This window comes from Streptomyces sp. NPDC055099 (assembly GCF_053607685.1).
In genome coordinates this window covers 1-49,038 of record NZ_JBSGUA010000017.1, presented here as the reverse complement: position 1 = coordinate 49,038, position 49,038 = coordinate 1, and the positions used below count along the sequence as shown (strand labels likewise).

The window sequence follows — 49,038 nt, the reverse complement described above, 5'->3', positions numbered from 1 at the left end:
GCGACCGCCGGGGGGGGCGGCCGGCGGGTGTGGGGGCGGGTTCTGTTGGCGCTCATCGGGACCGCGCGCCCCCCCATTTACCGCGGGGTGGGGGTGGGGGGGGGGGGGGGGGGCCGGGGGCCCCCCCCCGCGACCGGCCTGCTGCTCAACTCCCGCACGGCGGCCTTCAGCCTGGCCGTCGCCGACAGCCTGGGCCGCTCGTGGGCCGCGCGGCTCCTCGGCGCGCATCTCATCACCGACGAGACGGCGGCCTTCGTGCTCGCCCAGCCCGACCAGAAGCGGCGCAAGGCCGCGTTCTGGATATCCGGGCTCGGCCTGTTCGCCGTATGGAACGTCAGCGTCCTCGGGGGCGCGCTCGCAGGCTCCGCGATCGGCGACACCGCCCGCTTCGGTCTGGACGCCGCGTTCCCCGCCGTGCTGCTCGCCCTGGTGCTGCCCGCCCTGCGCGGCGACAGCATGACGCGGCGGGCGGCGGCTGCCGGTGCGGTGATCGCGGTGGCCGCCGCTCCGTGGCTGCCCGCCGGGGTGCCGGTACTGCTCGCCCTCCTCGGACTCCTCGCGGCGCGGCGCGGACCGGGGCGTCCCGCACGTCCTTCCCGCCTCTCCGAGGGGAGCGCCCCGTGAACGCCTACCTCGCCTGCGTCCTCGTCCTCGCCGCCGGAACGTACGCCTTCCGCCTCGCGGGCCCCTTGCTGCACGGCCGGGTCGAACTGCCGGCCCGCGTCCAGGAGTTGCTGACCGTCGGCGCGGTGGTCCTGCTCGTCGCGCTGCTCGCGACCGGAGCGCTGACCGAGGGGCACGGCTTCGCCGGGTGGGCGCGGCCCATCGGCGTACTGGCGGGCGGCGTCCTCGCCTGGCGGAAGGCTCCCTTCGCCGTGGTCGTGATCGGCGCGGCGGCGACTACGGCGCTGTTGCGGCTGGCGGGGGTGTCGTAGCCGCGGGCTCCGGCGGGGTCCCGGCCGGCTCCTCCTGCCTCGCCCCGTCCCTCCGGTAGAGCTCCTCCACCACCTCCGCGTACCGCTCCGTCACCACGTGCCTGCGTACCTTCAGGCTCGGTGTGAGCAGGCCCGCCTCCACCGTGAAGTCCTCGTCCAGCAGGGCGAAATCGCGGATGCGGGCCGGGCGAGAGACCGTCGCGTTCGCCGCGTCCACCACCTCCTGGACGAGGGCGCGGACGCGGGGGTCCTGGGAGGGAGGCCCGGTCAGCTCCACGCCTTCCCTGCCCGCCCAGCCGCCGATCTCCTCCGCGTCCAGCGTGATGAGGGCGACCGGGTAGGGACGCTTGTCGCCCACCATCACCGCGCGCGACACGAAACGCGACTGCTGTAGGGCCAGTTCACTGAGGGACGGGGTGAGGTTCTTGCCGCCCGACGTGATGATCAGGTCCTTCTTGCGGCCGGTGATGCTGAGGTAGCCGTCGGCGTCCAGGGCACCCAGGTCGCCGGTGTGCAGCCAGCCCTCGTCGTCCACGGCGTCGCACGTGGCCGCCGGGTTCCCGTGATAGCCGGGGAAGACCATCGCGCCCCGGGCGAGCACCTCCCCGTCGTCGGCGATACGGACCTCGCAGCCCTCGACGGGGCGGCCCACCGTTCCGTACCGGACCGCGCCGGGATGGTTCAGGCTGATGACACCGGCCGACTCCGTCATCCCGTACCCCTCGTAGACCGCGATCCCGCAGGACCGCAGGAAGTCGACGACATGCGGGGCGATGGGCGCGCCGCCGGTCAGCGCCCACCTCACGCGCCCTCCGAGCGCCTGCCGGACCAGTCCGTAGAGGGCCTTGTCGGCCTCCTCGTACGCGTCCCGAAGTTCGGGCGGCAGGGCGCCGTCCGCCGCGAGGACCCCGATGCGTACCGCCTCCTCGAACCGCTCGCGGCCCCCGGCCTGGGACTCCGCGAGGGACAGCACCACCGAGTACACCTTCTCGAACAGGCGGGGTACGGACGGGAGATGCGTGGGCTTCGCCTCCGCCAGCTCGGCGACGACGTTCTCGATCTTCCCGCCGAAGAAGCAGAGCTCGCCGCCCGCGATGAGGGTCGTGAACTCGATGAGCTGGGCGAGGAGATGGGCGAGGGGGAGGTAGAGGTACGTCGAGTCGCCGGGGCCCGCCTCGATCAGGGGGAGGGTGGCGGACTGTACGGCGCCGAGGTTGCCGTGGGTGAGGAGGCAGCCCTTGGGCAGGCCGGTGGTGCCGGAGGTGTAGATGATGGTGGCGAGGTCGGTGGGGGCTCGGTCCCTGGCGCGTTCCAGCAGGTCGGCGTGCGCCGCTTCCGGGGCGCGGCTGCTCTCCGTCCTCTCGCTCCCCTCCTCCCCCTGCCCTCCCTCCGTCATCAGCAGCACATGCCGTACGCCCGGCAGCCCCGGCCGCAGGCGCTCGATCTTCGCCGCCTGCGCGGCGTCCTCGCAGATCACCACCGAGGCACCTGAGTCCTTGACCACCCACTCGACCTCCTCGTCCCCCGCCGTCGGGTAGACGGGGACGACGACCGCGCCCGCCGCGAGGACGGCGAAGTGGGCGTACGTCCACTCGGGGCGGGTCTCGGCGAGGATCGCCACGCGATCGTCCGGGCGCACCCCGACGGCCAGCAGGCGGGCACCGAACTCCCTTACCCGGGCGCGTAGTTGCTCGTACGAGACCTCCTCCCACGCCCCGCCTCCGGACTTGAAGCGCAGGGCCGGCAGCTTGCCATGGCGGTCGGCCGCCCACTCGGTGAGGACGGCCAGGGTCTCGGGACGCGGGGACTCCGTCGGCTGCATGCGTACGACGCTAGGGACAGGGCGGGCCGTCGGGGATGACGCGAAGCGTCAGCGAGGTTGGCCGCGAAGCTCAGCCCGCAGACCCGAAGCCGAGTTCGAGGAGGCCCGGTACGGGGAAGGAACCCCCATGCCCAGCCGGACCATCACCGTCCACCACGTCCGCGCCATGCTGCACGGCGCCGAGCGCCACGGAATCGACACCGTCCCGCTGCTCCGCACCGCCCAGATCCCCCCGCTGCTCCTCGGCGACGACCGGGCCCGCATCACCGACGTCCAGTTCGCCCGCCTCTTCCGGGAGCTGTACCGCGCCACCGGCGACGAGTTCCTCGGCCTCGGCTCGGCGGTCAGCAGGCCCGGCACCTTCGCGATGATGTGCCACGCCTCCCTCGGCTGCCGTGACCTCGGCGCCGCGATGGAGCGGGGCGTCACCTTCTACGGGCTGTTCCCCGGCGGCCCCGACCTCACGCTGGAACACCGCGGGACGGGCAGCGCCGTCTTCGCCGTGCGCAACGACCTCGAACGGGACTACTTCCTCGCCGAGTGCCTCGTGATCATCTGGCATCGCCTGTGCAGCTGGCTCATCGGCCGCCGCATCCCGCTCCACTGGGCCGAGTTCGGACATCCCCCGCCCCCGCACAAGGACGAGTACGGGCTCCTCTTCGGCTGTCCGGTCCGCTTCGGCGCGGCGCGCACGGGGGCCGGGTTCGACGAGCGCTGGCTGGCCGCTCCGCTGATCCGGGACGAGGCGGCGCTGGAGGGGATGCTGGGCCGCGCGCCGTTCGACCTCCTCTCGCGGCGCGAGTACGGGACGACGGTCGCCGAGCAGGTGCGGCGTGCGCTGGCCCGAGCACTGCGCACCTCGCCCCGCCTGCCGTCCCTGGGCGAGATCGCCGCCCGCCTCGCGGTGAGCCCCGCGACGCTGCGCCGCCGCCTGGCCCAGGAGTCCACCTCGTACCAGCAGTTGAAGGACGCCGTGCGGCGGGACGCGGCGATCGCCGGGCTCGCCGAGGGCACGGAGCCCATCGCGGAGCTGGCCGCGCGGCTCGGCTTCTCCGAGGACACGGCCTTCCACCGCGCGTTCCGGCGGTGGACGGGGACGACGCCGGGGGCCTACCGCTATGAGAACCGGGGTCAACAAAGCTGAGCGCTCCCGCCAGCGCCGGACTTACCCACCAGTCACTACGGTCGTCGCCTGCACACCCCAGCCATTGAGGACTGTTGGGAGAGCCGCATGCACGTTCGTTCCAGAACAAGAGCCGGCGCAAAGGCCCTGGCCGTGGTGGCCGCGCTCGGCCTCTCGGTCATCACCCCGGTGACGGCCCAGGCCGAGGACACCGCCGCCCCCGGAGACATCGTCAGCTCCGCGCCGAGCAGCTTCCACCCGCTGCCGGGCCAGCCGACCCACACCAAGGCGTGGAAGATCAACTACCGCTCGACGACGGCGAAGGGCGAGCCGAACACCGTCTCCGGCACGGTCATCGTGCCGCAGGACGGCAGGAAGGGCCCCCGCCCCCTCATCACGTACGCCGTCGGGACGATCGGCATGGGCGACCACTGCGCCCCGAGCGCGGGCTTCCCCCGCGGGACGACCCTCGAGGCCAACCTCATCCAGCAGCTCACGCTGCGCGGCTGGGCGGTCGCCGTCACGGACTACGAGGGTCTCGGCACCCCCGGCGACCACACCTACACGGTCGGCAGGGCCGAGGGGCACGCCATGCTCGACGCCGCCCGCGCCGCGATCCGCCTCCCGGAGGCGGGGCTCGGCGCGGACACCCCGGTCGGCGTCATGGGCTACTCGCAGGGCGGGCAGGCGGCGAGCTGGGCGGCCGAGCTGCACGGGTCGTACGCCCCCGACCTGAAGGTCAAGGGCACGGCGGCCGGTGGCATTCCGGGTGATCTGATGCGGGTGGCGGACTTCAACGACGGCTCGTACGGCTCGGGCCTGATCTTCATGGCGGCGATCGGCCAGAACGCGGCCTTCCCCGAACTGAACCTGGAGTCGTACCTGAACCCGGCGGGCAAGAAGCTGATCGGCGCGCTGCGGAACAGCTGTGTGGCGGACGGCGCGGTGCTCGGCGCCTTCAAGAAGATCGACGACATGACGGTGAAGAATCCCCTCGACCAACCCGACTGGCAGCAGCGTCTGCGCGAGTCACAGGTCGGCACGCGGGCGCCGGACGCGCCGGTGTACCAGTACCACGTGATCACCGACGAGTTGATCCCGTACGGCGTCGGCAAGCAGGTCCGCGAGGACTGGTGCGCCAAGGGCGCGAACGTGGAGTGGCACACCGTCCTGCTGGGCGAGCACGTCTCCGGGGTGATCACACAGTCGCCGCTGGCGGCCAACTGGCTGGCGGACCGGTTCGCGGGAAAGCCGGCGCGGGGTAACTGCTGACCGGCTCCCAAGGACTGACGGCGGGCGGTGGCTTCGGGAAGCCACCGCCCGCCGCTGAGCTCACCCGGCCGCCGTCCGCTCCACCGGAATCCACAGCTCCGCCTCCGCGTGCGTGCCGTCGTCCGAGAGGCGGGTCCGCAGGATCTCCGGACCCGGCCTGCTCTGATACGGATTCGACGGGAACCACTGCGTGAACACGTCCCGCCACATGTACTGGAGCGTCTGCGGGAACGGCCCCGCGCTCTCGAAGACGGCCCAGCTCCCGGCGGGGACGGCGAGGGCGTCCATGTCATCGGGCACCTCGCTGTCCGCGCTGCTCACCACGCCGTGCCAGTAGTCGAGTTCGGTCCCCTCGGCGCGGCTCTCGTCCAGCTTGTCGCTGACCGAGACGACGCCTTCCGGCCCCTGCTCCGGCTTCTCCGACCTCTCCCGCTTCTCCGACAGGCTCTCGATGCGTTGCAGCGTCTCCCGCCCGAGCCCCCGGACGAACTCGGCGATGGCCGGGTTCACGCCCTCGTGCACGAGCGGGACGCGCGCCTTCCTGCCGATGACACGGAACTCGTCCCTGTCCACGACCCGGTACTGCATGCTGCTGCTCCCTTCGACGATGAGGCGGAAGGACATCCGTGGCTGGGACCGCAGCGTCGCGCCGTCCCGCCTGGCCTCGCCGGGGCCGACCCCGTGCATCCCGCGGAACGCCCGCGCGAACGCCTCGCCCGACGAGTAGCCGTAGCGCACGGCGACCTCCAGGAGCGTCCGCTCGCCGGCAAGCACCTCGGCACCCGCGACGGTCAGCCGCCGGCGCCGGATGTACTCCGACAGCGGCATCCCCGCCAGTGCCGAGAACAGCCGCCGGAAGTGGTACTCCGATGTCACCGCCGTCCGCGCCAGGTCGGCCACGTCGATCCGCTCGCCGAGGTGGGCCTCGATCTGCTCCATGGCCTGGTTCAACCGCTCCAGCACCCCGGACTCCTTCCCTTTCACACCTCACGCTAGGAAGAACCCACCCTCCCGGACCCGACATCCTGTGCCCGGTCCGGTCCGGTCGGCTCCGCGTCCACCTCGCGCCGCCTCCCGTTTTCCGGTCGCCTACAGCTACAGTGCCTTGCCCCCACGGCACAGCACTGCCCAGCAGCACCGACTCCCCCCACGACTGCAATCCCGAACTCCCGTACGCCCGTACGTGGTTCCACCGGAAAGGGAACGCCAGCCGTGTCTCAACGCCGCACACTCAGACCCGCAGCCGTCGCCTCCGCGGCCGCTGTCGTCGTCCTCACCCTCGGGTTAACAGGCACCGCCCACGCCGCGCCCGCCGCGGCCCCCGGCTCCGCCGCTCGCGTGAGCGACGATCCGGACCAGCCCGACAACCCCTTGTACGACGCTCCCGAGAGCTTCCACGTCGAGTCGGGGCGGGAGTCCGTCTCCCTCTCCTGGAGCCCGCTCTCCGCGGCCACCGCCTACGAGGTGTACCGCGCCGAGGCGGAGGGAGTGGGAGCGGACGAGGTCGGGCCGTACGAGCTGCTCGACACCTTGAGCGCGACCTCGTACGTCGACAGCGCCGCCGATCCCGACGTCGCGTACGCCTACAAGGTCCGCGCCCTGGACGGCGCGGGTCACGTCTCGCCCTACACCGATTCCCTGCGCGGCACCCGGGACACCGTCTCCCCCTTCGCGCCGCGGGACCTCACCCGTGCCCGCGAGGACGAGCGCGGCGTGACGCTGACGTGGCGCACCGGCGACTCGGACTCGGTGAAGTACGTCCTGTATCGCGCCGAGTCCCCCAACGCCCCGCGCACGAAGGTCGGTTCGACGACCACCCTCACCTTCCGTGACACGAAGGGTGAGGCGGGCCGCACGTATCTGTACGAAGTGCGGGGTGTCGACGCCGTCGGGAACGAGTCCGAGGCGTCGAACGCCGTGAACGGCACCAAGACCGTCGGGGCCGCCACCGTTCCCAAGGCGCCCACCCTGGGCAACGCCCAGCTCGTGGGCGAGCGGCTCACGCTGTCGTGGTCGCAGAGCCCGTACGTGCCGGTCTCCTCCTACACCGTCTACCGCTCCAAGACCTCGCCGGTCGACATCACCGACCCGGCCAACCGCGTGGCCACCACGACGAGCACCGAGTACACCGCCACGGTGGGCGGGGGCGAGGACGAGCGGGAGTACTACTACGCCGTCGTCGCGACGACCGGGTACTCCGTCTCGTCGCCCGCCTCCGCCTCGGTCAAGCCGACGTACACGGAGCCACGTCCGCCGAGCGCCACTCAGGTGTACGAGATCACCGCGGGCGCGGGCAGCGTCCGCCTCAACTGGTACGGGGTGCCGTCCGGCGGCAACGAGGCTCCCGTGACCGGCTACCGCGTCTACCGGTCGACGAGCCCCGGCATCACGAAGGACAACGCCGAGTTCACCCACTCCACGCCTGGCACGGAGTACCTGGACCGCGGCCTGACGGGCGGCACGAAGTACTACTACGCCGTTGCCACCGTCAACGCGGACGGCCTGGAGTCCGCCCTCTCCCCCGAGGTGTCGGCCACGCCGACGACCTGACCCGCGCGGGGTGAGCGGGCCGGGTCCGGGAGTGCGGCAGTCTTCCGGCTCCGGCCCGCACGGCCTCTACCCCAGGGGCTCCCCGTACCACCGCCACGACGTACGCCGTTCCCGCCCCGGTAGTTCCCCGCGTCCCGTCGCCCACAGCAGCGTCGGCCACGGCTCCTCGTCCGTCGGGGCGTCGGGGAACAGGCGGTGGAGTACGCGGGCGCACAGGTCGGCGGGCGGGGTCCACTTCAGGCCCAGGCCCGCGGCCAGGTCGTGGGTGTGGACCAGGGTCTCCACGATCCCCATCGCCGCGAAGCCCTCCGGGTCCGAGATCCCGAAGCCGTGGTACGAGCGGGTCGTCGGCGCTGCCGTGCGCACCATGGCGACCAGCAGGGCACCGCTCGCCTCCAGGACCTGGAGCAGCCCGGCCGGGCCCGCGGCCCGGTCCGCGTGGATGGCGTTGGAAGGGCCGCCGGGCCTGCGCGGCTCCCAGACGAAGGGGACCTCACCCTCCAGGGGCGGCTGCTTCGGTCCGAGCTGGGCCGCGTAGGCGAAGAGATCGTCGGCGAGGTGCTCCACCGTCTCCCAGCAGTCCCACTCCAGGGTTCCCGCCTTGCCGTCCCAGGCGGTGGGGGGTGCCTCGCGGAGGGTGGCGAGGGCGAGCTGGACCGCCTGGTCGAGGTCGTCCGGGGTTATGGGGCCAGGGGTCGGGGCATCTTGTTCGGCTTGTCGGCGCATGCGGGAACGGTAGCCGTGGCCGCCGCGCCCGTCAGCCCTCCTCCTCCACCCCGCACGAGCTGCCGGTCCTCGGCATCTCGCCGTACAGCAGGAACCCGTCCACCTTCTCGCGCACGCACTTCGAACCGGCGTACCCCGTGTGTCCGTCACCCTTGTTGTCGAGGACTATCGCCGAGGAGCCGAGGCGCTTCGCGGTCTCCTCGGTCCAGCGGTACGGCGTGGCCGGGTCGCCCCGGGTGCCGACGAGGAGGAAGTCGGGGCTCTTGACGTCGCGTACGTCATCTCGGATGTAGTCCGTGCCCGCGGGGCGGCCGTAGCAGAACAGCACCGGCATCATCATCGACTGGCCGAAGATCGCGGAGGTCGACTCGAACTCCGCCTGGAGCTTGCCCACTTCCTTTTCGAGGCTGTCCGCGTCCGGGCGGTCCGGGTCGTCCGCGCAGTTCACGGCCATGAGCGCGGCGGCCATGTTGTCGGCGGGGATGTCGTGCGGGGCCTTGACCTGCTGCTCCAGGGACCCGCTCATCCGCAGCAGCGCCCTGGGGTCGCCGTCCGCGAGGAGCGCGCCGAGCGCCTGCGAGAGCGCGGGCCACGACTGCCTGCTGTAGAGCGCCTGTCCGAGTACGTCCACGACGTCCTGGCCGGTGAACTCCGCGCCGTCCGACGACTGGAGCGGATACGTGTCGAGCCCCTCGATCAGCTCGACCATGTTGCCGCGTGCCGCGCGCGAGTCGGTGCCGAGGACACAACCCGGGTTGTCCGTGCACCACTTGACGAAGTTGTCGAGGGCCGTCTGGCGGCCCTCCGCACTCACCAGGGCCTGCTCGGCGACATCCTCGGTCAGCGTGTCCACGCCGTCGAGGACCATCCGCCCGACGTTCTTCGGAAACTGCGCGGTGTAGACGGCGCCGAGCCGCGTCCCGTACGAGAAGCCCAGGTAGTTGAGCTTCTTGTCGCCGAGCACCTGCCGCATGACGTCCATGTCGCGCGAGACGTTGACGGTCCCGACGTACGGGAGGACGGGCCCGGAGTTCTTCTTGCACTCCTCGGCCATCTTGCGCATCTCGTCGAGCACGGCGCCGGGGTCGTCGGCGTCCTTCTGCATCTCCGGCTCCCGCGCTTCGGCGTCCCCGCAGCTGACGGGCGAACTCTCGCCCACACCTCGGGGGTCGAAGGAGACCACGTCGTATCCCTTGCCGAGATACTCGAACTCCTTCTGCGAGTTGAGGAGCCCGGAGACCCCGGCGCCGCCGGGACCCCCGAAGTTCAGGAGGAGGGAGCCGCGGGGCTCCCCGCTGGACTTGACCCGGATCATGGCGACCTTGACCGTGCCGCGTTCCGGTTTCGCGTAGTCGAGGGGAACGGTGATCTTGCCGCACCGGACGTTCTTGTCCTTGGCCACGGGGGTGGCTTCGGGGTCGGCCATCAGGCCTGCCCCGCCGTCCTCGCAGGGGCCCCACTTGATCTTCTGGGTGTAGAAGCGGGAGAGGTTGGGCGAGTGCTCGGACGACCGCTCGGGCGAGGGCTCGGACGGCGACGGACGCCCGGCATCCGCGCCGGCGCCCGCTCCGGCGCCCGGTAGCCAGGCCCCTGTCCCCATGACGGCCAGCGCTGTCACGCCGGCGAGTGCAACAGCTCCACGCACGGCAACCTCCCTGGGTCTGCCCCTCGATCACCCTAAGCGCGGGGCAGCGGCCTCGCCCGTCCAGGTGACAGGGAGTGACCTTCGCTACCGTGCGTGACCGAGTCACTGTCCGCGTGCGTAAAGCTTCTCGATCTCCTCGGCGAAGTCCCGCTCGATGGCGTCCCGCTTCAGCTTCAGGGACGGGGTCAGATGGCCGCTCTCCTCGGTGAAGTCCACGGGCAGCACGGCGAACCGCCGGATGGACTCGGCGCGCGACACGAGCTTGTTGGCCTCGTCGACCGCGCGCTGCAGGGTCTCGCGCAGGTCGGGGTCGTCCACGAGGCCGGGGCCCGTGTGCGCCTTCTTCTTCATGCGGCACCAGTGCGCTATGCCGTCCGCCTCCAGCGTGATCAGGGCGGTGATGTAGGGGCGGGCGTCGCCGACCACCATGCACTGGCCGATCAGCGGGTGGGCGCGCAGCCAGTCCTCCAGCGGGGCGGGCGTGACGTTCTTGCCGCCGGTGGTGATGAGGATGTCCTTCTTGCGCCCGGTGATGGAGAGGTATCCGTCGGCGTCCAGGGCGCCGATGTCGCCCGTGGCGAACCACTCGCTCCGCGCGGGCACCGCACGCCCCGCCTGCCCGTCCCAGTACCCGCCGAAGACCTGCCTCCCGGCGAGCAGCACCTCACCGTCGTCCGCGATCCGCACACGGGTGCCCGGCAGCGGCCAGCCCACCGTGCCGAGCTTCGGCTTCAGCGGGGGCGTCACGGTGGCCGCGGCGGTGGTCTCCGTCAGCCCGTAGCCCTCGAAGATCTCGATGCCCGCGCCCGCGTAGAACGCGGCGAGGCGGCGCCCCAGCGGTGAGCCGCCGCAGATCGCGTAGCGCACCTTGCCGCCGAGTGCCGCGCGGATACGCCGGTAGACCAGCGGGTCGTAGAGCGCGCGGGCCAGCCGCAGCTTGAACGACGGCCCGGGTCCCGTGCCGTGCTGCTCCGCCTCGATCGCCTCGCCGTAGCGGACGGCGATACGGGCCGCGCGGTCGAAGGAGGAGGCGCGGCCCATCTTCTCGGCGGTGGCGCGCCCGGTGTTGAAGACCTTCTCCAGGACGTAGGGAATGGCGAGCAGGAAGGTGGGGCGGAAGCCGCTGAGGTCCGTGAGCAGGTCCTCTGTCTGGATGCTGGGCGCGTGCCCGAGCCGTACCCGGGCGCGCATGCAGCCGATGGCGACCATGCGTCCGAAGACGTGGGAGAGCGGCAGGAAGAGCAGCGTGGACGCGGGCTCCTTGCTGACGGACTTGAAGACGGGGTGGAGCAGTTCGATGGCGTTGTCGACCTCGGCGAAGAAGTTGCCGTGGGTCAGGACGCAGCCCTTGGGGCGTCCGGTGGTGCCGGAGGTGTAGATGAGCGTGGCGACGGAGTCGGGCCTCGACTCGCCGCGCCTGCGGTCCACTTCCTCGTCGGAGATCTCCGCCTGCCGGCCCAGCTCGGCGAGCCGCCGTATGTCCCCCTTCTCGAAGGACCACAGGTGCTCCAGGTCGGGCATCCGGTCCCGCTCGGGTCCCAGCGAGGCGGCGAGCGCCGAGGTCTCCACGGCGAGCGCGACGGCGCCGGAGTCCTGGAGTATCCACCGGGTCTGGTAGGCGGAGGAGGTCGGATAGACGGGGACGGTGACGAGCCCTGCCGCCCAGCCGGCGAAGTCGAGCAGCGTCCACTCGTACGTCGTACGCGCCATGATGGCGAGTCGGTCCCCCGGGGCGAGCCCTTCCGCGATCAGCCCCTTGGCGACGGCGAGTACTTCCCCGGCGAACTCCTCGGCGGACACGTCCCGCCACCGCCCGTCGTCCCCTTTGCGGGAAAGCACGGCTTCGGCGGGCGCCTCCCGGGCGTTGTCGAAGGGAATGTCGGCAAGGGACCCACTGACGGCGACAGCGGCGAACGCCGGCACGGAAACCTCACGAACGGCACCGTCGAGGTGCCGCAAGTGGGGTTCGACGAGGGCGGGCTGGGGGGCTATGGGGGGCATGGGCGACTCCTTGTCGGTGGGGCGGTGGAGCGGTGAGGCGGTGGCGAAGGCGGGGTGGTGAGGCGGTGAGGCGGTGAGGCGGTGAGGCGGTGGCGAGGGTGGAGCGGTGGGGCGGTGGCGCGGTGGGGCGGTGGCGCGGTGGGGCGGTGGCGCGGGGGGGCCTCGTCACTCCCGTTCCAGAATCGCCGTCACCCCCTGGCCGCCCGCCGCGCAGATCGAGATCAGTCCGCGCCCGGGAGCGCCCCGCTCGGCGAGCAGCTTCGCCAGGGTGGCGACGATCCGCGCGCCCGTGGCGGCGAAGGGGTGGCCCGTGGCGAGCGAGGAGCCTGCGACGTTGAGCCGGTCCCGGTCCACGACGCCGAGGCCCCGCTTCTCCCACGCGGCCAGCGTGGCGAGCACCTGTGAGGCGAACGCCTCGTGGATCTCGACGAAGTCGAAGTCAGCGAGCCCGAGCCCCGCCCGCTCCAGCATCCGCGGCACCGCGTACGCGGGCGCCATCAGGAGCCCGTCCTCGCCCCCGGCGACATCACCCCCGACGAAGTCGACCGCGGCGGTCTCGTACGCGGTGAGGTAGGCCTGCGGTTCAAGACCGCGCGCCCCGGCCCACGCCTCGCTCGCGAGCAGCGCGACGGCGGCACCATCGGTCAAGGGCGTCGAATTCCCGGCCGTCATGGTCGGGTTGGCCCCCGCCACCCCGAACACCGGCTTCAGCTTCGCCAGCTTCTCGACGCTCGACCCGGGCCGCAGATTCTGGTCCCGCTCAAGCCCCCTGAACGGCACGACGAGCCCGTCCAGAAGCCCCCTGTCGTACGCGGCGGCGAGCCGCTGATGGCTGGTGGCGGCCAGTTCGTCCTGCGCCTCGCGCGTGATGCCCCACGCCTGAGCGGTCACGGCGGCGTGCTCACCCATCGAGAGCCCGGTGCGGGGCTCCGCGTTGCGCGGGATGTCGGGCACGAGATGCGAGGGCCGCACGCGGGCCAGCGCCTTGACCCGCTCCCCGGTCGTCTTGGCGCGGCGCGCGGACAGGAGGATCTTGCGCAGGGAGTCGTTGACGCCGAGCGGGGCGTCGCTCGCGGTGTCCGCGCCGCCCGCCACGGCGGACTCCGTCTGCCCCAGCATGATCTTGTTGGCGGCGGCTATGACGGCTTGCAGGCCGGTGCCACAGGCCTGCTGGATGTCGTACGCGGGTGTGGTCGGCGCGAGGCGCGACCCGATGACGGTCTCGCGGGCGAGGTTGAAGTCCCGGCTGTGCTTGAGCACGGCGCCGGCGACGAACTCCCCCACGGCGCCGTCCCCCTCCAAGCCGTGGCGCTCGACGAGCCCGTCGACGGCGGCGGTCAGCATTTCCTGGTTGGACGCGGTCGCGTACGGGCCGTCGGAGCGCGCGAAGGGGATGCGGCTGCCGCCGATGACCGCCACGCGGCGGGTGGTGGGCAGTTTCATGTCTCGACCAGCTCCTGACCCTTGAGTAACCTTACTCTGAAGTAAATTTACGACCGAGCTGGGAGTTGGACAATGGCCGACCGCTATCTGAACTTCACGGGCACCGCACCCGGCCGCTTCCTCACCCGGAGGCTCGGTCTGCCCCAGCCGTCGGCGTTGCGCCGCTGGACGCCGGAACGGCCGTATCTTGAGGGCGACTTGCTGCTTCTGACGGCGGGCGAGTCCGCCCACGCGGCGGACCTGCCGCCGGTCCTGGAGCGGACGAACCTGCGCGTCACATCCGATTCGTCCCGCCCCACGGCGATCGTGGTGGACGCAACGAGCATTCGCGACACTCCCGGCCTCGCTCTCGTGCACGCGGCGCTGCATCCCGTGGTGCGGTCGGTGGCGGAGAACGGCCGTGTGGTGGTGCTGGGGGCGCCCGTCTCGGCTCCCGTCTCGGCGCCGGGCCAGGGGGTGGGCCAAGGGGTGGACCACCATCAGGCGGCGGCGCAACAGGCGTTGGAGGGCTTCGTGCGTTCCCTCGGCAAGGAGCTGGGCAAGGGGCGCACGGCGACGCTGGTCCGCATGCGTTCGGCGGCCGGGGCGGAGTCGACGTTGCGGTTCCTGCTCTCGCCGAGGTCGGCGTATGTGAGCGGTCAGGTGATCGAGACGGGGGAGGCGGAGGGGGGCCTCGATGGGGAGCGCGTTGAGGGGGAGCGTCTTGAGGGGGAGCGTCTTGAGGGGGAGCGCCTTGAGGGGGAGCGCCTTGAGGGGGAGCGCCTTGATCTCGACTGGGGTCGGCCCCTCGCCGGCCGCACGGCGCTCGTCACCGGGGCGGCGCGGGGGATCGGCGAGGCGGTGGCGGAGGTGCTCGCGCGGGACGGTGCGCGGGTCGTCGTACTCGATGTGCCGTCCGCGCAGGCGGACTTGGTACGGGTCGCGGACCGGCTCGGCGGTACGGCGCTGCCGCTGGACATCACGGTGGACGACGCCGGGGAGCGCATCGCCTCGGCGCTGGCTCCCGGCGGTCTGGACATCCTCGTCCACAACGCGGGGATCACGAGGGACCGCAAGCTGGCCAACATGCCGGCCGACCGCTGGAACCCCGTCCTGGACGTGAACCTGACGAGCGTGCTGCGTACGACGGACGCGCTGCTCAAGTCCGGGACGCTGAACCGGGGCGGAAGCGTCGTCGCCACGGCTTCGATCGCGGGGATCGCGGGGAACGTCGGCCAGACCAACTACGCCGCGAGCAAGGCGGGGATCATCGGCCTGGTACGGGCTCTGGCGCCGGGGGCGCTCGCGGAGTACGGGGTGAATGTGAACGCGGTGGCGCCCGGGTTCATCGAGACGAAGATGACGGCGGCGGTTCCTCTCCTCATCCGCGAGGCGGGGCGCCGCATGAATTCCCTTGGGCAGGGGGGTCTGCCGGTGGACGTCGCGGAAACCACGGCGTGGCTGGCCTGCCCTGCTTCGAGCGGCGTCAACGGCCAGGTGATCCGGGTCTGCGGCCAGAGCCTGCTCGGGGCGTAGCCCAGGTTTCTCCCGGCGGCCGGGCGGCGCGCAGCGTTACGCCACCGAACAAGCCTTTCCCACCCACCCGCCCGTTTGCCCGGCATCCTCACCGCGCCGAACAAGCCTTTCCCACCCACCCACCCGATTGCCCCGCAGCATCCCGGTGGCGAGCAAACGCAGCAGCGCTCGCGCCTCCGCAGTCGGCAGCGGTCGCGGGGTGGGCCGGGGAGGTGTACCAGCGTGACCCCGCAGCGCGCGGCTCACGAGACTGCCCCGCTCCCACATACGTCCCCGAAAGGACCCCATGCTCGCCCCCCTCCTCCTCCGTGGCGCGCTCCTCTCCCCGCTCAAGCGGCCCCGCGCCGACGCCCCCCTCCCCGCCTCACGACCCACCCTCAGCGGCGTACGTCCCAGAAGCGAGCGTCTCGCCGTCTACTCCCGCCTCTGCGGGTACCGCACCGCCCCGCACACCCTCCCCCTCACCTACCCCCACGTCCTCAGCTTTCCGCTGGCCATGCGGCTCATGTCCGCCCGCGCCTTTCCGCTTCCGCTGCTCGGGCTCGTCCACACGTCCATCGAGATCGACCAGCAGCGCGCCCTGACCACCGCCGATCCGCTCGAACTCTCCGTACACGCAACCCAGTTGACCCCGCACCACCGCGGCACCGAAGCCACCATCGTCACCGAGGCCCGCGTCGACGGAACCACCGTATGGACGTCCAGCAGCACCTACCTGGCCCGCCACCGCACCGACACCAGCGCCCCCACCAAGGCCCTCAAGGCCCTCAAGGCCCCCAAGGCACCCCTCGAAAGCACCCCGCTCCCCGCCCTCGCCGAGTGGTCCCTCCCCCGTGACCTCGGCCGCCGTTACGGCGCCGTCTCAGGTGACCGCAACCCCATCCACCTGTACCCCCTGACCGCACGCATGCTCGGCTTCCCCCGGGCCATCGCCCACGGCATGTGGACCGTGGCCCGCTGCCTGGCGGAGTACGGCACCCCCGAATCCGCCCACGTACACGTCGACTTCAAGGCACCCGTACTGCTCCCCGGCACAGTGACCTACGCGGCCGACGGCGCTGACTTCCAACTCCGGGGCTCCGGCGACGATTCCCCCAAGACCCACCTCACCGGAACCGCGACCCTCCGCTGACCACAGCCACAGCCACAACCACAGCCACAGCCACCGCCGCCACCACCGCTACGGAACCCAGCGCCGCCCCTCCATCAACTCCCCCAGTCCCGCCCACGCGAAGTTCATCAGCGTCGCCGCGGCCTCCTTCGCGGAGACCGACGCGTCCCCGTTCGCCCAGCCGGCGAGCGACTCCGCCGCGCCCACCAACGCCTGCGCAAGGCCCGCGACCTCACGTTCCGCCAGCTCCGGCTTGCGGTGCGCCTCCCGTGCCGCCTCCGCGATCAGTGACGTCACGAACGCCACGATCTCCTCGCGCATCACGGTGACCTCGGCGGCGAACGGCTCGCCCTGCGTACGCGCCTGGTGGTGCAGCACCACCCACGCCTCGGGCCGCTCAGCGGTATGCGTGAAGAAGGCCCGCAGCCCGGCCCACAACTGCCGGTCGGCGGGCCCGCCCCCGCTCACCCCGTCCCGCACCGCGGCGACCAGCGCCGCGGCCTCCCGCCGGATGCACGCGGTGAACAGCTCCTCCTTGGAGTTCAGATACAGGTACACCAGCGGCTTCGAGACCCCCGCCACCTCGGCGATCTCGTCCATGGAAGCCGCCCGGTACCCCCGCTGCCCGAAGATCCGCACGGCCGCGTCCAGCATCTGCTGCTCGCGCACCGCCCTCGGCATCCGCTTCTGCCGCCTCACGCCCGCGCCCCCACCGGCCTTCATGTCGCCCACCCCGGCGCCCACCTTCCACACAACCTGTTTCCACACAACCTGTGCACAGAAAAGCCAGCCTACGGTCAGCCCCCGAGCGGCCCCGCACCCCATTGGCACCCGGCGGCACCACGTGACGCCACATGACGCCAGGTGGCACCAGGTGGTGCCAGACGGCGCCACCAAGCCCCGCCGCACCACCTCCCCGAGCCCTCACCTCCTCCCTGGCGCCAGAATGACCCACTCCACCCATCCGCGTTCCCGCAGGTCAGAGCCGTACGCGTCAAGTGCGCCGCACACCAGTCCCACTTTCGGCGCCATTACGGTTGCGCATGGCGCCATGATGGTGCCAAGATGACGTCATGGACCTCACCCCGTATGTCGACACCCTCCGCCGTGAACTCGCGGTGGCCGCCGAAGCCGGCGGGGACGAAGCCCGCGAGCTGGCCGACCGTCTCACCGCTCCCCTGGAGTCGGCGACCCGGCTGACCATGCTGAACGTGCTCTCGGCCGCGATGGACGAGATCACCCGCGAGCTCGCCCCCGGCTCCGTCGACGTACGGCTGCGTGGTCTCGACCCCGACTTCGTGGTGACGCTGCCGCCCACCGACAGCGACGCCCCCGTGGAGTCGGCCGCCCCCTACGAACCGCTCAAGGCACAGGCGCCCGCGGAAGGCGACGAAGGCGGCACCGCCCGCGTCAACCTGCGCCTGCCGGCCCACCTCAAGGCCCGCGCCGAGGAGGCAGCGGGACGTGAGGGCCTCTCGGTCAACGCCTGGCTGATCCGCGCCGTCTCGGCCGCGGTCGAGGGCGACGCCCGCCCGCGTACGACGCAGAAAACGCACACGATCGGACAGACCATCACCGGCTGGGTGCGCTAGCCACGCCCCCACTCCGCCTCTGCACCTCCAGCACCTCCCAGTACTCCCAGCACCTCCCACCACTTCACTCACACCACGTCCCACCAGCGGGGACGCCCCAGAGACCCAAGAGGACGGGACAGCCATGCCTTCTTTCGACACTCCCGAATCGATCTCGGTCATGGCGCACGTGGGGGCCGGCTCCATCCGGTTCACCGCGAGCGACCGGCCTGACACCCTCGTCCAGGTCACGGCCCAGGACCCGAAGAGGGACAAGGACGTACGGGCCGCCGAGCAGACCGAGGTCACGTATGCGAGCGGCGTCCTGAACATCAGGACGAAGGAGCGCCTCATGATCGGCCCCACCGGCGCCGTCGACGTGGCGGTCGAACTGCCCACGGGCTCACACGTCGAGGTGGGCGGCTCCTGCCCCAACGTGCTGGGCGAGGGCCGGCTCGGCGAGGTCCGCGTGAAGGCCTCGGTCGGCGATGTCCGCCTGGACACGACCGGACCGCTCCAACTGACCGTCTCCCACGGCTCGATCACCGTCGAACGGGTCGAGGGCGCGGCCGAGATCACCACCAGCTCCGGCAACATCCGCGTCGGCCTCGTCGAGGGCCCCGCCACGCTGAAGAACTCGCACGGCAACACGACCGTCGGCGGCGCGACCGGTGACCTGCGGGTGAGCGGCGCCCACGGCGCCATCGACATCGCGCGCGCCGAGGGCTCGGTCACCGCGACCAACGCCTACGGCGCCCTGCGGATCGCCGAAGCCTCCCGCGGCACGGTCCAGTTGGAGACCAACTACGGCGCCATCGAGATCGGCATCCGCGAGGGCACGGCCGCCTGGCTCGATGCCGGCTCCGACAAGGGGCAGGTACGCAACAGGCTCACCTCGTCCGATGGCCCGGACGAGTCCGAGGACACCGTCAAGATCCGCGCCCGCACCCGGCACGGCAACATCGACATCGTCCGCGCCCGCGCCCACGCCTGAGCGCAGCGCCTCCGCCGACGAGAACCGGCCCCCAGCCAGGCCACCAGCGCCCACGCCGACGAATACCGGCCCCCAGCCAGGCCACCAGCGGCCACGCCCACCCCCGGCCACTTCACCACCCCCACCACGCCACCACCCCCACCACCTCAGCCTTCGATCAGGAGGGCCCCATGCCTTCATCTGTCATGTCCACATCCAGCCAGAACAACGGTCAGCCGTCCTCGGCCGCCGTCTCCGCCATCGGTCTGCGCAAGTCCTACGGCGACAAGACCGTCCTCGACGGCATCGACCTCCGCATCCCCGCCGGATCGGTGTTCGCACTGCTCGGCCCGAACGGCGCGGGCAAGACCACCGCCGTGAAGATCCTCTCCACCCTCATCTCGGCCGACGGCGGAGAGGCCCAGGTCGCGGGCCACGACATCGCCACGTCACCGGACGGGGTGCGTGCCGCGATCGGTGTCACGGGCCAGTTCTCGGCGGTGGACGGGCTGATCACCGGCGAGGAGAACATGCTCCTCATGGCCGACCTGCACCACCTCTCCAAGAGCGAGGGACGCAAGGTCACCGCCGAACTCCTCGCCCGCTTCGACCTCACCGACGCCGCCAAGAAACCCGCCTCCACCTACTCCGGCGGCATGAAACGCCGCCTCGACATCGCCATGACCCTGGTCGGCAACCCGCGCATCATCTTCCTCGACGAGCCCACCACCGGCCTCGACCCGCGCTCCCGCCACAACATGTGGCAGATCATCCGCGAACTCGTCACCGGCGGCGTCACCGTCTTCCTCACCACCCAGTACCTGGAAGAAGCCGACGAACTCGCCGACCGCATCGCCGTCCTGAACAACGGCAAGATCGCCGCCGAAGGCACCGCCGAAGAACTCAAACGCCTCATCCCCGGCGGCCACGTACGCCTGCGATTCACCGACCCCGACGCCTACCGTTCCGCCGCCCTCGCCCTGCACGACGTAACCCGCGACGACGAGGCCCTCTCGCTGTCCATCCCCAGCGACGGCAGCCAGCGCGAACTGCGCTCCCTCCTCGACTGGCTGGACGCGGCCGGTGTCGAGGCCGACGAGCTCACCGTCCACACCCCCGACCTCGACGACGTCTTCTTCGCCCTGACCGGCCCCGCCGATGTCCCCGCGCAGCACGCCCAGACCAAGGAGAACGTCCGATGAGCTCCCTCGCCCTCGCCCTGCGCGACTCGTCCACGATGCTGCGCCGCAACCTCCTGCACGCCCGGCGCTACCCGTCCATGACCCTGCAGCTCCTGCTCACGCCGATCATGCTGCTGCTGCTCTTCGTCTACCTCTTCGGTGACGTGATGAGCGCGGGCATCGGCGGGGGCGGCGCGGACCGCTCCGAGTACATCGCCTACATCGTCCCCGGCATCCTGCTGATGACCATCGGCGGCGCCGTGGTCGGGACCGCCGTGTCCGTCTCCATGGACATGTCCGAGGGCATCATCGCCCGCTTCCGCACCATGGCCATCCACCGCGGGTCCGTGCTCGTCGGGCACGTCGTCGGCAGCGTCCTTCAGTCCGTCCTGAGCGTGGTCTTCGTCGGCGCCGTCGGTGTCGCCATCGGGTTCCGCTCCACCGACGCCACCGTCCTGGAGTGGCTGGCCGCCTTCGGCCTGCTCGTCCTCTTCTCCCTGGCCCTCACCTGGGTCGCGGTCGGCATGGGCCTGGTCAGCCCGAACGCCGAGGCCGCCAGCAACAACGCGATGCCGATGATCCTGCTGCCGCTGTTCTCCAGCGCCTTCGTCCCCGTCGACTCCATGCCCGGCTGGTTCCAGCCGGTCGCCGAGTACCAGCCCTTCACCCCCACCATCGAGACCCTGCGCGGCCTGCTCCTCGGCACCGAGATCGGCCACAACGGCTGGATCGCCCTCGCCTGGTGCCTGGGACTGACCTTGCTCGGCTACTTCTGGGCGAAGGCGGTCTTCGAGCGCGACCCGAAGTGACCGACCGGCCCCGATGCGCCTCGCACCACAGACGTGCCCCCGCACTCAGCCACTGCTGAGTGCGGGGGCACGTTCGCCACGAACGGGGGGGGACGTCAGGCGGCGACAGGCACCGGCTGCCGCTCGTCGGCGGGCTCGTCGAACGCGTCGAGCGGCGAAGCCGACGCGTTCTGGTAGGCGTCGCGGTCGAGGATCTTCTCGCGGGCGGCGACGATCACCGGCACGGCCGCTTGACCGGCGACGTTCGTGGCCGTGCGCATCATGTCCAGGATCGGGTCGATGGCCAGCAGCAGGCCCACGCCCTCCATCGGCAGGCCCAGCGTCGACAGGGTCAGGGTCAGCATGACCGTGGCGCCCGTCAGGCCGGCCGTGGCCGCGGAACCGACCACCGAGACGAAGGCGATGAGCAGGTACTCCTTGATGCCCATCTGCACGTCGAAGATCTGCGCGACGAAGATCGCGGCGATCGCCGGGTAGATCGCGGCGCAGCCGTCCATCTTGGTGGTGGCGCCGAACGGCACCGCGAAGGACGTGTACTCCTTCGGCACGCCGAGGCGCTCGGTGACCTTCTGGGTGACCGGCATCGTGCCGACCGAGGAGCGCGAGACGAAGGCCAGCTGGATCGCGGGCCAGGCGCCCTTGAAGAACTGCACGGGGTTGACCTTGGCGACCGTGGAGAGCAGCAGCGGGTAGACGCCGAACATCACCAGGGCGCAGCCGATGTAGATGTCGGCGGTGAACGTCGCGTACTTGCTGATCAGGTCCCAGCCGTAGTCGGCGATGGCGAAGCCGATGAGGCCGATGGTGCCGATCGGCGACAGCTTGATGACCCACCACAGGGCCTTCTGGAGCAGCGCGAGCACGGACTCGCTGAGGTCCAGGATCGGCTGCGCCTTGTCACCGATCTTCAGTACGGCGATACCGGCGACGGCGGCCATGAAGACGATCTGCAGGACGTTGAGCTCGGTGAACGGCGTGATGACGTCGGTCGGGATGATCCCGGTGAGGAAGTCGATCCAGGAGCCCGAGGTCTCCGGCTTGGCGCCGTCCTTCGGGGTCAGGCCGGTGCCGGCGCCCGGGTTGGTGAGGAGCCCGATCGCGAGGCCGATGACGACCGCGATCAGCGACGTGATCATGAACCAGATCAGCGTCTGCGAGGCGAGCCGCGCCGCGTTGTTGACCTTGCGCAGGTTGGTGATCGACACCAGGATCGCGAAGAAGACGAGCGGGGCGACCGCCAGCTTCAGGAGCCCGATGAAGGTGCTTCCGACCTTGTCCAGGGTGGTGACGAGCCAGGACACGTCCTGGCTGCGGGCCAGCCAGCCGAGCAGGACACCGAGGACCAGGCCGCCGAGGATCTGGGCCCAGAACGGCAGCTTGAGGAATCTGGGTATCCGGGAGCCGGTCTTCGGCTGCTCGGCCTCGGTGGCCGGGGATACGGGGGACTTCGCGGACACGGACACACTCCGGGTGATGGCGGGGGGGACGTGAGGGAGCGGCGACCGCGAAGGGGTCAGACGGAACGGCCTTGAGGGCGCCGCTGCAGTGCAGATGTCACTTGATGCTTGTCGTCACGCTGTTCGAAGAGGCTCAGCGGGAGCTCAGGGACGGCGACGACAGGCCGCGGACATGCAGCGGCAGAGATCGACATGCAGGCGCGCCACGAGCGGGACGCTCATGGCGATGCGGTGCGCGGCTGCTGTCTTCATGTCGAACACGTTAACACTTGAACTTTGAGAACATCAAAGGTCTTGTTTGAGGTAGACGAGGCCAATCACAGGCCGAGCCGCCCCCGGGACGCAAGAAACCCCGGCCCGGAGCAGTGGCTCCAGTACCGGGGCTGAGGTCTTTGTGACGAAACTTACGACGTCGCGCAGGGCCGTCAGGCGGTGCCGTTCAGGACTTCGCGCGGGCGGAGTCGTCGGCGAGGTCCTCCATCGTGCGGTTCGCCTCCAGGTTGGCCTTGGTGCGCTCCACGCGCTCGACGACCTGGATCGACGCGCGGTCCCGCTCCTTGCGCAGCACGACGAAGCTGATGGGCGCGGAGACGACGAGGGCGAGCAGCAGGACCCAGAGGAGGTTGGAGTCCCCGAGCCCCTTCGGCAGGGCGCCGACGTAGACAAGTCCCCAGACCGCGAAAAAGCAGCCCACGAAGACCCCGAGGCGCATCAGCGTGTAGCGGAGCATGTCAATCCACTCTTCCGTTCCGAAATAGCCCGAGTAGGACGAGCCACTCCAGTGAAGCATGGGAGGGGCCGCGCCCGGCAAGGGGGTGAGCCCTCCCCGTACGCAGCCCCGTACTCAGCCTCGCGCTCAGCCGTCGCACTCAGCCGAGCGGCAGGAGCATCGTGATGTCGTCGCGGTCGTCACCGGGGGCGACGCGGATCGCGCCGGGCACCCGCCCGACCTCCTTGTATCCGCAGGACTCGTAGAACCGGTCGACTCCCGTGCCGCCCCGGCAGGTCAGCCGGATCGCCTCGATGCCGTCGAGCCCGCGGGCGGCGTCGGCCGCGGCCGCCATGAGGTCGCGGCCGTATCCCTTGCCCTGGTGCCTGGGGTGCACCATCACCACGTACAGCCAGATCCAGTGCTTCATCAGCCGGTGCGTGTTGTAGGTGAGGAAGGCGGTCGCGGCGACGGCGCCGTCCTCGTCGTACCCGACGAGGAGCCGGGTGTCTCCCTGGCTGAGCTGGGCCAGGCGCTTGAGCCACTCGGGCCGGATGTCGTCGACCGTCACGGGCGGTACGAATCCGACGGCTCCGCCGGCGTTGGACACGTCGGCCCAGAGGACGAGGACGCCGTCACGGAGGGCGGGATCGATCTCCGGGTCGAGCCGGAAGGTAAGCGCCATAGGGCGAGGTTAACTATTACTGGCCCTGTGCCTCAACCGCGTTCCGCATCGCGGACAACGCGGCGAGCCCCGGCCGCTGTGGACCGGGGCTCGCCGCGTTGACTCGAGAAAGGCCGTCAGACCCGCATGGCCTGCGGGGTCTCACGCAGCGACAGGTCGGGGCCGTCGTACTCACGGATCGACTCGTAGCGCGTGTTCCGCTCGACCGGGCGGAAGCCCGCCTCGCGGATGAGGTCGAGCAGGTCGTCACGCGTCAGCTTGTTCGGCGTGCCGAAGTTGTCCGCGTCATGCGTGATCTTGTACTCGACGACCGAGCCGTCCATGTCGTCCGCGCCGTGCTGGAGCGCGAGCTGCGTGGTCTGCAGGCCGTGCATGACCCAGAAGACCTTGACGTGCGGGACGTTGTCGAAGAGGAGGCGCGAGACCGCGAAGGTCTTCAGGGCCTCGGCGCCCGACGCCATGGTCGTGCGCGCCTGGAGGCGGTTCCTGACCTTGCCGTCCTTCATGTCGACGAAGTCGTGCTGGTAGCGCAGCGGGATGAAGACCTGGAACCCGCCGGTCTCGTCCTGGAGTTCACGCAGCCGCAGCACGTGGTCGACCCGGTGCCGGGACTCCTCGATGTGGCCGTACAGCATCGTGCACGGAGTCTTGAGACCCTTCTCGTGCGCGAGGCGGTGGATGCGCGACCAGTCCTCCCAGTGGGTGCGGTGGTCCACGATGTGCTGGCGGACCTCCCAGTCGAAGATCTCCGCGCCGCCGCCGGTCAGCGACTCCAGGCCCGCCTCGATCAGCTCGTCGAGGATGTCGGACGCCGACATCCCCGAGATCGTCTCGAAGTGGTGGATCTCCGTGGCGGTGAACGCCTTCAGGGACACGTCCGGGAGCGCCTTCTTGAGCTCGCTCAGCGAACGCGGGTAGTAGCGCCACGGCAGGTTGGGGTGCAGGCCGTTGACGATGTGCAGCTCGGTGAGGTTCTCGCCCTCCATCGCCTTGGCGAGGCGGACGGCCTCCTCGATGCGCATCGTGTACGCGTCCTTCTCGCCCGGCTTGCGCTGGAACGAGCAGTAGGCGCACGAGGCGGTGCACACGTTGGTCATGTTGAGGTGGCGGTTGACGTTGAAGTGCACGACGTCGCCGTTCTTGCGCGTGCGCACCTCGTGGGCGAGGCCGCCGAGCCAGGCCAGGTCGTCCGACTCGTAGAGCGCGATGCCGTCCTCGCGGGACAGCCGCTCGCCGTCCCGGACCTTCTGCTCCAGTTCGCGCTTGAGACCTGCGTCCATGCCCTCGCCCTTACCTCTCCCTACGACCCACCACAAACTCTCGCCAACGGTACGCCCCGCAGGTCACTCCTCCTCCGGCAGCTCCCCGACGCGGTTCTCCCACTTTGTGGAGAGCACGATCGTCGTACGCGTCCTGGAGACGCCCTTCGTGCCGCTCAGCCTGCGGATCGTCTTCTCCAGGCCGTCCACGTCACTGGCCCGGACCTTGAGCATGTACGAGTCGTCGCCCGCGATGAACCAGCAGTCCTCGATCTCGTGCAGGTCCTTCAGGCGCCGTGCCACGTCCTCGTGGTCGGCGGCGTCCGAGAGGGAGATGCCGATGAGGGCGATGACGCCCAGGCCGAGCGAGGCGGAGTCGACGGTCGCGCGATAGCCGGTGATGACGCCCGCGGCCTCGAGGCGGTTGATCCGGTCCGTGACGCTCGGGCCGGAGAGGCCGACGAGCCGGCCGAGTTCGGCGTACGAGGCCCTGCCGTTCTCACGCAAAGCCTGGATGAGCTGCCTGTCCACGGCGTCCATAGGTGCGATGCCTTTCATTATTCAGCGATACCGCGAGTCTATGTGTAGAAACTAAGGCGCAATAGGGTTGCACCCTGTGAATCTTTCGGAATCTCCGCCGCTCGGCGAGGATTCTTCTGGGCACGTCGCGTCGCCACCGGGAAGACCGGGAAGACCGGGAAGCGCTAGTCCCCCGAAGGGGCCGAGCCTCCACCGAGCTCTCCCTTCCAGCGGCGGTACAGCTGGTGCGGCACCCCTGCCGCGTCGAGCGTCCGCCCGGCGACGAAGTCCACCAGATCCTGGATGTGCGTCGCCCCCGCGTAGAACGCGGGAGAGGCGGGCAGTACGACCGCGCCCGCCTCGTCCAGCGTCACCAAGTGCTTCAGCGTCTGTCCGTTCAGCGGCGTCTCGCGCACACAGACGACAAGTCGCCTGCCTTCCTTGAGCGTCACGCTCGCCGACCGCTGCAGCAGATCCTTCGAGAGCCCCAGCGCCACCCCGGCCACACACGCCGTGGACGCGGGCACGATCAGCATCCCCTTGGACGCGTACGACCCCGACGAAGGCCCGGCGGCCAGGTCCCCGGCCGCCCAGTAGCGCACGTCGTCCACCGGCACGTCGAAGGTCGCCGGCTTGCCGTCGGCGCCGCGGCCGAGCCACTCCCGCAGGTCCTCCTGCCAGTGCGCGTCCCGGAAGGCGATGCCCGTCTCGTCGAGGATCGTCAGCCGCGAGGCCCGCGAGACCACCAGGTCGACGCTCTCCCCCGCCGCGAGCAGGGCCCGCAGCACTGCGGCGGCGTACGGGGTCCCCGAGGCCCCCGACACCCCCACGATCCAAGGCTTACGCTGCGTGTCTCCTGGCTTCACACCGTGAGCCTAGACGGTCAGTCCGCGCATCAGCAGATCGAGCAGCGCGCAGACGAAGAGCGCTATGCCGATGAAGCCGTTGACCTGGAAGAAGGCGCGGTTGAGCCGGGAGAGGTCGTGCGGCTTCACGATCGAGTGCTCGTACACGAAGGCACCGGCGACCACCGCGATGCCGAGCCAGAGGAACACGCCCGCCCCGGTGTCGGCGGCGTACCAGACGAACAGTGCCGTGGTCACCAGGTGGCAGCCGCGCGAGCCCCAGATGGCGGCCGGGATGCCGAACCGCGCGGGCACCGACTTCACGCCGACCTCACGGTCCGTCTCCACGTCCTGGCAGGCGTAGATCAGGTCGAAGCCGCCGATCCAGACGCCGACCGCGACGCCGAGGATGACCGCCTGCCACGACCACTCGCCGGTGACCGCGATCCAGGCGCCGATCGGACCGATCGCCTGGGCGATACCGAGGATCGCCTGCGGGAAGTTCGTGAACCGCTTGCCGTACGGATAGACGACCATCGGGATCACCGCGACGGGCGCGAGCGCCAGACACAGCGGGTTGAGCAGGGCGGCGGCGCCGAGGAACACGACGAGCGCGATCAGCGCCCCGGTCCAGGCGGACTTCACCGACACCGCGCCCGTGACGAGCTCGCGGTGCGCGGTCCTCGGGTTACGGGCGTCGATCTCCCGGTCGATGATGCGGTTGGCGGCCATGGCGAACGTCCGCAGGCCGACCATGCAGACCGTGACCAGGAGCAGCCGCCCCCAGTGGATGTTCTCGTCCACCTGGAACATCGCGGTCAGCGCGGCGATGTAGGCGAAGGGCAGGGCGAACACCGAGTGCTCGATCATGACGAGGCGCAGGAACGCCTTGACCTTGCCGGGCGGTGCGGGCTCGGGCCCGAAGAGTTCCGGGGTCGCTGAATCAGCACTCATCTTTAGAGCCCGTACTCCTTCCAGCGGCGGTCGACCTTCGACGCCGTCTCCGGGTCGGACTCGACCATCTCGGGCCAGCCCCCGTCCCGGGTGTAGCCCTCCTCGGGCAGCTTCTTCGTCGCGTCGATGCCCGCCTTGCCGCCCCAGAACTGCTGGTAGGACGCGTGGTCGAGGTGGTCGACGGGACCTTCGGCCACCGTCAGGTCGCGTGCGTAGTCGGTGTTGCCGAGCGCACGCCAGGACACTTCGTGCAGGTCGTGGACGTCGCAGTCCTTGTCCACGACCACGATCAGTTTGGTCAGCGACATCATGTGGGCGCCCCAGATGGCGTGCATGACCTTCTGCGCGTGCTTCGGGTACTTCTTGTCGATCGAGACGATCGCGCAGTTGTGGAAGCCGCCGGACTCCGGCAGGTGGTAGTCGACGATGTCCGGGACGATCACCTTGAGGAGGGGGAGGAAGAACCTCTCCGTGGCGCGGCCGAGGGGGCCGTCCTCCGTCGGCGGGCGGCCGACCACGATCGACTGGAGCAGCGGACGCTTCCGCATCGTCACGCAGTCGATCTTCAGCGCCGGGAAGTCCTCCTGCGGCGTGTAGAAACCGGTGTGGTCGCCGAAGGGGCCCTCGGGGAGCATCTCGCCCGGCTCCAGCCAGCCCTCGATGACGACCTCGGCGTGCGCGGGGACCTGGAGCGGGACCGTCTTGCAGTCGACCATCTCCACGCGCTTGCCCTGGATGAACCCGGCCAGCATGTACTCGTCCATGTCGCCCGGCAGCGGCGCGGTGGAGGCGTACGTGACGGCGGGCGGGCAGCCGAAGGCGATCGCGACCGGGAGCTTCTCGCCCCTGCGGGCGGCCACCTGGTAGTGGTTGCGGCTGTCCTTGTGGATCTGCCAGTGCATGCCGATGGTGCGCTTGTCGTGGCGCTGCAGGCGGTACAGACCGAGGTTGCGGACGCCGGTGTCGGGGTCCTTGGTGTGGGTCAGGCCGAGGTTGAAGAAGGAGCCGCCGTCCTCGGGCCAGGTGAAGAGCGCGGGCAGCTTCTCCAGGTCGACGTCGTCGCCGGTGAGCACGACCTCCTGCACGGGCGCGTTGTCGGACTTCACCTTCTTCGGCGGCACGTGCGTCATCGCGCCGAGCTTCCCGAAGGCCTCGCGGATGCCGACGAAGCCGTGCGGCAGCTCCGGCTTGAGGAGGCCGCCGATCTTGTCGCTGATCTCGCTGTACGACTTCAGGCCGAGCGCCTTCAGGAGGCGCCGGTCCGTCCCGTACACGTTCATCGCGAGGGGCATCGCCGAGCCGCGCACGTTCTCGAAGAGGAGCGCCGGGCCGCCGGCCTTCTGGACGCGGTCGGTGATCTCGCCGACCTCCAGATAGGGATCGACCTCGGCCTTGATGCGCTTGAGATCGCCCTCGCGCTCCAGTGCACGGAGCAGGGAGCGAAGATCGTCATAAGCCATGCGTTCCAGTATCGGTCACCGGCTACCCTGGCCCCGTCACCGGGGTTCGTACGCCGCCCTTCCTTCGTCCTTTGGGGAATCGCGCCACCATGCTCAGGTATCTGCCGTTCCTGCTGGTCCTGGCCGTGTGGATCTATGCCTTCATCGATGTCCTGAACACTCCGGAGAAGGAGGTCAGGCATCTGCCGAAGGTGGTCTGGGTCATCATCGTGCTGCTCTTCGGCGAGGTTCTCCTCGGCCCGATCGCCTGGTTCGTCACGGGCAAGGTGCGCAAGACGCCCGCCACCGGGGGCGGTCCCCGCGCCGGGCGCGGCGGCCGCGGCGGACAGTGGGTGGCACCTGACGACAACCCCGAGTTCCTGAAGTCCCTCAGGGACGAGGACCCGGACGACAAGAAGCGGGACCGGGGCACGGAGGGCTGATGATGGAACTGCGGCTGCTCGTCACGTTCGAAAAGGTCGCGACCGTGCTCAGCTTCACGCAGGCCGCCGCCGAGCTGAAGTACGCCCAGTCCAGCGTCACCAGCCAGATCCGCTCCCTGGAGTCCTCGCTCGGCGCCGAGCTCTTCGACCGGCTCGGCAGCCGCATCCGGCTCACGGACGCGGGTGAGCGCCTGCTCCCCTACGCCCAGCAGATCATCGACCTCGCGGACGAGGCACGGGCCGCGGTCGTCGGCGCCGAGGAGCCGGCCGGCGCGATCGCCGTCGGCACGATGGAGTCGCTGACCTCCTACCGGCTGCCCCCGCTGCTCGAACTCTTCCACCACCGCTACCCCAAGGTGCAGCTCTCCCTGCGCCCCACGCTGGGCGACGAGACCCGCCACGCGCTGCGGCAGGGGACGTACGACGTGGGGTTCCTGATGGAGCGCGAGACCGAGCACGCGGGCCTGGAGACCGAGGTCCTCGCCGAGGAGCCGCTGGTCCTGGTCTGCGCGCCGACGCATCCGCTGGCCGAGCGCGGGGCGGGCTCGCTCGCCACGGGTGATCTGGCGGCGGTGCAGCTCGTCGGCACGGAGCCCGGCTGCCCCTACCGGGATCTGTTCGAGGACGAGCTGCGGACGCGCAACGGCTCCCCGCCGCCCTTCATGGAGTTCGGCACGATCGAGGCCACCAAGCGAGGGGTCGCCGGTGGCCTCGGGGTGGCGCTCCTGCCGCGGATGGCGGTACGCGACGAGCTGACCTCGGGGGTGCTCGTCGCGCTGCCGTGGGAGCCGCCCTTCGTCCTGCACACGCAGCTGGCGTGGCGGTCGGGCAAGCGGCTTCCGGCCCATGTGCGGCTGTTCATCGACCAGTCGGTACGGCTGGTGCGGGAGCAGACAGCGGAGCCGGCGAACCAGACGAACCAGTCGAACCGGCAATCGTCTTCGTCGACTTGACGCGGTTGATCTTCAGGCTCGCGAGGACGATCAGCGGTACGCCGAGCGCCTGGACGAGGCCGATGTGGTGCCCGTAGACGGCCCAGTCGGCGACCATCGCGACCGCCGGGTAGGTGAAGGCGAGTACGGCGATCTTGGCGGTGGGCAGCTTCGCGTACGCCGCGTACATCAGGACGTACATCAGGCCGGTGTGGATGACGCCGAGCCCAACCAGCCAACCCCAGCCGGTGGCCGTCCCGCTCATCGCGCCGAAGTTCGCGAAGGGCAGCAACAGCGGGATGCCGACGAGGACTTGGACGAGGGCGATCAGGTGGGGGCGTACCCCGGTGATGCGCTTGGTGACGAGGGTGGAGAGGCCGTAGAGCAGCGCGGCCAGGAGGGCGAAGCCGATGCCGGTGAGCGAGCCGAGGTCGCCCGGCCGCACCCCGGACACCAGCACTAGCCCGACGAACGCGGTGCCGAGCCACATGAGTTGGCGGCTGGTCAGCCGCTCACGGAAGATGACGGCACTCATCAGGACGAGCAGGAACGGCTGAGTGTGGTAGACGACGGTCGCCAGCGAGATCGATGTCTCCTCGTACGCCTTGAAGAGGAACACCCAGTTGAAGACGATGAACGCGCCGCCGAGCGCGGCGAGTCCGAGCTTCTTCGGGGTGAGGCCGTGGCCGCGGAAGTAGCCGCGGGCGAAGGCGTAGGCCCCCAGGGCAAGGGCGCCGAACAGCACGCGGAAGAACACGACGTTGAAGGCCGACGCACCCGACTCGACGACGAAGATCCCGAGGGTGCCGGAGAGCACCATCGCTGCGGTGAGCTGGGCCGTGCCCTTGTTTTCTGAGGTCATGCCAAGAAGCTACGAGCGGACGTATGCCCTGGTCCACGGGCCAGTGGGGCGTCCTGCCGATGAGGTCATCGACGGAAACGATGGCCCAAGGTCACGGCGTGGGCGGTCAGCTCTTCCGGTACATCTCACGCAGCTCCCGCCAGGGTTCAAGGCTCCACGTCGACCAGTCCTTGGGGTGCCCGTCGAGCGCGTCGACGAGGAACTGGAAGTGGTTGTGCCAGCCGGCGAGGCAGTCCAGACGCAGCTCGTCGTCACCCTCGAACTCGTTGGTGAAGCGCAGGGTGGCGGTCCCGGCACTCCCCTCGGCCGCCGCCACGTGGAAGCGGCACCGCCCGTGCAGGTCGATCGTGTACTCGACGATGCGTTCCGGGTTCCACGCGGTGACGGTCCCGGAGTGGGTGGCCGACTCGTCGCCGTTGAGCCAGCGCAACGAGACGGCACCGCCGAGCCGTGGCTCGAACACATCGGCGGCGGCCAGCCACCCCGGTAGCCCCTCCGGGGTGGCCACCGCCGCCCAGACCTTGTCCACAGGGTGGGGAAGGCGAAGCTCGTACCCAAGATGCTGCCTGGAGCCATTGGCCCGGCTCACGCCCTGCCCGATCGTCACACTCATGCCCCAACCCTGACCCGCCCCACCCCGACGCGCACGCCCTAGGGGTGCTTATGGGCTGCTGTCCGCACGGCGAAGGCCGGTTCCCGTGTGCTGGGGCAGGGGAACCGGCCTTGGGAGGCTGGGGCGGTGCGGGCGGGGGTCAGACCCCGGCGTACGGGTGGGGGTCAGACCCCGGCGTACGAGTGCTTGCCGGTGACGAAGATGTTGACGCCGTAGTAGTTGAACAGCCAGCAGCCGAAGGCGATCAGGGCCAGGTAGGCGGCCTTGCGGCCCTTCCAGCCGGCCGTCGCGCGCGCGTGCAGGTAGCAGGCGTAGGCGACCCAGGTGATGAAGGACCAGACCTCCTTGGGGTCCCAGCCCCAGTAGCGGCCCCACGCGTCGCCCGCCCAGATCGCGCCCGCGATGATCGTGAACGTCCACAGCGGGAAGACGGCGGCGTTCACGCGGTACGAGAACTTGTCGAGCGAGGCCGCGGCCGGGAGGCGCTCCAGGACCGAGGTCGCGAAGCGGCCGGGCTGTCCGCCCGAGGCCAGCTTGTTCTCGTAGGAGTCGCGGAAGAGGTAGAGGATCGTCGCGACACCGGCCAGGTAGAACGTCGCGCCGCAGAAGATCGCGGTGGAGACGTGGATCCACAACCAGTACGAGTGAAGGGCGGGAACCAACTGGTCGCTGGCGGTGTACAAGACAGTGACGGCCAGTCCGAGATCGAGGAGGACCGTGGTGACCAGCGGAAGGCCCAGCCAGCCGACGTTCTTCTTGAGCGCCATGAGCACGAGGTACACCCCGACGGCCATGGTGGAGAACGTCAGGTTGAACTCGTACATATTGCCCCACGGCGCCCGCTGCACCGAGAGCGCGCGGGTGAGCACACCACCGAACTCGACGAGGAACGCGAGCACGGTCAGGGACACGGCGATACGGCCGTAGAGGTCGCCCTTCTCGTCACCGGCCGCGGCGCCGGGACCGTCCGGCACATCGCGGGTTCCGGTGACGGAGCGGGTGATGACCTTGGGCGCCGCCTTCGGCCGGTCGAGGACGGCGGTGCCGCCCTTGGCCTTGATGGTGACGCCGGGCGCCTTGGCGGCGGCCTCGGCCTTGGAGGTCAGCGCGGCGGCCGTGCGGCCGACCTTGCTGCGGCTGCCGAGGATCCACTCTGCCATGTGCGCGAAGAAGGCAAGGAGATAGACGGCCATCGCGGAGTACACCAGCACATTGCTGATGTTCGCGAGGTTCTCGTTCGGTTCGGCAGCGAGGGTGGTGGCGAGATTCACTTCTCAGCCCCTTCGGCAGGAACTTCTTGGGGGTTGGAGTCGCCATGCTCTGCATCGGCATGATCGGCATGGTCTGTGTCGGGCGCGCTCGGCGCCTTCTCGTGCAGGTGTGCGGCGAGATCGCCCAGCTCCTCGGGCAGCTTCGCGGACTCGCTGCGGCCGAGCCCGGCCATCTCCACGACGGTCACGCCGTCGGCGCCCCGCACGGCCCGCACCCACACACGGCGGCGCTGGATGAACAGCGATCCGGCGAGGCCGACGATGGCGGAGACCGCCCCGATCAGCGCCCACATGCTGCCGGGCTGCTGGGAGACCTGGAAGGTCGCCCAGCGCTTGATGTCCTTCTCGAAGGTGATCGAGCCGGCGCCGTTCGGCAGCTTCATCGTCTCGCCGGGCACCAGCCGCTGCTTGAAGAGCTCGCCCTTGGAGTCCTTGAACTTGGACATCTTGCTGGTGTCCAGCTGGTACACGTTCTGCGGCAGACCGGAGTCCACCCCGAGGCTTCCGTGGTACGCGGACAGCGCGAGCACGGGATAGTCCAGGGCGGGGAACTGGGAGAACATCTGGCCGTGGCCCTCGCCCGCGAACGTCGGCACGAAGAAGGCGTTGAAGCCGAGCTGTTCCTTCTTGCCGTTCTTGTCGCGGTAGCCGTCGAGGACCTTGATCGCGCCGGTGGCCGTGCCGTTGGAGTCGATCGGCAGCAGCGGGACGGACTGGGTGCTGACGACCTTGCCCTTGCCGTCGCGCACGGTGACGGTCGGCGCGTAGCCCTGGCCGATGAGGTAGACCTTCGAGCCGTCGACCTCGAGCGGCTTGTTGACCTCGATGGCCTTCTTCTTCTCGGGACCGTCGATGCCCTCGCTGTAGGTCACGTTCGCCCGGTAGGTGCGGGCCGTGCCCTTCTCGGGGCCCTTCCTCTCGAACGACGACTCGAAGCTGTCCAGCTTGAAGCTGAAGGGCGCCAGGTCGTCGGTGTTGAAGAGGTTGCCGGACTTGAAGTTGTCGTACTGGGTGAGGGTGTTGGAGAACCCGTCCCCCTGGACGATGAGCTTGCCGCCCTCGGACTTGAACAGGGCCCCGACGGCGAAGGCCACCAGGAGCACGATCAGCGAGACGTGGAAGAAGAGGTTGCCCGCCTCACGCAGGTAGCCCTTCTCCGCGGCGACGGACGCCCCCGCGCCACCCTTGCCCGCCGCGAGGTCGGCGCGGAAGCGACGCCCCTTGAACAGGCCGAGCGCGGCCTCGTGGACCTCGTCGGGTGCGGCCTCGGTGCGCCACGTGGTGTAGGCGGGCAGCCGGTCGAGCCGTTTGGGCGCGCCCGGCGGCCGGCCGCGCAACTGGCCCACGAACTGCCAGGTGCGGGGCACGATGCAGCCGATGAGGGAGATGAAGAGAAGGATGTAGATCGCCGAGAACCACACGGAGCTGTAGACGTCGAACAGCTGGAACTTCTCGTACAGCGGCCCGAGCGTGGTGTGCGCCTTCTTGAAGTCCTGGACCTTCAGCTCGTCGATGCTGGTCTGCGGGATCAGCGAACCGGGGATCGCACCGAGCGAGAGGAGGAGCAGCAGAAGCAGCGCGACCCGCATCGAGGTCAGCTGCCGCCACATCCACCGGACCCAGCCGACGACCTCACGGCCCGTCCAGGCCAGCCAGCCGGTGACCCCGGGAGCACGCTTGCCGCCGAAGGAGCCCGGCATCGCACGGTCGACGGGGGCGGTGGACAGCTGCGAGCCCGCGGCGCCGAGATCGCTCTCGGTCTGCTCTTCGGGGGCGTCGGCCGTGCTCGTCCTGCTCGTGTCAGGGGCTTCGGTCTTGCTCATGGATCAGATCCCCACCGTGTAGCCGTTGGACCAGACCTGCATCTCCTGCACGATGCTGTCCCACACTCCGGTGACGAGGAGCAGCCCGGTCGCGATCATCATGATGCCGCCGATGCGCATCACCCAGACGTAGTGCTTCTTCACCCAGCTGAACGCGCCGAGCGCCTTGCGGAAGGCGATCGCCGCGAGGATGAACGGCAGCCCGAGCCCCACGCAGTACGCGACGCTCAGTATGGCCCCGCGCCCCGCGCTCCCCTGGTCGAGTGCCAGGGAGTTGACGGACGTGAGCGTGGGCCCCACGCAGGGCGCCCAGCCCACGGCGAACAGCGCGCCGAGCAGCGGCGCCCCCGCGAGCCCGGCGGCCGGCTTCTTGTGGAAGCGGAACTCCCGCTGCGACAGCCAGGGCATGAGCCCCATGAAGAAGATGCCGAGCGCGATCATCAGGACGCCGAGCACCTTGCTGATGACGTCCTGGTAGTCCTGCAGGTTCTGCCCGACGTACCCGAAGAGCGCGCCGGTGGAGACGAAGACGGCGGTGAACCCGAGCACGAAGAGCCCGGCCCCCGCGGCCATCCGCCCCCGCTTGGCCTCCGCGAGGTCGGTGCCGCCGACCCCGGTGACGTACGACAGATAGCCCGGCACGAGCGGCAGTACGCACGGGGAGAAGAAGGAGACGAGACCGCCGAGCGCGGCGATGGGCAGCGCGAGGAGCAGCGCGCCGTTCATCACGGTCTGGTTCGCTTCGCCTACGGCGGCGAGAGTGGACATCACGGGGAGATCACTTCTCCGCGATCAGCGGGTCGATCATCTTGCGCAGCTTCTCTTCGCTGAGCGCCTGCTGCGAGCGGGCCGCGATCTTTCCCTCGCGGTCGAGGACGATCGTGGAGGGGATGAACTTGGGGTTCATCGTGCCCTTGGGGAAGCGCAGCATCAGCTTGCCCATCGGATCGTGCAGGCTCGGGTAGGAGATCTTCCACTCCTTCTCGAACGTCAGCGCGGGACCCTTCTGCGGATCACGGGTGTTGATCCCGATGAACTGCACGTCCTTGTCCTTGGTGTCCTTCGACACCTTCGCGAAGTTGGGGGCCTCGGCCCGGCAGGGCGAACACCAGGAGCCCCACACGTTCAGGACGACGACCTTGCCCTTGTAGTCGTCGACGTCGAGGTGCTTGCCGGTGAGGGTCTCCCCCTCGAGCTTCGGCCCGTCCTGGCGCTCACCCTTGTCGGCGGTGGCGATGCCGTCGGAGCCGGTGACGAAGTTGGTGTTGCCGGAGCCGCCGGACGTGCCGCCGGAGCCGCACGCCGACAGGGTCAGCGCGGCGACCGCGGCCCCAGCGCCCAGGAGGGCGGCGCGGCTGCGGCTACGGCTGCGGTTCGTGCTGTGGGGGGCGCGGCAGGCGGCACTCATGTGAAAAGTTTCGCATGTCTGTTTCGGGGATCTTCCGCACCCCCCGGGGTTGCGGAAAGTCCCATTTCAGACGGCCTTCCCGAGTCCCTTCCAGCCACCGGCGGGCTTCTGGCCCACCTCGAGGCCCTGCAGGTCGGCGAGGACCTTCGGGTCCTGCACGTCGAGCCAGTCGACGAACTGCCGGAAGGAGACCAGGCGCACGTCCTTCTTCCCGGCCATGTGCTTCAGGGCGGCCTCGACGGCGTCCATGTAGATGCCGCCGTTCCACTCCTCGAAGTGGTTGCCGATGAAGAGCGGCGCGCGGTTGGTCTCGTAGGCGCGCTTGAACCCGGCGATGTAGGCCTCGGTGGCCTGCTTGCGCCAGCCCGGGTAGTTGGCCGGCGGGGCCTTCGTGGAGTTCTGCGACTGGTTGGCCAGGATGTTGTAGTCCATGGACAGGACCTCGAACGAGTGCCCGGGGAACGGCATCGCCTGCAGCGGCAGATCCCAGACACCCATCTTCTTCTGGGGCCAGCGCTGCCGGCCGCCGGGCGACGAGGCGTCATAACGCCAGCCGAGCTTCTTCGCCGTCGGCAGCAGATTGTCCTGGCCCAGGAGACAGGGCGTACGGCCGCCGATGAGTTCCTTGTCGTAGTCGAAAGGCAGCGACGGCAGATCGGTCCAGCCGGTATTCGTGCGCCATTCCTTGACGAAGGAGGTGGCCTGGTCGATTTCGCTCTGCCATTGCGCGGGCGTCCAGTTGGCGACCGTGCCGCTGCCCGCGCAGAAGTGTCCGTTGAAGTGCGTGCCGATCTCATGGCCTTCGAGCCAGGCCTGTCGGACGTACTTCAGCGTCTCCTTGATGTGACCGTCGGTGAGATATCCGATGTCGGAGGCGCCGACCCTGTTGTTCGGCGGCTTGTACATCCGCTTCTTCGACTCGGGCAGGAGATAAAGACCGGAGAGGAAGAACGTCATCCCCGCGTCGTGTTCCTCGGCCAGCTTCAAAAAACGTGGGAAGAGACCGTTGCCGACCTCGCCCGCACCGTCCCAGGAGAAGATCACGAACTGCGGGGGCGTCTCACCCGGCTGCAGGGGAACGGGCTTGCCCGGCTGATTCGGCTGCTTGCCGGTGTACGAGGTCGAACCGTCACCGATGGGCTTCGCCGGGCGCTTGTCGCCACCCGTGCCGCCGTTGCCGTCCTTCGCGCCGTCCGCGGAACCCGCCGTATGACCGCCGCCGCCCGTGCCGCAGCCGGCAAGTCCCAAAGCGGCCGCGGTCCCGACGCCGAGGCCGAGCATTCCCCTGCGACTGATGTCGCGCATTCCATCCCCATTCGTCGCGCCCTGCAGCCCTGCACGCATCCATGCATGAGGGACGCCCCGTTAGAGGGCGCGACGAACAAGGGGGTTCCGACAAGTAGGCACATATTGAGTGCCTTTTACCGAGAACGGACATACAGTCGCGAGCCGATTACCTGGCGTGGGCGCCCGGCAATACCAGCGGAGCGCTTACGCTCCGAACGCCTTGGCCTTCCCCTTCACCGGCTTGGCGCCCGCCAGGAGATGCGCGGGAACGAGATCCCGCGCGGGCTCCGTGTAACCCACGGAAACGATTTTGTCGCCGCGGTACGTGAACGTCGTGAGCGAGGCGAGCGTGCACTGCCGCTTGCGCGGGTCGTGCCACAGGCGCCGCTTCTCCACGAAGCTCCGCACGATCCAGATCGGCAACTGATGGCTGACGCACACCGCTTCATGCCCGCGGGCCGCGTCCCGCGCCGCGTCCAGGGCACCCATCATCCGCACGACCTGCTCGACGTACGGCTCGCCCCAGGACGGCTTGAAGGGGTTGACCAGGTGCTTCCAGTTCTCCGGGTTCTTCAGCGCGCCGTCGCCGACGCCGAAGGTCTTGCCCTCGAAGACGTTGCCCGCCTCGATGAGCCGCGCGTCCGTCGCCAGGTCAAGGCCCTGCGCCTTGGCGATCGGCGTCGCCGTCTCCTGCGCGCGGTCCAGCGGCGAGGCCACGACGTGCGTGATGTCACGCGGGGCCAGGTGCTCGGCGACCCGGTCGGCCATCTGCCGGCCAAGATCGGAGAGGTGGTAGTCCGGCAGGCGCCCGTAAAGGATGCCGTCCGGGTTCTCCACCTCCCCGTGGCGCATCACGTGGACGACTGTGAGCTCGCTGCCCGCACTCATGCGGTGGCCTCCGTGGTGGGTTCAGTGGCTTCGGCGGCCGCACGCGCCGCCGCGGGCAGGGCCGCGGCGATCCGTTCGACGGCCCGCTCGTCGTGGGCGGTGGAAACAAACCAGGACTCGAAGGCCGACGGCGGGAGATACACGCCCTGCGACAGCATCGAGTGGAAGAACGCGGTGAAGCGGAAGGACTCCTGGGTCTTCGCGTCCTCGTAGTTCCGCACCTCGCGCTCGGTGAAGAAGACGGAGAACATGTTCGACGCGTTCTGCAGCCGGTGCGCGACGCCCTCCTTGGAGAGCGCGTCGGTGACCAGGCCGCGCAGCTGCCCGGAGACCACGTCGACCTTGTCGTACGCGTCGTCGTCCAGGAGCCGCAACTGGGCGAGGCCCGCGGCCGTCGCGATCGGGTTCCCCGACAGGGTGCCCGCCTGGTAGACGGGGCCGACCGGGGCGAGGTGCTCCATGACGTCGGCCCGGCCACCGAAAGCGGCGGCCGGGAAGCCGCCGCCCATGACCTTGCCGAAGGTCATCAGATCGGGACGCACCCCGTCGACGCCGAACCAGCCCTCCTTCGACGTACGGAAGCCGGTCATGACCTCGTCCGAGATGAACAGCGCGCCGTTCTCCCTGCACAGGTCCGCGAGGCCCTGGTTGAAGCCCTCGCGCGGCGGCACGACGCCCATGTTGCCCGGCGACGCCTCGGTGATGACGCAGGCGATCTCACCGGCGTTCGCGGCGAACGCGGCACGCACGGCGTCCAAATCGTTGTACGGGACGACGATCGTGTCGCCCGCCTGGGCGCCGGTGACACCCGGGGTGTCCGGCAGACCGAAGGTGGCGAGACCGGAGCCCGCCGAGGCGAGCAGCGCGTCCACGTGACCGTGGTAACACCCGGCGAACTTGATGATCTTGGCGCGGCCGGTGAACCCGCGCGCGAGACGGATCGCGGACATCGTCGCCTCGGTGCCGCTGGAGACGAGCCGCACCTGCTCCACGGGCTCGATGCGCGCGACGATCTCCTCGGCGAGCGCGACCTCGCCCTCGCCGGGCGTACCGAAGGACGTGCCGCGCGCGACGGCCTCCTGAACTGCGGCGATCACTTCGGGGTGGGAGTGGCCGAGGATCATCGGCCCCCACGAGCAGACGAGGTCGACGTACTCACGGCCGTCGGCGTCCGTGAGGTACGGACCGGTACCGGACACCATGAACCGGGGCGTACCGCCCACAGCGCGGAAAGCGCGCACGGGAGAGTTCACACCACCGGGCGTCACGGCCGCCGCACGGTCGAAGAGAGTCTGCGAAACTGGGGCGCTATACGGGAAGCTCACATGAACCATGGTGTCAGAGGCTTCGGACATCCTGCGGACAGGTGTTTCACTCGACGTTTTAGCCGGTGACCGTGGGGGAGGTCACTGACACGATGATCGGGTTGCGCGGCGGGGGCCGCGAGGCCTAGAAAAGCAGGGGCGGGCGCCCTGGAAAAGCAGTCGGGTGGAGATATGCATCGCGGTGGCGGACTGGGCGAGGGGACCGACGGCCTGGGTCCGCGGCGTGCCCGGCGGATCGGCAGGCACCGGCGCGAGGCGGAAGCGGCCGAGGCTGAGGCCTTGGCACGGGGCGGCGAGACGGAGCAGGACCGGGCGGGAACCAGGAGTGGCCGGGTGGGTGGGGTGACCTACAAGTACTTCGGAGCTCCGGACGGCGCGACCGCCGCCCGCGTGCCCATCTCGATGCGCCCCGAGGAGCTCGGCGGTGATGAGCTGGGCATGGGCGGCATGTTCACGAAGATCAAGCCGGAGACCGTCGCCGCGATGGTCCTGACCGGTATCGAGGGCATACCCCTGTCCAAGGTGCCACCTCTCGAACTGGTCGTCCTGCACCCCGACTACGCCGTGGTCAAGCTCCCCATGACGGTCGTCGACCCGCTGCGCGGCGTCGGCGAGGAGTCGGTCGGCGCCGCGGCCTTCATCTGGTCCACGGTCCCCGACCGCGGCGGCCCGCGCGACGCGTTCAACGTCTACCAACTGCTGCACGAATGGCAGGACTTCAGCCACCGGCTGCATGACGCGGGGCACCAGGCGTACTGCCTGGTCTGGCCCTGAGCCCCGCGCCCCGCCCCTGTTCTCGGCTCTACTCCGGCCGCAGCGATGCCAGTTGCTGCTCGAAGGGGATCAGTTCCTCTTCGCGTACGGGCGCGGGCCGCATGAGCCCGGCCAGTTCGGCCGCGGACCGCTCGATGCGCTCGTCCAGGCCGTCCGCGCCCCAGTCCTCGGACGCCGCGTACACGGCCGTCGGTACGACCACCGCCCGCAGGTAGGCGAACAGCGGACGCAGCGCGTGCTCCAGGGCCAGCGAATGGCGCGGGGTGCCGCCGGTCGCCGCGATCAGGACCGGCGTACCGGCGAGCGCGTCCTTGTCCAGGACCGTCAGGACGTCGAAGAACGACTTGAACAGACCGCTGTAGGAGGCGGAGAAGATCGGTGTGACGGCGATCAGGCCGTCCGCGCCCTTCACCGCCTCGGCCGCCGCGCCCAGCTCCGGGCCCGGGAAACCGGTGACGTAGTTGTGCGCGATCTCCACCGCCAGGTCGCGGAGCTCGACGACCTGGATCTCCACATCGGCGTGGCGCCCGGTGGCCGCCGCGAGGCGGTCGGCCAGGAGGCGGGTGGAGGAGGGGACGCTGAGTCCCGCGGAGACGACGACGAGCTTCATACGGTGATCTCCTTGCCCTGCGAGGCCAGACGGATGGCGTGCGTCGGCGCGTCCGGGACGGTCGCCGGTCGGTTCTTGGCGAACTCGGCGCGCAGGACCGGGACGACCTCCTCGCCGAGGATGTCCAGCTGCTCCAGGACGGTCTTGAGGGGCAGGCCCGCGTGGTCCATCAGGAAAAGCTGGCGCTGGTAGTCGCCGACGGTGTCCCGGAAGGACAGCGTCCGCTCGATCACCTGCTGCGGCGAGCCGACGGTCAGCGGCGTCTGGGAGGTGAACTCCTCCAGGGACGGCCCGTGCCCGTAGACGGGGGCATTGTCGAAGTACGGCCTGAACTCCTTGACCGCGTCCTGGGAGTTCTTGCGCATGAAGACCTGACCGCCGAGCCCGACGATCGCCTGCTCCTCGGTGCCGTGCCCGTAGTGCGCGAACCGGCGGCGGTAGAGGTCGACCATCTTCTTGGTGTGCTCCTGCGGCCAGAAGATGTTGTTGTGGAAGAAGCCGTCGCCGTAGTACGCGGCCTGCTCGGCGATCTCCGGGGAGCGGATGGAGCCGTGCCAGACGAACGGCGCGACACCGTCGAGCGGACGGGGCGTAGAGGTGAACGACTGCAGGGGCGTACGGAACTTGCCCTCCCACGTCACGACGTCCTCGCGCCACAGACGGTGCAGGAGCGCGTAGTTCTCGACGGCGAGGTTGATGCCCTGGCGGATGTCCTTGCCGAACCACGGGTAGACCGGGCCGGTGTTGCCGCGGCCCATCATCACGTCGACCCGGCCTTCCGCGAGGTGCTGGAGCATCGCGAAGTCCTCGGCGATCTTCACCGGGTCGTTCGTGGTGATGAGGGTGGTGGAGGTGGAGAGGATCAGGTTCTCGGTGCGGGCGGCGATGTAGCCGAGCATCGTGGTGGGCGAGGAGGGGACGAACGGCGGGTTGTGGTGCTCGCCGGTCGCGAAGACGTCGAGCCCGACCTCCTCGGCCTTCAGCGCGATGGCCACCATCGCCTTGATGCGTTCGTGCTCGGTGGGGGTGCGGCCCGTCGTGGGATCGGGCGTCACGTCGCCGACGCTGAAGATCCCGAACTGCATGCCGGATCCGGTCCCGGACTGCGACTGCATGGCTGACTCACTCTCCGCAGGTTGTTGACTGTTCAACTATACCTACGGAACGGTGAGGTGCCAGGGGGTATTCCCCGGGGTCCCGGGAGGCCCTGCTCAGGCGCCCCGGGAGGCCCCGAGCAGGCCCCCGGGAGGCCTCGCGCAGGCGTCGCTCCGGTCCGGCTGCCTGCCAGGCATCACGGCGTCCAGCGCGGGTCGCGGCCCGTCTCCGCCAGCAGCCGTTCAAGCTCGGAGGCCTCCTCAGGCACGGCGAGCGGCTCTCCGAACACGCCCATCTTCCGGGCCGTCGGCCCCAGGCCCGCGACCGCTTCCCGCAGCGTGGCGACGACACCGCTGCTCTCCGGAGCGGGCTCGTACTCCTGCCCCGTCGCGCGGGCCAGGTCCCAGGCATGCACCGTCAGGTCGAGCAGCGCCATGCAGCCGACGGTCCTCGCGGGCATGTCCATCGCGCCCGTGGTGCCCTCGTCGGCGCCGGGCGCGGCCCACGCGGCGACCAGCTTCCCCGCCTCGTCGGCGAGACGCTCGCGCCAGTCAGGGATCTCGGCGACGACATCGGGGGCCTCGGTGCCGAAGTCGGCGTTCTGCTTGGCGGCGAGCGCCTGGAACTGGACGGTCACCTGGAAGAGATGATTGACCAGGGCCTTCACGTCGTACTCGGCACAAGGAGTGGGCGCGGCAAGGCGGTCGTCCGGGATCGCGCGGACCACGGGGACGGCTCGGTCGGTGGCCGCCTTCAACAGGTCGGCAATGCTGTTCTCACTCATGCCGTGACCGTAGGCCGGTGACCGCACCCATGGCTTGAAGAAACGCGACAGGACGACAGGGCGCCAGGACGACAGACCCGGCCCCGGGCCCCGTCATACGATCCAGCCATGGCCGACGCCGACGCCGCCCCCTCCGACGCCTCCCCCTCCCCCGTGTCTCCATCCGCTGCCTCTCCCTCCTCCCCCCGCAGCGACACCAAGGGCATCGTCGACGCCGCCGGCCTCCTCGCCCGCGCACGGTTCCGGCGGCACCTGGCGACGCCCGTGCTGCGCCCCTACGTGGAGCAGTACTGGCTGATCGACTGGGACCTCTCCCAGCCCTACGCCTCTCACGTCGTGCCGCACCCGTCCGTGAACGTCGTCTTCCAGAGGCTCCCCGGGCAGGAGCCCTTCGCCGAGGTGGCGGGAATCGGACTCGACCTCTTCACCCAGAAACTGGAGGGACAGGGGCGGGTCTGCGGCGTGAAGTTCCGCCCCGGCGGCTTCCGGCCGTTCGCCCCGACGGCCCCGGTGTCCGCGTGGACGGGACGCCGGATGCTGCCGCTGGAGGACGTCGTCGGGGAGATCCCCGAGAACGCCCTCGACGCGGTCCTGACCCCGGACGACGAGCACGCGCGCGTGGCGGCACTCGACGCCTTCCTGCTGGCCCTCGGCCCCACCCCCGACCCGCAGGCGGACCTCGCCATGGCCCTGGCCGAACGCATCCGCACGGACCGCGGGATCCGCCGGGTCAGCGAGTTCGCCCGGTCACAGGGCATGTCCGTACGGACGCTGCAGCGACTGTTCTCCACGTACGTGGGAGTCGGCCCGAAGTGGATGATCCTGCGCCACCGCATCCACGAGGCGCTCGAGCACGCGGAAACGGGCGAGGAGGTGGACTGGGCGGACGTGGCCGACGCACTCGGTTACGCCGACCAGGCCCACCTGATCAGGGACTTCACGGCAACGGTGGGAGTACCCCCGACGGCGTACGCGCCGCAGTGACGCGAAAGCGGCGAATCAAGGGCCCAGCAGCCGGCTTCAGGAGCCCCCCAGGTCGACGCTCCAGTCATTGCACCGCATCCAACGCCCCTTCGGATACTCGAAGTCGTGCTCGCCCCCGGGCGTGAACCCGGCCTTCCGGCAGACCCCGTTGGAAGCCGCGTGGTCCGCGGAGGGAAAGGCGTGCAGCCGTCGGTGCCGCCCGGCGGCCCGCGCCTCCTCGACGACCAGCCGCGCGGCCGACGCCGCGATGCCCCGCCCCTGGAACCCGGGCAGCACGCCCCACCCCGTCTCCCAGACGGTCTCGCCCTGCCAGGACGTCTCCCAGTACCCGATCGAACCGGCTGCCTCACCGTCCACGGCTATCCGGAACATCTGTCCCCGCTCATCCAGCGCGAGGTAACGCCGATGCCGGGACACCAGCTGCTCATGCGTCTCAGGACCACCCAAGTGCGCGGTCATCGCGGCGGAGTTACAGGCGACCAACAGCCCGAAGTCGCCCTCCGCCCAAGGAACAAGAACCGGGCCGGCGGCCACCAACGATCTCTCCATACGGACCAAGCTACGGCGAGGGTCTGACAACAGGCGCCGCTGACGCCGAAGGCTCACGTCCCCATGCCACGATTCCCCCATGCTCATCGCCCGCTCCGCCGCCCTCTTCGTCCTCGCCGCACTCTTCGAGATCGGCGGCGCCTGGCTCGTCTGGCAAGGAGTGCGCGAACACAAGGGGTGGGCATGGATCGGCGCGGGCGTCATCGCGCTCGGCGTGTACGGCTTCGTGGCCACGCTCCAGCCCGACGCCGAGTTCGGGCGCATCCTCGCCGCGTACGGCGGCGTCTTCGTCGCCGGATCGATCGCCTGGGGCATGGTCGCCGACGGCTACCGCCCCGACCGCTGGGACGTGACCGGGGCGCTGATCTGCCTCGCGGGCATGGCCGTAATCATGTACGCGCCACGAGCCCGCTAGCCCGGCGACCTATCCTGACGGGACAGACCAGGAACGTACATACATACGTACGCAGCAGGACGCCACGCACAAGGAGCAGCCATGACCGCCGCCGCGAACGCCGCCACCCGCATCGCGATCGTCACGGGCGCGAGCAGCGGCATCGGCGCCGCCACCGCGCGCGGACTCGCGGCTGCCGGCTACCGCGTCGTCCTCACCGCCCGCCGCAAGGACCGCATCGAGGCCCTCGCCGCGGAGATCACGGCCGCGGGCCACGACGCGATGGCGTACGCGCTCGACATCACCGACCGCGCGGCCGTGGACGAGTTCGCCACCGCCTTCCGCAAGGTCGCGGTCCTGGTCAACAACGCGGGCGGCGCGCTCGGCGCCGACACCATCGCCACCGGCGACCCGGAGGACTGGCGCCGGATGTACGAGACGAACGTCATCGGCACCCTGAACGTCACCCAGGCCCTGCTCCCCGCACTCACCGCGAGCGGCGACGGCACGGTGGTCGTCCTCTCCTCCACGGCCGGCCACGGCACGTACGAGGGCGGCGGCGGTTATGTGGCCGCCAAGCACGCCGAGCACGTCCTCGCCGAGACCCTGCGCCTGGAGATCGTCGGCACCCCGGTCCGCGTCATCGAGGTCGCCCCCGGCATGGTCAAGACGGAGGAGTTCGCGACGACCCGCTTCGGCGGCGACACGGAGAAGGCCGCGAAGGTCTACGCGGGCGTGGCGGCCCCCCTCACGGCGGAGGACGTCGCGGACACGATCACCTGGGCAGTAACCCGCCCGCCCCACGTAAACATCGACCTCTTGGTGGTCCGCCCCCGCGCCCAGGCCTCCAACACAAAGATCCACCGCGAGCTGTAGGGGAGAGGCGGCGGTTCAGCCCTTCACGCAGATGACCTGCTTGAGCTTGGCCACGACCTCGACCAGGTCACGCTGGTTCTCCATGACCTGCTCGATCGGCTTGTAGGCGCCCGGGATCTCGTCCACGACACCCGAGTCCTTGCGGCACTCGACGCCCTGCGTCTGCTCCTCCAGGTCCCGCGTGGAGAAGCGCTTCTTCGCCGCGTTGCGGCTCATCCGCCGACCCGCGCCGTGCGAGGCCGAGTTGAAGGCCTTCTCGTTGCCGAGGCCCTTCACGATGTACGAGCCCGTGCCCATCGAGCCGGGGATGATGCCGTACTCGCCCGAGCCCGCACGGATCGCGCCCTTGCGAGTGACCAGCAGGTCGACGCCCTCGTACCGTTCCTCTGCCACGTAATTGTGGTGGGCGCTGATCTCCTGCTCGAAGGTCGGCTTCGCCTTCTTGAACTCCTTGCGAACCACGTCCTTCAGGAGCGCCATCATGATCGAGCGGTTGTACTTCGCGTACTCCTGCGCCCAGTACAGGTCGTTCCGGTACGCCGCCATCTGCGGGGTGTCCGCGATGAAGACCGCGAGATCGCGGTCGACGAGGCCCTGGTTGTGCGGCAGCTTCTGGGCCACCCCGATGTGGTGGTCGGCCAGTTCCTTGCCGATGTTCCGGGAGCCGGAGTGCAGCATCAGCCAGACCGAACCGGACTCGTCGAGACAGAATTCGACGAAGTGGTTGCCGCTTCCGAGCGTTCCCATCTGCTTAGTCGCCCGTTCCTGACGGAATTTGACCGCATCGGCGACGTCGTCGAAGCGCGACCAGAAGCCATCCCACCCCGACATCCCGAACCCATGCAGCCGCCCCGGATCCACGGCATCGTCATGCATTCCCCGCCCCACCGGAATCGCCTGCTCGATCTTCGAGCGCAGGCGGGACAGGTCGCCCGGGAGGTCGTTCGCCGTCAGGGAGGTCTTGACCGCCGACATTCCGCAGCCGATGTCGACGCCGACCGCCGCGGGACATACCGCGCCCTGCATGGCGATCACGGAGCCGACCGTCGCACCCTTGCCGTAGTGGACGTCCGGCATGACGGCCAGGCCCTTGATCCAGGGCAGGGTCGCCACGTTCCGGAGCTGCTGGAGTGCGACGTCCTCCACCGAGGCCGGGTCCGTCCACATGCGGATCGGAACCTTCGCTCCGGGAACCTCTACGTACGACATATCGTCCTCATTACCCCGTAGTTACATCAAAGTGCGGAAAGTCTCGAAGAGCAAATACCGGGGCCAAGGTCGACGAAAGGGATCACGGACCGGCGTCCACGGCATTGCGTGCGATACACATTGTGTCCACCGGTCGCCCATCAGCGGCAACCCAATATCCCCGGCGAGAAGGAGCCCATCGGTGCAGCGGAAGGCCTACCTACCAGGCGTCGCAGCTCTTCTCACGGCGCTGCTCGCCGGCTGCACGGGTGGCGGCGCGCTCGGCGGAGAGCCGGACGACTCGAAGCCCGGCGAGACGGGCGGGACGACCGCGGCCGCCGAGCCCGGCAAGTACCGCACGCTCCCCGAGCCCTGCGGTCAGGTCGACCGCGGCACGCTCGACTCGATGCTGCCCGGCATCGAGGAGATCCCGGGCGAGGAACAGCGGGAGAAGGCGTACGAGGGTGCGCCCACCGTCACGTACGACACCGACCGGCGGGTGGGCTGCCGCTGGAAGGTGGAGTCGTCGGACGCGACGCACCATCTGTTCGTCGACTTCGAGCGCGTGGTCTCGTACGACAACGCCGTGAGCGACGACACCCGCGCCACGGAGGTCTACGCGACCAGGGCGCAGAAGGCGGACCTCGCCGAGCCTTCCGGCACCCCGTCCGCCGACGCGGACACGGAGCCGCCCGCCGATGGTGACGGCGGCAAGGGGGGCGAGCCCTCCGATGGTGCCGGTTCCGGGTCGGACAAGGACGACTCCGGCGCCTCCGCCGACTCCCCGGAAGAGGCCGTGACCCCTCCCGGTCTCGAACCCCGCATCCTGGACGACCTGGGCGACGAGGCCTTCCTCGACGACGCGCTCACGACGTCCGGCTCGGCGACCCGGCACCGCACGGTGACTGTGGTGTTCCGCACGTCGAACGTCGTCGTGACCGTCGAGTACGACGAGCAGCCGGGGCGCCTCACGGAGATCCCGGACAGCAAGGAAATGCAGGACAAGGCGCAGGAACTGGCCGGAACGCTGGCCGAGGGTTTCGACGAATAAAGACGGCTCGGACGGGTCACCCGCTGTCCGGAAGCGGAGTCGTCCGCGTCGGGCACGGCGTACCGTGGCCCATCGAACCGACGACAGCCGTCTTGAGTGACTTGAGTGAAGGAACCATGCACCGACCAGCACAGCGACTCACCCGCATACTCACCTGCGCAGCCGCCGTACCGGTGATCTTCATTGCCTCCGGCTGCTCCTCCGACTCCGGCTCGGGCTCGGACGGGGCCAAGAAGGACTCGGGTTCGAAGGCCTCGGCCTCGGCTCCGGGCAAGGACAAGGCCGCGACCGTGGAGAAGGCGGCGTTCAGCAAGCTGCCCGAGCCCTGCGACGTCCTGTCGAAGAAGACGCTCGACGACCTCGTCCCGGAGGCGAAGGACAAGTCGGGCAAGGCGGGCACGTCCGACGACACGTCGGCGCGCGGCACCTGCTCCTGGGACAGCCTGGACAACAACGGCGTCGACGGTTCGCAGTTCCGCTGGCTGCGTGTCTCCCTGATGCGCTTCGACTCGGACGCCTCGCTCGGCAGCGGTGCCAAGCGCGCGCAGAACAGCTTCGCCAAGCAGGTCGCGGACGCGCAGGCGACGGAGGGCGCGAAGAGCGTCAAGACGGAGCCGGTGCCCGGGATGGGCGACCAGACGACGGTCGTGCACTACGACCTGAAGAAGGACAAGGAAAACTTCAAGCAGCAGACGGTCGTGACGCGCGTGGAGAACGCGGTCGTCACGATCGACTACAACGGCGCGGGTCTGGCGGGCGACAAGGCGCCGGACTCGAAGGATCTGGCCAAGGACGCCGAGAAGGCCGCGAAGGAGGCCGCCGAGGCGGTCGTCGCCGCGAACAAGGCGGGCGGGGCGGACAGCGACTCCAAGGACTCGGGCTCGAAGGACTCGGGGTCCAAGGACTCGGACTCGAAGGATTCGGGGTCGAAGGACTCCAGCGCCAAGTCCGACTCCAAGTCCAGCAGCAAGCCCAAGAGCTGACGCAGGCGCTGGCGCAGGCGCGAATAGCCCGGCACGCGCCTCGCGTGCAACTCGCGGCGTAGTCACGGCAGTTGTGGAGCCCGGCCCCCTGGTGGCCGGGCTCCTGCCGTACCGGCACACCGGCTTCCGCATGCGTGTGCCAGGCTGTCGCTCGCAACAAACCGAACAGGGAGGGGTTCGCGGGTGGCCGCGATGCAGCTGACACGCACGCACCGAATACTCATCGGCGTGGTCGTCGCCGGTGCGGTCGTCATCGCCGCGATCGGTTTCGCGGGGTCGTACACGGCTGTGCGTGACCTGGCCGAGAAGAAGGGCTTCGGCAGCTTCTCGGCGGTCTTCCCGATCGGCATCGAC

49 protein-coding genes are annotated in these 49,038 nt (G+C 69.9%); 20 read left to right on the top strand and 29 right to left on the bottom strand.

Annotation, left to right across the window (positions count from 1 at the left end):
- Both ACWFRU_RS33505 and ACWFRU_RS33500 read left to right on the top strand, forming a co-directional pair.
- Positions 1-624: AzlC family ABC transporter permease (locus tag ACWFRU_RS33505; protein WP_453691895.1), on the top strand; the 624-nt coding region annotated here is incomplete at its 5' end.
- Positions 621-935: an AzlD domain-containing protein gene (locus ACWFRU_RS33500; protein ID WP_453691894.1), complete on the top strand. Its 315-nt coding sequence runs from the start codon at positions 621-623 to the stop codon at positions 933-935. The genes ACWFRU_RS33505 and ACWFRU_RS33500, both read left to right, overlap by 4 nt.
- Here ACWFRU_RS33500 and ACWFRU_RS33495 read toward each other — a convergent pair.
- On the bottom strand, positions 901-2,757 hold the full coding sequence (locus ACWFRU_RS33495) for an AMP-dependent synthetase/ligase (RefSeq protein WP_453691893.1): 1,857 nt from the start codon (positions 2,755-2,757) through the stop codon (positions 901-903). The two genes, ACWFRU_RS33500 and ACWFRU_RS33495, sit on opposite strands and share 35 nt — an antisense overlap.
- A 127-nt stretch (positions 2,758-2,884) precedes the next feature.
- Here ACWFRU_RS33495 and ACWFRU_RS33490 point away from each other — a divergent pair, with 127 nt between their 5' ends.
- Complete coding sequence (locus ACWFRU_RS33490; RefSeq protein WP_453691892.1) at positions 2,885-3,901, top strand: AraC family transcriptional regulator; 1,017 nt, start codon at positions 2,885-2,887, stop codon at positions 3,899-3,901.
- 87 nt (positions 3,902-3,988) lie between these two features.
- Positions 3,989-5,152, top strand: coding sequence for a lipase family protein (locus tag ACWFRU_RS33485; RefSeq protein ID WP_453691891.1), 1,164 nt, complete (start codon positions 3,989-3,991; stop codon positions 5,150-5,152).
- A 60-nt stretch (positions 5,153-5,212) separates the two neighbouring features.
- Here ACWFRU_RS33485 and ACWFRU_RS33480 read toward each other — a convergent pair whose 3' ends face one another.
- Positions 5,213-6,115, bottom strand: coding sequence for an AraC family transcriptional regulator (locus ACWFRU_RS33480; RefSeq protein ID WP_453691890.1), 903 nt, complete (start codon positions 6,113-6,115; stop codon positions 5,213-5,215).
- A gap of 375 nt (positions 6,116-6,490) precedes the next feature.
- On the opposite strand from ACWFRU_RS33480, the gene ACWFRU_RS33475 reads away from it, so the two are divergent.
- Complete coding sequence (locus ACWFRU_RS33475; RefSeq protein ID WP_453691889.1) at positions 6,491-7,702, top strand: hypothetical protein; 1,212 nt, start codon at positions 6,491-6,493, stop codon at positions 7,700-7,702.
- 66 nt (positions 7,703-7,768) lie between these two features.
- Here the strand turns inward: ACWFRU_RS33475 and ACWFRU_RS33470 are convergent, their stop codons facing one another.
- The 4 genes from ACWFRU_RS33470 to ACWFRU_RS33455 all read right to left on the bottom strand — a co-directional run bounded on the left by ACWFRU_RS33470 (position 7,769) and on the right by ACWFRU_RS33455 (position 13,517).
- The gene (locus tag ACWFRU_RS33470) at positions 7,769-8,428 is read right to left on the bottom strand and encodes a maleylpyruvate isomerase N-terminal domain-containing protein (RefSeq protein ID WP_453691888.1); all 660 of its coding nucleotides are present in this window, start codon (positions 8,426-8,428) and stop codon (positions 7,769-7,771) included.
- A gap of 31 nt (positions 8,429-8,459) precedes the next feature.
- Positions 8,460-10,073, bottom strand: coding sequence for an alpha/beta hydrolase (locus ACWFRU_RS33465; RefSeq protein WP_453691887.1), 1,614 nt, complete (start codon positions 10,071-10,073; stop codon positions 8,460-8,462).
- A gap of 102 nt (positions 10,074-10,175) precedes the next feature.
- A complete protein-coding gene (locus ACWFRU_RS33460; RefSeq protein WP_453691886.1) occupies positions 10,176-12,074 on the bottom strand; it encodes an AMP-dependent synthetase/ligase in 1,899 nt (632 codons plus the stop codon).
- Between the two features lie 165 nt (positions 12,075-12,239).
- The gene (locus ACWFRU_RS33455; RefSeq protein ID WP_453691885.1) at positions 12,240-13,517 is read right to left on the bottom strand and encodes an acetyl-CoA C-acetyltransferase; all 1,278 of its coding nucleotides are present in this window, start codon (positions 13,515-13,517) and stop codon (positions 12,240-12,242) included.
- Positions 13,518-13,589: 72 nt separating this feature from the next.
- Here ACWFRU_RS33455 and ACWFRU_RS33450 point away from each other — a divergent pair, with 72 nt between their 5' ends.
- Both ACWFRU_RS33450 and ACWFRU_RS33445 read left to right on the top strand, forming a co-directional pair.
- On the top strand, positions 13,590-15,032 hold the full coding sequence (locus ACWFRU_RS33450; protein WP_453691884.1) for a 3-oxoacyl-ACP reductase: 1,443 nt from the start codon (positions 13,590-13,592) through the stop codon (positions 15,030-15,032).
- Positions 15,033-15,318: 286 nt separating this feature from the next.
- Positions 15,319-16,164 carry a MaoC family dehydratase gene (locus ACWFRU_RS33445; protein ID WP_453691883.1) on the top strand — a complete coding sequence of 282 codons (846 nt, stop codon included), beginning with the start codon at positions 15,319-15,321 and terminating at the stop codon, positions 16,162-16,164.
- A gap of 48 nt (positions 16,165-16,212) precedes the next feature.
- Here ACWFRU_RS33445 and ACWFRU_RS33440 read toward each other — a convergent pair whose 3' ends face one another.
- Positions 16,213-16,866: a TetR/AcrR family transcriptional regulator gene (locus ACWFRU_RS33440; RefSeq protein WP_453692015.1), complete on the bottom strand. Its 654-nt coding sequence runs from the start codon at positions 16,864-16,866 to the stop codon at positions 16,213-16,215.
- A 350-nt stretch (positions 16,867-17,216) separates the two neighbouring features.
- Between ACWFRU_RS33440 and ACWFRU_RS33435 the strand changes: the two genes are divergently transcribed.
- The 4 genes from ACWFRU_RS33435 (at position 17,217) to ACWFRU_RS33420 (ending at position 20,677) form a co-directional block, all read left to right on the top strand.
- Positions 17,217-17,735, top strand: coding sequence for a hypothetical protein (locus tag ACWFRU_RS33435; protein ID WP_453691882.1), 519 nt, complete (start codon positions 17,217-17,219; stop codon positions 17,733-17,735).
- Positions 17,736-17,859: 124 nt separating this feature from the next.
- Positions 17,860-18,708, top strand: coding sequence for a DUF4097 family beta strand repeat-containing protein (locus ACWFRU_RS33430; RefSeq protein ID WP_453691881.1), 849 nt, complete (start codon positions 17,860-17,862; stop codon positions 18,706-18,708).
- A gap of 170 nt (positions 18,709-18,878) precedes the next feature.
- On the top strand, positions 18,879-19,889 hold the full coding sequence (locus tag ACWFRU_RS33425) for an ATP-binding cassette domain-containing protein (RefSeq protein ID WP_453691880.1): 1,011 nt from the start codon (positions 18,879-18,881) through the stop codon (positions 19,887-19,889).
- On the top strand, positions 19,886-20,677 hold the full coding sequence (locus ACWFRU_RS33420) for an ABC transporter permease (RefSeq protein ID WP_453691879.1): 792 nt from the start codon (positions 19,886-19,888) through the stop codon (positions 20,675-20,677). The genes ACWFRU_RS33425 and ACWFRU_RS33420 overlap by 4 nt, the downstream gene beginning before the upstream one ends.
- Positions 20,678-20,772: 95 nt before the next feature.
- On the opposite strand, the gene ACWFRU_RS33415 is transcribed toward ACWFRU_RS33420, so the two are convergent.
- The 8 genes from ACWFRU_RS33415 to ACWFRU_RS33380 form a co-directional block, all read right to left on the bottom strand.
- Complete coding sequence (locus ACWFRU_RS33415) at positions 20,773-22,134, bottom strand: dicarboxylate/amino acid:cation symporter (protein WP_453691878.1); 1,362 nt, start codon at positions 22,132-22,134, stop codon at positions 20,773-20,775.
- Between the two features lie 439 nt (positions 22,135-22,573).
- Positions 22,574-22,864: a DUF4229 domain-containing protein gene (locus ACWFRU_RS33410; protein ID WP_453691877.1), complete on the bottom strand. Its 291-nt coding sequence runs from the start codon at positions 22,862-22,864 to the stop codon at positions 22,574-22,576.
- A gap of 139 nt (positions 22,865-23,003) precedes the next feature.
- The gene (locus tag ACWFRU_RS33405; RefSeq protein ID WP_453691876.1) at positions 23,004-23,528 is read right to left on the bottom strand and encodes an N-acetyltransferase family protein; all 525 of its coding nucleotides are present in this window, start codon (positions 23,526-23,528) and stop codon (positions 23,004-23,006) included.
- Positions 23,529-23,644: 116 nt separating this feature from the next.
- Positions 23,645-24,808, bottom strand: coding sequence for an aminofutalosine synthase MqnE (mqnE, locus tag ACWFRU_RS33400; protein WP_453691875.1), 1,164 nt, complete (start codon positions 24,806-24,808; stop codon positions 23,645-23,647).
- 63 nt (positions 24,809-24,871) lie between these two features.
- Complete coding sequence (locus ACWFRU_RS33395) at positions 24,872-25,327, bottom strand: Lrp/AsnC family transcriptional regulator (protein WP_160510435.1); 456 nt, start codon at positions 25,325-25,327, stop codon at positions 24,872-24,874.
- Positions 25,328-25,491: 164 nt separating this feature from the next.
- The gene (locus tag ACWFRU_RS33390) at positions 25,492-26,172 is read right to left on the bottom strand and encodes a UbiX family flavin prenyltransferase (RefSeq protein WP_453691874.1); all 681 of its coding nucleotides are present in this window, start codon (positions 26,170-26,172) and stop codon (positions 25,492-25,494) included.
- A 9-nt stretch (positions 26,173-26,181) separates the two neighbouring features.
- On the bottom strand, positions 26,182-27,105 hold the full coding sequence (mqnP, locus tag ACWFRU_RS33385) for a menaquinone biosynthesis prenyltransferase MqnP (protein WP_453691873.1): 924 nt from the start codon (positions 27,103-27,105) through the stop codon (positions 26,182-26,184).
- 2 nt (positions 27,106-27,107) lie between these two features.
- Positions 27,108-28,565 (bottom strand): menaquinone biosynthesis decarboxylase, encoded by a 1,458-nt coding sequence (locus tag ACWFRU_RS33380; RefSeq protein WP_453691872.1) that lies wholly within the window; start codon positions 28,563-28,565, stop codon positions 27,108-27,110.
- A gap of 89 nt (positions 28,566-28,654) precedes the next feature.
- Between ACWFRU_RS33380 and ACWFRU_RS33375 the strand changes: the two genes are divergently transcribed.
- Complete coding sequence (locus ACWFRU_RS33375; RefSeq protein WP_453691871.1) at positions 28,655-28,987, top strand: PLD nuclease N-terminal domain-containing protein; 333 nt, start codon at positions 28,655-28,657, stop codon at positions 28,985-28,987.
- 2 nt (positions 28,988-28,989) lie between these two features.
- Positions 28,990-29,940 carry a LysR family transcriptional regulator gene (locus ACWFRU_RS33370; protein ID WP_453692014.1) on the top strand — a complete coding sequence of 317 codons (951 nt, stop codon included), beginning with the start codon at positions 28,990-28,992 and terminating at the stop codon, positions 29,938-29,940.
- Here the strand turns inward: ACWFRU_RS33370 and ACWFRU_RS33365 are convergent.
- From ACWFRU_RS33365 to hemL, 9 genes are all read right to left on the bottom strand, one after another.
- Entirely contained in the window at positions 29,846-30,781 is a 936-nt protein-coding gene (locus ACWFRU_RS33365) for a DMT family transporter (protein WP_453691870.1), read from the bottom strand. The two genes, ACWFRU_RS33370 and ACWFRU_RS33365, sit on opposite strands and share 95 nt — an antisense overlap.
- A 106-nt stretch (positions 30,782-30,887) precedes the next feature.
- Entirely contained in the window at positions 30,888-31,394 is a 507-nt protein-coding gene (locus tag ACWFRU_RS33360; protein WP_453691869.1) for an SRPBCC domain-containing protein, read from the bottom strand.
- A gap of 164 nt (positions 31,395-31,558) precedes the next feature.
- Positions 31,559-32,665 (bottom strand): c-type cytochrome biogenesis protein CcsB, encoded by a 1,107-nt coding sequence (gene ccsB / locus ACWFRU_RS33355; protein ID WP_453691868.1) that lies wholly within the window; start codon positions 32,663-32,665, stop codon positions 31,559-31,561.
- Positions 32,662-34,488: a cytochrome c biogenesis protein ResB gene (gene resB / locus ACWFRU_RS33350; protein WP_453691867.1), complete on the bottom strand. Its 1,827-nt coding sequence runs from the start codon at positions 34,486-34,488 to the stop codon at positions 32,662-32,664. Before resB ends, ccsB begins: the two co-directional genes overlap by 4 nt.
- Positions 34,489-34,491: 3 nt before the next feature.
- A complete protein-coding gene (locus tag ACWFRU_RS33345) occupies positions 34,492-35,256 on the bottom strand; it encodes a cytochrome c biogenesis CcdA family protein (protein ID WP_453692013.1) in 765 nt (254 codons plus the stop codon).
- 10 nt (positions 35,257-35,266) lie between these two features.
- Positions 35,267-35,896 carry a TlpA family protein disulfide reductase gene (locus ACWFRU_RS33340; protein ID WP_453691866.1) on the bottom strand — a complete coding sequence of 210 codons (630 nt, stop codon included), beginning with the start codon at positions 35,894-35,896 and terminating at the stop codon, positions 35,267-35,269.
- 66 nt (positions 35,897-35,962) lie between these two features.
- Positions 35,963-37,201 (bottom strand): hypothetical protein, encoded by a 1,239-nt coding sequence (locus tag ACWFRU_RS33335; RefSeq protein WP_453691865.1) that lies wholly within the window; start codon positions 37,199-37,201, stop codon positions 35,963-35,965.
- 186 nt (positions 37,202-37,387) lie between these two features.
- On the bottom strand, positions 37,388-38,071 hold the full coding sequence (locus ACWFRU_RS33330; RefSeq protein ID WP_453691864.1) for a histidine phosphatase family protein: 684 nt from the start codon (positions 38,069-38,071) through the stop codon (positions 37,388-37,390).
- On the bottom strand, positions 38,068-39,405 hold the full coding sequence (gene hemL, locus ACWFRU_RS33325; RefSeq protein WP_453692012.1) for a glutamate-1-semialdehyde 2,1-aminomutase: 1,338 nt from the start codon (positions 39,403-39,405) through the stop codon (positions 38,068-38,070). The genes ACWFRU_RS33330 and hemL overlap by 4 nt, the downstream gene beginning before the upstream one ends.
- Positions 39,406-39,729: 324 nt before the next feature.
- Here hemL and ACWFRU_RS33320 point away from each other — a divergent pair, with 324 nt between their 5' ends.
- A complete protein-coding gene (locus ACWFRU_RS33320; protein ID WP_363212845.1) occupies positions 39,730-40,170 on the top strand; it encodes a hypothetical protein in 441 nt (146 codons plus the stop codon).
- Between the two features lie 28 nt (positions 40,171-40,198).
- Here the strand turns inward: ACWFRU_RS33320 and ACWFRU_RS33315 are convergent, their stop codons facing one another.
- The 3 genes from ACWFRU_RS33315 to ACWFRU_RS33305 form a co-directional block, all read right to left on the bottom strand.
- Positions 40,199-40,780: an FMN reductase gene (locus tag ACWFRU_RS33315; RefSeq protein ID WP_453691863.1), complete on the bottom strand. Its 582-nt coding sequence runs from the start codon at positions 40,778-40,780 to the stop codon at positions 40,199-40,201.
- Complete coding sequence (locus ACWFRU_RS33310) at positions 40,777-41,865, bottom strand: LLM class flavin-dependent oxidoreductase (protein WP_453692011.1); 1,089 nt, start codon at positions 41,863-41,865, stop codon at positions 40,777-40,779. The genes ACWFRU_RS33315 and ACWFRU_RS33310 overlap by 4 nt, the downstream gene beginning before the upstream one ends.
- A gap of 206 nt (positions 41,866-42,071) precedes the next feature.
- The gene (locus tag ACWFRU_RS33305; protein WP_453691862.1) at positions 42,072-42,659 is read right to left on the bottom strand and encodes a TIGR03086 family metal-binding protein; all 588 of its coding nucleotides are present in this window, start codon (positions 42,657-42,659) and stop codon (positions 42,072-42,074) included.
- A 108-nt stretch (positions 42,660-42,767) separates the two neighbouring features.
- Here ACWFRU_RS33305 and ACWFRU_RS33300 point away from each other — a divergent pair, with 108 nt between their 5' ends.
- A complete protein-coding gene (locus ACWFRU_RS33300; protein WP_453691861.1) occupies positions 42,768-43,643 on the top strand; it encodes an AraC family transcriptional regulator in 876 nt (291 codons plus the stop codon).
- 36 nt (positions 43,644-43,679) lie between these two features.
- Here ACWFRU_RS33300 and ACWFRU_RS33295 read toward each other — a convergent pair whose 3' ends face one another.
- A complete protein-coding gene (locus tag ACWFRU_RS33295) occupies positions 43,680-44,192 on the bottom strand; it encodes a GNAT family N-acetyltransferase (protein WP_453691860.1) in 513 nt (170 codons plus the stop codon).
- A 79-nt stretch (positions 44,193-44,271) separates the two neighbouring features.
- Here ACWFRU_RS33295 and ACWFRU_RS33290 point away from each other — a divergent pair, with 79 nt between their 5' ends.
- Both ACWFRU_RS33290 and ACWFRU_RS33285 read left to right on the top strand, forming a co-directional pair.
- Positions 44,272-44,607 (top strand): YnfA family protein, encoded by a 336-nt coding sequence (locus ACWFRU_RS33290; RefSeq protein WP_453691859.1) that lies wholly within the window; start codon positions 44,272-44,274, stop codon positions 44,605-44,607.
- A gap of 81 nt (positions 44,608-44,688) precedes the next feature.
- Complete coding sequence (locus ACWFRU_RS33285) at positions 44,689-45,462, top strand: SDR family NAD(P)-dependent oxidoreductase (protein ID WP_453691858.1); 774 nt, start codon at positions 44,689-44,691, stop codon at positions 45,460-45,462.
- A gap of 15 nt (positions 45,463-45,477) precedes the next feature.
- Here the strand turns inward: ACWFRU_RS33285 and ACWFRU_RS33280 are convergent, their stop codons facing one another.
- A complete protein-coding gene (locus tag ACWFRU_RS33280) occupies positions 45,478-46,671 on the bottom strand; it encodes an RtcB family protein (protein ID WP_453691857.1) in 1,194 nt (397 codons plus the stop codon).
- Positions 46,672-46,852: 181 nt separating this feature from the next.
- Here ACWFRU_RS33280 and ACWFRU_RS33275 point away from each other — a divergent pair, with 181 nt between their 5' ends.
- From ACWFRU_RS33275 to ACWFRU_RS33265, 3 genes are all read left to right on the top strand, one after another.
- Complete coding sequence (locus ACWFRU_RS33275) at positions 46,853-47,701, top strand: DUF3558 domain-containing protein (protein WP_453691856.1); 849 nt, start codon at positions 46,853-46,855, stop codon at positions 47,699-47,701.
- 116 nt (positions 47,702-47,817) lie between these two features.
- A complete protein-coding gene (locus ACWFRU_RS33270) occupies positions 47,818-48,684 on the top strand; it encodes a DUF3558 domain-containing protein (protein WP_453691855.1) in 867 nt (288 codons plus the stop codon).
- A 183-nt stretch (positions 48,685-48,867) separates the two neighbouring features.
- Positions 48,868-49,038 (top strand): DUF2637 domain-containing protein (locus ACWFRU_RS33265; RefSeq protein WP_453692010.1); only part of this gene is annotated, 171 nt, incomplete at its 3' end.

Excerpts from the sequence above, each read along its gene's own strand:
- ACWFRU_RS33495 (WP_453691893.1), bottom strand. The coding sequence starts at position 2,757 with ATGCAGCCGACGGAGTCCCCGCGTCCCGAGACCCTGGCCGTCCTCACC.
- ACWFRU_RS33490 (WP_453691892.1), top strand. The coding sequence starts at position 2,885 with ATGCCCAGCCGGACCATCACCGTCCACCACGTCCGCGCCATGCTGCAC.
- ACWFRU_RS33485 (WP_453691891.1), top strand. The coding sequence starts at position 3,989 with ATGCACGTTCGTTCCAGAACAAGAGCCGGCGCAAAGGCCCTGGCCGTG.
- ACWFRU_RS33470 (WP_453691888.1), bottom strand. The coding sequence starts at position 8,428 with ATGCGCCGACAAGCCGAACAAGATGCCCCGACCCCTGGCCCCATAACC.
- ACWFRU_RS33460 (WP_453691886.1), bottom strand. The coding sequence starts at position 12,074 with ATGCCCCCCATAGCCCCCCAGCCCGCCCTCGTCGAACCCCACTTGCGG.
- ACWFRU_RS33455 (WP_453691885.1), bottom strand. The coding sequence starts at position 13,517 with ATGAAACTGCCCACCACCCGCCGCGTGGCGGTCATCGGCGGCAGCCGC.
- ACWFRU_RS33450 (WP_453691884.1), top strand. The coding sequence starts at position 13,590 with ATGGCCGACCGCTATCTGAACTTCACGGGCACCGCACCCGGCCGCTTC.
- ACWFRU_RS33445 (WP_453691883.1), top strand. The coding sequence starts at position 15,319 with ATGCTCGCCCCCCTCCTCCTCCGTGGCGCGCTCCTCTCCCCGCTCAAG.
- ACWFRU_RS33440 (WP_453692015.1), bottom strand. The coding sequence starts at position 16,866 with ATGAAGGCCGGTGGGGGCGCGGGCGTGAGGCGGCAGAAGCGGATGCCG.
- ACWFRU_RS33435 (WP_453691882.1), top strand. The coding sequence starts at position 17,217 with ATGGACCTCACCCCGTATGTCGACACCCTCCGCCGTGAACTCGCGGTG.
- ACWFRU_RS33430 (WP_453691881.1), top strand. The coding sequence starts at position 17,860 with ATGCCTTCTTTCGACACTCCCGAATCGATCTCGGTCATGGCGCACGTG.
- ACWFRU_RS33425 (WP_453691880.1), top strand. The coding sequence starts at position 18,879 with ATGCCTTCATCTGTCATGTCCACATCCAGCCAGAACAACGGTCAGCCG.
- ACWFRU_RS33420 (WP_453691879.1), top strand. The coding sequence starts at position 19,886 with ATGAGCTCCCTCGCCCTCGCCCTGCGCGACTCGTCCACGATGCTGCGC.
- ACWFRU_RS33410 (WP_453691877.1), bottom strand. The coding sequence starts at position 22,864 with ATGCTCCGCTACACGCTGATGCGCCTCGGGGTCTTCGTGGGCTGCTTT.
- ACWFRU_RS33405 (WP_453691876.1), bottom strand. The coding sequence starts at position 23,528 with ATGGCGCTTACCTTCCGGCTCGACCCGGAGATCGATCCCGCCCTCCGT.
- mqnE (WP_453691875.1), bottom strand. The coding sequence starts at position 24,808 with ATGGACGCAGGTCTCAAGCGCGAACTGGAGCAGAAGGTCCGGGACGGC.
- ACWFRU_RS33395 (WP_160510435.1), bottom strand. The coding sequence starts at position 25,327 with ATGGACGCCGTGGACAGGCAGCTCATCCAGGCTTTGCGTGAGAACGGC.
- mqnP (WP_453691873.1), bottom strand. The coding sequence starts at position 27,105 with ATGAGTGCTGATTCAGCGACCCCGGAACTCTTCGGGCCCGAGCCCGCA.
- ACWFRU_RS33380 (WP_453691872.1), bottom strand. The coding sequence starts at position 28,565 with ATGGCTTATGACGATCTTCGCTCCCTGCTCCGTGCACTGGAGCGCGAG.
- ACWFRU_RS33375 (WP_453691871.1), top strand. The coding sequence starts at position 28,655 with ATGCTCAGGTATCTGCCGTTCCTGCTGGTCCTGGCCGTGTGGATCTAT.
- ACWFRU_RS33370 (WP_453692014.1), top strand. The coding sequence starts at position 28,990 with ATGGAACTGCGGCTGCTCGTCACGTTCGAAAAGGTCGCGACCGTGCTC.
- ACWFRU_RS33365 (WP_453691870.1), bottom strand. The coding sequence starts at position 30,781 with ATGACCTCAGAAAACAAGGGCACGGCCCAGCTCACCGCAGCGATGGTG.
- ACWFRU_RS33360 (WP_453691869.1), bottom strand. The coding sequence starts at position 31,394 with ATGAGTGTGACGATCGGGCAGGGCGTGAGCCGGGCCAATGGCTCCAGG.
- resB (WP_453691867.1), bottom strand. The coding sequence starts at position 34,488 with ATGAGCAAGACCGAAGCCCCTGACACGAGCAGGACGAGCACGGCCGAC.
- ACWFRU_RS33345 (WP_453692013.1), bottom strand. The coding sequence starts at position 35,256 with ATGTCCACTCTCGCCGCCGTAGGCGAAGCGAACCAGACCGTGATGAAC.
- ACWFRU_RS33340 (WP_453691866.1), bottom strand. The coding sequence starts at position 35,896 with ATGAGTGCCGCCTGCCGCGCCCCCCACAGCACGAACCGCAGCCGTAGC.
- ACWFRU_RS33335 (WP_453691865.1), bottom strand. The coding sequence starts at position 37,201 with ATGCGCGACATCAGTCGCAGGGGAATGCTCGGCCTCGGCGTCGGGACC.
- ACWFRU_RS33330 (WP_453691864.1), bottom strand. The coding sequence starts at position 38,071 with ATGAGTGCGGGCAGCGAGCTCACAGTCGTCCACGTGATGCGCCACGGG.
- hemL (WP_453692012.1), bottom strand. The coding sequence starts at position 39,405 with ATGGTTCATGTGAGCTTCCCGTATAGCGCCCCAGTTTCGCAGACTCTC.
- ACWFRU_RS33315 (WP_453691863.1), bottom strand. The coding sequence starts at position 40,780 with ATGAAGCTCGTCGTCGTCTCCGCGGGACTCAGCGTCCCCTCCTCCACC.
- ACWFRU_RS33310 (WP_453692011.1), bottom strand. The coding sequence starts at position 41,865 with ATGCAGTTCGGGATCTTCAGCGTCGGCGACGTGACGCCCGATCCCACG.
- ACWFRU_RS33305 (WP_453691862.1), bottom strand. The coding sequence starts at position 42,659 with ATGAGTGAGAACAGCATTGCCGACCTGTTGAAGGCGGCCACCGACCGA.
- ACWFRU_RS33300 (WP_453691861.1), top strand. The coding sequence starts at position 42,768 with ATGGCCGACGCCGACGCCGCCCCCTCCGACGCCTCCCCCTCCCCCGTG.
- ACWFRU_RS33295 (WP_453691860.1), bottom strand. The coding sequence starts at position 44,192 with ATGGAGAGATCGTTGGTGGCCGCCGGCCCGGTTCTTGTTCCTTGGGCG.
- ACWFRU_RS33290 (WP_453691859.1), top strand. The coding sequence starts at position 44,272 with ATGCTCATCGCCCGCTCCGCCGCCCTCTTCGTCCTCGCCGCACTCTTC.
- ACWFRU_RS33285 (WP_453691858.1), top strand. The coding sequence starts at position 44,689 with ATGACCGCCGCCGCGAACGCCGCCACCCGCATCGCGATCGTCACGGGC.
- ACWFRU_RS33280 (WP_453691857.1), bottom strand. The coding sequence starts at position 46,671 with ATGTCGTACGTAGAGGTTCCCGGAGCGAAGGTTCCGATCCGCATGTGG.
- ACWFRU_RS33270 (WP_453691855.1), top strand. The coding sequence starts at position 47,818 with ATGCACCGACCAGCACAGCGACTCACCCGCATACTCACCTGCGCAGCC.